Here is a 56351-nt window from a genome sequence, read left to right on the forward strand (position 1 = left end):
GATGTCGAAGGTGATCTGCGCACGCGGATGCACCTGGCCCATCGCTTCCTGGGCTTCATCCGGCAGCAGCGGCACATAGATCGGGTAGTGCGGCATCAGCTCGGCGAGGAACGTGCGGCTTTTCAGCCCGCACAGGCGCTCGGCGGCGGCGTAGTTGAGGTCGAAGAAGTTGCGCCCGATGGCGTCCCAGAACGGCGAATCACCGTGCTCGTCGCTGTAGCCGACAATTTCGGTCACCACCGAGTCGGCAAAGCGCTCGGGGTGGCTGGCAACGAACAACAGGCGCCCACGGGAATTGAGTTCCGACCACGGCGAACCGACCAGCTCGGGCACCACGTAGAAGCTGGTGAGCAGGCTGTTGCCGGTGAGGTCATGGCACTGGGAAAGCACGTGGATCTTGTTGTGGATCTTCAACTCGCGGGAGGCGTGGACAAAGGTCTCGTTACGGAAGCTGTAGAACGGCTCCGAGTAGCCGGCCGAGGCGACGATGGCCGAGCAGCCCGCGAGTTTGCCGGTCTCGGTGTCTTCCAGCACGAAGAAATAGCTTTCTTCACCGTTGAAACTGACCTCGGCGGCGAAGGACGCTTCGCTCGCGGCGATCTTGTCGCTCAGGCGTTCCACATCATCCGGCAAGGAGGTGACACCAATCGGGCTGTCCGCAGCCAGACGCTGTACCTCGCCCAGATCAGCCATTTGCGCGGGGCGCATCACCAGCATGGTGTCACTCCTTAACTCGAAAAACTCATAGGAAAAAAATACCGGACAGGTCAGGAACAACACATATCCCAATGTGGGAGGGGCGGTGCGACGATTCGACTTGCCCCCGATAGCGGTGTATCAGTCACCAGATGTATCAACTGACAGACTGCTATCGGGGGCAAGCCCCCTCCCACATTTGACCTGGGTCCGGCCGACAGAAGGTGTAGCTATCAGGCTTGCGTCAGCGTTTTTACCGCACGTTCGAAGCGGTCCAGGCCTTCATTGATGTCCGCATCCTCCACCACCAGGCTCGGCGCAAAACGCACCACGTCGGGGCCGGCTTGCAGGATCATCAGGTTTTCTTTCTCGGCCGCGTTAAACACGTCCTTGGCCTTGCCTTTCCAGGCGTCGCTCAACACGCAACCGAGCAGCAGGCCCAGGCCGCGCACTTCGCTGAAGATCCCGTATTGTTTGCCGATCTGTTCCAGGCGGGCCTGGAACAGGTCGTGCTTGGCGTTGACGCCGGCCAGCACTTCAGGCGTGTTGATCACATCGAACACCGCCCCCGCCACCGCGCACGCCAGCGGGTTGCCGCCGTAGGTGGTGCCGTGGGTGCCGACCACCAGGTGCTTGGCCAGCGCCTCCGTGGTGAGCATGGCGGCAATCGGGAAACCGCCGCCCAGGCTCTTGGCGCTGGTGAGGATGTCCGGCACTACACCGTAGTGCTGGTAGGCGAACAGGTGGCCGCTGCGGCCCATGCCGGTCTGCACTTCGTCGAACACCAGCAGCGCGTCGTGGGCGTCGCACAGTTCGCGGGCGCCTTGCAGGTAGGCCAACTCGGCCGGCAGTACGCCGCCCTCGCCCTGGATCGGTTCCAGCACCACGGCGCAGGTCTTGTCCGACACGGCGGCTTTCAGCGCGGCCAGGTCGTTGAAAGGCACGTGGGTGATGCCGGTGATCTTAGGCCCGAAACCGTCGGAGTACTTCGACTGGCCACCGACGTTGACGGTGAACAGGGTGCGGCCGTGGAAGCTGTTCAGTGCCGCGATGATCTCGTATTTTTCGCTGCCGAAGCGGTCGAACGCCACGCGACGGGCCAGCTTGAACGCAGCCTCGTTGGCTTCGGCGCCGGAGTTGCAGAAGAACACGCGCTCGGCAAAGGTCGCGTCGATCAGCTTGTGGGCCAGGCGCAGGGCCGGCTCATTGGTGAAGACGTTGGAAACGTGCCACAGCTTGTTGGCCTGTTCGGTCAAGGCACCGACCAGTACCGGGTGGGCATGGCCCAACACGTTGACCGCGATGCCGCCGGCAAAGTCGATCAGCTCGCGACCCGCCTGGTCCCACACGCGCGAACCTGCGCCGCGCACGGGGATGAATGCGGCAGGTGCGTAGTTGGGCACCATGACCTGGTCGAAATCGGCACGTTGCACCGGGGCTTGCTCAACGGACATCGGAGTCTCCTGAAGAGGAACGCCCGCCTGGAACTGGCGGGCGATGCAGGGATTGTAAGGACAGTTTTCAGTGCGGCCTTGCCGCCAAGCGACAACTTCTTATAGCGCCAACCCGCGATTTTGGCGGGTTTACGCCAATGCGACAAATAGCATCGCAATGGCGCAGTTTAAACGCTCGCGGGTCGCAACGGCAGGTGGTCAAGCAGGATAGCCATAACTTGGCTGGCGGCCTGCTATCTATCTACCCCCCGTCGGCCGCCCGATGTTGTTTTGCTGATACGCCTGTTCATCATGCAAAGGCGTTTCCCCGTGACTCAACCCACCCCGCCCCTCGAACTCGCAGACCTGTCGACCTATCGCGACCTGCACATGGATATCCTCGAGCACGCCGTGCCCGCCTGGCTGCCCGCCACCTCCGCCGCCAAGCGCGCCGCACTGAGCAACGTGCAGCCAGTCATCCCGGCCTGGTACAAAAGCGCCTCCGCCCAGGACCACGACACCCTGAAAACCCGGGTCAATAGCGCCTGGCGCGCACAACAGCAGGTCGACCAGGCGATGGCCAACCTGAAATCGCCGCAAGACTTCGGCGCGCCGCTGCTGCAACAGCGGCTCAAGCAGCGGTTCGGTATCGAGTTGGATGTCAGGACCACCTATCTGCGGCTCTATATTGCGCAGACCATCCCATGGTTTCCCGTGCGCACTGGGGCGGCAAGGACGTGGACCGTCTCGCTGCTCGAGGCGGCCCTGCACAACTTCGAAGCCGACGAACACTATGAAGCGCACTCCGGCTTCATCACCCCACCCACGAGCAGCGGGCAATTCGAGCCCCTGCCGGCCGTCGACGCACAGATCAGCATCGCGCAGTTCACCGCGCTATGCCGCGAACTGGACATCGGCGGCCACTACCAGCGCTACCTTGAGCAGTACTTCGACTTCAACAACCCGGTGGCCACGGCAAGCCTGCAAGGCAAGCTCAAGCACAGCCAGGCGGCGGACTTGAGCGTCGCGCTACAAATGGCCCGGATGAAAAAAGACCTGCGCGATGATCAGTCCTTCACGCTGCTGCAACGCCTGCTCAACGCCGACGACAGCCGCAACACCTGCTACCCGCTGCTGTGTTATGACCTGACGATCATGTCGAGCACCCTCACCGGCATCGTGCTGTTTGCCGAGAACATCGGCAGCCGCCAACCGGTGGGCCTGATCGCCTATATCCCCGACGATCCCTACGCGCCGCTCAAACAGTACCCCACGCTCGTGGCCTTCATGACTGCACTCGGGAACATCCTGCGCAGCGCCGAGTACCAGCAGTTCTTCAGCCGCTTCGTCAATCACGCAGAGCGCGGCCCATTCTTCGCCGACCTCAATCGCAGGCTGTCCAACGTCAGCTGGCACCTGCACACACGCGGCGACCCGCTGCCGTCCTGGCGCGAAACCCCCATCGACCAGCCACACCTGGCACTCCGCGCCACCGCCATCAGCGGCAACCTGTTCAGCCACCTGTTCCAGCGCAAACTCAGCAAGGTATTCAACGATGCCCGCACCCTCGCCGTGTCCACCGCCAGCGCCGATCAGAAAGCGCGCTGGGAACGCTGGGACATCGTGCGCAACATCGCCTCGGCACTGCTGCAAATCGCGGCATTCGTGGCCGCGCCCTTCGTCCCGCCGGTGGGCCTGCTGATGCTCGGCTACAGCGCCTACCAGATGCTCGATGACGCCTTTGAATGGATCGTCGACTGGGCCGTGGGCGACGTGACCGAAGCCTTCAAGCATTTATTGTCGTGCGTGGAGCAAGGCGTGCAATTGGGCCTGTTCATCGCCGGCGCGCCCCTGGCCAGCGGCGCGCTGCGCGCATTGCTGCCCGCCGAGGCGCTGCGGTTTTTCGAGCGCCTCAAGCCGGTGACGCTGCCCGATGGCAAGACCCGCCTGTGGAAACCCGACCTGACGCCCTATGCCCACGACCTGCAACTGGCGCCGCATGCCTACCCAAACGCGGAGGGCCTGCATGCCCACAATGGCACGCAGATCCTCAAGCTCGCGGACCAACCGTTCGTGGTCCAGACCGATCCCGTCACGCAACAGCCCTACCTGCAGCATCCCACGCGCACCAACGCCTACCGCCCGCCCCTGAGGAGCAACGGCAAAGGCGCCTGGCTGACCGAACTGGACAACCCGCTGAGCTGGGACAGCCTGACCCTGATGAAACGCCAGGGCCCTCACACCCAAGGCCTCAGTAACGATCAGTTGACGACGGCGCAGCGCATCAGCGCCACCGACGACGGCGCGCTACGCAGCCTGTACCTCAACCGCCACACACCGCCGCCGCTGCTGACCGATACGCTGCAACGGTTCAAGATCGACCAGACGCTGCAGGACTTCATCGATCAAATGAACAGCGACGACCCGGCGATCTACGCACGGGCCGATGGGCAGACCCAACTGCACCTGCTCGCCAACCTGGGCCTGTGGCCAAAAACCAAGACGTTGCGCTTTTTGGACGCTCGAGGCCGAACCCTGTGGGAGCTGCCCGGCGAAACCAACGCCAGCGTGGTGCAACTGCACGACGCCCAACTCAGCAACGGCGACTTGCTGAAGGCCCTGCTGGAAAGCCTCGACAAGGCGCAACGCAAGACCTTGCTCGGGGAAGCCTTCGGCGACCCGGTCACCTCCCTGCACAACCAGGCGCTCAAACTCAGGAAAAAGCTGGCGGGCCTGGCCCAGGCACATCGGCGCGAACTGTTCGATGCGCGCTATCAAAGGCTCGACAGCCCCACCAACCCTCGGCAGCAGGTCATGCGCGAGCACACGCCCGGCCTACCGCTCAGCGCCGCCGATGCCGTGCTGGACAGCGCCAACAGCCTGGAACTGCAGGAAGTCGACCAAGGAAAAGTCCCGCCGCGCCTGCACCCGTTGGCTCAAACCCTGCGCGACGAAGCCCGCATCACCCAGGCCTACGAAGGGCTGTACCTGAACTCGACGGACACGCCGGACACCCATCGACTGGCCCTGCATTCCCTGGAGCGTCTACCGGGATGGGCGCGGAAAAAGCTGCGCCTCGAGATCAGAGATGCCGACGACGGCCTGATTGATGCAATCGGCAAACCGAAGGCGCGCATCAAGCGTGTGCTGGTGCGCTCCGCCGACGGCCGTTACACCCCGCAAGACAGCCGTGGCCCGCTGTCGGCGCCAACCGACCTGTACAGTGCCATCCTCCAGGCGCTGCCCGATGCCGAGCGCGATGCCCTGGGCCTGCGCATCGGCCAAGGCCCCGCCCTGCGCCAGGCACTGCGCAACCACACACTGGAACGCCAAGCCGCACGCACGCTGATCACCGCCCAAACGGCCCGCGCGCCCACCGACACGCGCACGCACCTGCGCCTGCTGGGCATGGACAACTATGCCCCGGCGCCTGCAGCCCCGGCGGCCGAGCCCGATTTGCATGGGCTGGCCCGCGCGCTGTTTCCTGCCCATACCGATGAGCAAATCGGTGAACTGCTGCAAGACCTCGGCAACCGTCCGGGCGGCGCCTTGCCGATCCTCACCGCGCTGCGCCAGGAGTACCTGCAGCTCGGTGAGGACGTGGCCGCCTGGGAAGCCGGCACGCCAAGGCGCTACCCGGATAGCGAGGTGAACATGAGCCGTCAGGAGTACCTCGATGTGCGGCAAAATCGCCACCTCTTCTCGCGTGAACTCATGCGTTGCTGGCGCCGAGAAACCGAGGCCGACCACTACTTCGACCCACCCGCCCGCAATGGTCAGAAACTCCGGCTGCCCTACCCGCTCCACGGAGAGTTGCCGGCGCTGCGCGCCAACTTCGAACACATCTCCTACCTGGAACTGTTCGGCGACCGGCGCGCATTGAATGTCGAGGCGTTCTTGCGCAGTTTTCCCAGGCTGCGTTACCTGAGCATCAGCCATGCCCAACTGGGCCAACTGCCGCCGGTCGTCAGCCGCCTGCCTCATCTCAACGCATTGATTCTCAGCGACTGCCACATCACCCTGACACCCGAGCATCTAAGCGCCCTGACGGCCATGAGCAGGCTGCGCGCCCTGGACCTGTTCAACAACCCGCTGGGGTCCACGCCCAGCGTTGCCAACATGCCTGAATTGCAATACCTGGACCTTTCCCACACCGGCATTTCTGCGCTGCCCGATGGTCTGCTCAGCCGACCGGCACTGGAACTGGCGGCGCTGTCTTACAACCGGATCACACAGTTACCGAGCGCGCTGTTTGAGCTGCCCGCAGACGCCCGCCACACCCTTGACCTGTCCGGCAACCCCCTGTCACGACCGAGCCTTGAGCAGGTGAAAGCCTACTTCCAACGGACCGGCCGCTATTGGGATATCGACGCATCAAATGTCGACATCCAGCGCGTCAATACGCTGTTCCCAGACTTCAGCGCGAACGAAGTCAACCGCTTCATCTTTGGCCTGCCGGGCAACCTGGAAATGGGCCAGATCGAATTGGCCCGACTGGAAGTGGACTATGCAGAGCTGTCTGCCGGGCTCGAAACCTGGGCGCGCCAGGCCGCTACGCCCGAGGAGCAAGTACGACGCCAAGCGTTCAAACGCTCGCTCCAGGCTTGCTGGCGCCGGGAGAGTGCGCTGGATGAACGCCATCCCCAGGCCATTCCCACGTACAGCCTGGAAACCCCCTCCCCGTTTACTGGAGAATTCCCCGCCATCAACAGCGTCTTCAGCCATGTTTCTTCATTGCGTCTGCTCGGCGCGGGCGACCCCTTCCCACTGCAATCGAGCCTGTTTTTCAGAGGGTTCCCGACGCTGAGCCACCTGTCTATCGAGCAGTATGGGCTGGGCGATATCCCCGGCGCGGTATTCGACTTGCCACAACTGTTATCCCTGCGCCTGCCCCATTGCCGCATCACGCTGTCAGCCGAGAGCGCCGCGTCTCTGGCGACGCTGGACCACTTGGAACAATTAGACCTGAGCCACAACCCACTGGCGCGGCTCCCGGACTTCGGCGCATTGCCCAGACTGGTCAGCGTCAACCTGCAAGCCACCGGCCTGGAGGCTATCCCCAACAGCCTGTTGACCGCCGTCGAGCGCAAGTGCGTCAACCTGAGCAACAACCTGATCAGCGAGATCCCCGCTGGCGCGTTCGGTTTATCCAGCACCGTCACCGGCGCCTTCGACCTCTCGCGCAACCCGCTGTCCAGGGCGGCGCTGTCGCAGATAAAGCGCTACAGCCAGCGCATCGGCGGGCATTTCCAGGCCGACGCGCCGACCGCCCTGCGAGACCGGATCAAAGCGCTGTACCCCACGTTCACCGACGGCGAAGCCAATCGCTTTTTCTTTGAATTGCCGGGTGACCTGGACGCGGCAGAGCCGGCCCTCAAGCGCCTGGAAGACCAATACAAAACACTGCGCGAAGACCTGCGACTGTGGATGCTGGACGTTCCAACCCGCCACCCGATCCTGGATGTGCCACTGGATGAACAAACACGCGCGCAGGATCAGCTCCACCGCCAGGCGTTCAAAACCTATCTGGAAGACGCCTGGCGCCGCGAAAGCGAAATGGACGACGACCACGACAGCCTCGAACCCACCCATAAGCTGGTGTTTGAAACCAACATCCTGGGCGACCTGCCGGAACTGAGCGCGCAGTTTGACCACGTGTCGTCCCTCGAAATCGAGGGTGAAGGCAGCATTACCGGGGTTGATGGGTTACTCAGGTGCTTCCCGAAACTGCGCAGGCTGATCCTCTCCAAGCACCACCTTGGCACTGTGCCACACAGCGTGTTCAGCCTGACCGAACTGAGCACCCTGAGCCTGACCGAGTCCGCTGTGCAATTGACGCCGCAGAGCATCAGCGCATTGGCCGAGATGAAGAGCCTGGTTTATCTGGATTTGAGCGAGAACCCGCTGGGACTGTCACCGGACGTCAGTCGCCTGAGCGAACTGGAGTCGCTGTACCTGCCCGACACCGCCCTGCGCGAAATGCCTCGCGGCGTGTTTGGCCTGCCTGAACTGCACACCCTGGACGTGAGTGACAACCTGATCGAAGGATTGCCCACCGACCTTCTGGAAATGGCCGCGCCGCTCGACGAGGTATCGGACTTCAGCGGTAACCCCTGGTCGGCGCAAAGCCTCAACGCCTTGCGCCAGTACTACCTGCAAACCGGTAACGACCTGGCAGTCGATGAAGCCCGGGTGGATTCAACCGGCACTGCGCTGGTCAGGTCCGACTCAACCGAGCCGATGGAGGAATAACGCGCCAGCCGGCACTCAGTCGGCACTCAGCCGCGCTCGGACGGCACCGACGACAACTCGAACGGGCTGCTGCTGCGCCGCTGGTTGCGGTCTTCGCGAGGGGTGGCGCCAAAGAAATTGCGGTAGGCGCTGGAGAAATGCGGCCCCGAGGAGAAGCCGCAGGACAGGCCGATCTGGATGATCGACTTGCTGGTTTGCATCAGCATCTGGCGGGCCTTGTTCAGGCGCAGTTCCAGGTAATACTGGCTGGGGACGCGATTGAGGTACTGCTTGAAGATGCGCTCCAATTGTCGTCGCGACACGCAGACGTGCTGGGCGATTTCGTCGGTGGTCAGCGGCTCTTCGATGTTGGCTTCCATCAACAGAACGGCCTGGGTCAGCTTCGGATGGCTGGACCCCAGGCGGTTTTGCAGGGGGATGCGCTGGCGCTCGCCGCCTTCGCGGATGCGTTCCACCACCAGTTCTTCGGACACCGCACCGGCCAGCTCGGCGCCGTGATCACGGGCCAACACCGCCAGCAACAGGTCGAGTACCGACATGCCGCCACACGCGGTCAGGCGATCGCGGTCCCAGTCGAACAAATGGCTGGTGGCGATGACCTTGGGGAAGCGCTCGGCGAAATCGTCCTGCCAGCGCCAATGGACGGCGGCGCGGTAGCCGTCGAGCAAACCGAGCTGGGCCAGCGGGTAGACACCGGCCGACAAACCACCGACCACGCAACCGGCGCGCACCAGTTGCTTGAGCGCGGCGCTGAGCTGGGAAGCGATCACTGTGGGCGGTTCGTCGGCCACTAGGAATAGCTTTTGGAAGCCTTCTAGCTTGCCGGTCCACGGCCCGCCCGGCAGTTGCCAGGCGCCTTCGGTCTGCGGTTCGGCCTGCAGAAACGACAGTTCGTAGACCACCTCCGGATGCACCCGCTGAGCAACGCGCAAGGCCTCCTCAGCCAGCGCAAGCGTCAGTGCTTTTGTGCTGGGCCAAATCAGGAAACCAATTCGATGGGCAGTCATGGAGGGCTATCCGAAGCAAAAACAGTGAAAGAAGCCGTGGGCCAATGCTAGCCCGTAAATGAACACAAATCTCAAAAACGATGAACATCCAATGTGGGAGGGGCGGTGCGACGATTCGACTTGCTCCCGATGGCGCTGTATCAGAATCAGATGTGCTGACTGACACTCAGCTATCGGGGGCAAGTCGAATCGTCGCACCGCCCCTCCCACATAAAGCAGCGCTCACAAGGAGTGGCTACTTCAAGCTGCCGGAAAGGAACTGCTGAAGACGTTCGGACTGGGGATTGACCAGCACTTCGCGCGGGTTGCCGCGTTCTTCGACGATGCCTTTGTGCAGGAACACCAATTGGTTGGACACTTCACGGGCAAAGCCCATTTCGTGGGTCACCACCACCATGGTGCGGCCTTCCTGCGCCAGGTCCTGCATGACCTTGAGCACTTCGCCGACCAACTCCGGGTCCAGCGCCGAAGTGGGTTCGTCGAACAGCATCACCTCCGGCTCCATCGCCAGCGCTCGGGCAATCGCCACGCGCTGTTGCTCGCCACCGGACATATGGCCCGGGAACGCGTCCTTACGATGGCCTACGCCGACTTTGGCCAGGTAGTGCTCGGCCTTTTCCCGTGCGTCTTTTTTCGACATGCCCAGCACATGCACTGGGGCTTCCATCACGTTTTCCAGTGCAGTCATGTGCGACCACAGGTTGAAATGCTGGAACACCATGGACAGGCGCGAACGCATGCGTTGCAGCTGTTTCGGGTCGGCGGCCCGCAGGGCGCCGTCCTTGTTGGCCACCAGTTTCAGCTCTTCGTCATTGAGCAGGATCTTGCCAGCGTGGGGTTGCTCCAGCAGGTTGATGCAGCGCAAAAAGGTACTTTTGCCCGAACCACTGGAACCGATGATGCTGATCACATCACCGGCCGAAGCGGCCAGGGACACGCCTTTGAGCACTTCATGACTGCCATAGCGTTTATGCAGGTCTTGGACTTCAAGTTTGTACATGCGGTCGGTTCTCACAAAAACAGGTGGTCAGTCGTTGAGCAAGCGCCCGTGACGCAGCGCTTCGCGCCCCGCCACCTTGGCCAGCCAGAAACCCGCTTGGGCATAACGTAGCCGTTCAACGGCAAACAACACCCCCGAAGTGCCGGCGCGGATGATGCTCACGCGGTCTTCCAGAGGGTCAATCACTTCAAAAATCGGTTCGCCGGCGTCCACCCAGTCACCGGCTTTACGCAGGTAACTGATCACACCGGCATGCGGCGCAAACAGCAACTCGGTGCCTTCGAAGGGCACACCGTCGCAGGGTTCGTACTGTGGCGCCGGCCACTCACCGTTAATCAGGCCCTGTTCGGCGAGGAACGCGAGGATGCCTTCGGCGTGGAAGATTGCTTCATCGCGGCCGGTATCAGCCTGGCCGCCCAGTTCCAGGGTGGTCGCCAGGCATGCCAGCGGAATCTGCGCCTCGGGGAACGCCCGCGACAGACGCAGCCAGGGCAGCGAGCAGGCTTCATCGAACGAGCTGCCGCCGGAGTCTTCCGCCAGCAGGCCGACTTTCACATTCAAATGCGCCGACAGCGAACGCCACTGCGGCCAATGCTGGGGCAGTGCGTACATGTGCAGCGCAGCTTCGGCGTCGCAATGCAGGTCGAGGACGATGTCTGCGCTGCAGGCGTGGCTCAACAGCACGCGCTGCATGCCTTGCAACTGGCTGGCCGGCGCGGGCAACGCGTCAAGCGTAGCGCGCATCGCCTGGCGGATCACGCGCACGTTGGCATGGGGGTCGTCCCCGAGCTTGCCGTGCAACTGCGCGATCACCGGCTCGCTCAACTCGACGAAATCACGGTTGAAATTCTTGCCACTGCCAATCTCGAAACGCCCCTGGTGGCTGCCTTGCAGCAGTTGGCCAAGGCCCATCGGGTTGGCCACCGGCACCAGCTCGATCACGCCGTTGAGGGCGCCTTGCTGTTCCAGTTCGGTCAGGCGCTTTTTCAGCTCCCACGCGGCACGCATCCCCGGCAGTTCATCGGCGTGCAGGCTGGCCTGGATGTAGGCCTTGCGCTCGCCGCTGCCGAAACGGAACACGCTCAGTTGGCGCTCGCAGCCCAGGTGGCCCCACGGCAACAGGTGATCGATACGTTCCATATCAGTGCTTCCGTGGAGCCAGGTAGCTCAGCCAGCGGCGCTCGGCCAACTTGAACAAGCGCACCAGGATAAAGGTCAGGCACAGGTAGAACGCGCCGGCGGTGATATAGGCTTCGAACGGCAAATAGTACTGGGCGTTCACCGTGCGCGCGGCGCCGGTGATGTCGATCAGGGTGACGATGGACGCAAGGCTCGTGGTCTGCAGCATCATGATCACTTCGTTGCTGTACTGCGGCAGCGCACGGCGCAGGGCCGACGGCAGCAGGATGCGGCGGTACAGCTTGTAGCGCGACATGCCCATGGCCTTGGCCGCTTCGATCTCGCCATGGGGGGTGGCCTTGAGGCTCCCGGCAATGATCTCGGCGGTGTAGGCGCTGGTGTTGATCGCAAAGGCCAGGCACGCGCAGAACGTGGCGCTGGACAACAGCGGCCACAGGAAGCTCTCGCGCACCGCTTGGAACTGGGCCAGGCCGTAGTAGATCAGGAACAGCTGCACCAGCATCGGCGTGCCGCGGATCACATAGGTGTAGAGCCAGGCGATACCGTTGACGACCGGCTGCTTGGACACACGCATCAACCCCAGGGGCAAGGCGGCGAGCAAGCCGAAAAACAGCGACATTGCCAGCAATTTCAGGGTGGTCAGCAAGCCGCCAAGGTAAAGCGGCATGGCCTCCCAAATGACGTTGTAGTCGAAGATCATAGATCAGCCGCCCTTACGCCTACCGAGTAGCGCTTCTCAAGATGACGCAAGGCCAACAACGACACGCTGGTAATCACCAGGTACATCGCCGCCACTGCGAGGAAGAAGGTAAAAGGCTCGCGGGTGGCATCTGCCGCCTGCTTGGCCTTGAACATCATGTCTTGCAGGCCCACCACCGAAATCAGCGCGGTGGCCTTGGTCAGTACCAGCCAGTTGTTGGTAAACCCGGGGATCGCCAGCCGAATCATCTGCGGCACCATCACCCGGAAAAACACCTGAAAAGGGCTCATGCCATACGCCAGGCCGGCTTCAGCCTGGCCCTTGGGGATGGCCATGAAGGCGCCACGGAAGGTTTCCGAGAGGTAGGCACCAAAGATGAAACCCAGGGTGCCGATACCGGCGGCCAAGGGGTTCAAGTCGATATAGTCGTCATAGCCAAGCATCGGCGCGACGCGGTTCAGCAGGTCCTGACCACCGTAGAAAATCAGCAGGATCAGCACCAGGTCGGGAATCCCGCGGATCATCGTGGAGTACAAGTCACCCAGCCAGGCCAACCAGCGCACCGGCGACAGGCGTAACGCGACCCCGATCAGACCCAGAACAATGGCCAAGGCCATGGACGACAAGGCGAGCTGAAGCGTCAACCATGCGCCATCGAGGATGACGGCCCCGTAGCCTTTCAACATGATTCAGGTCCTCGAAAAGGGGGATGAAAAAATGGCGCAAACCTCAGGAATTCTGTTGCTTGCGCCATTCTGGACAGACCGCTGCGACGATTTACTTGGCGTCTGGGCCGTAAATATCGAAGTTGAAGTACTTGTCCTGGATAGCCTTGTACTTGCCGTTGGCACGGATCGCAGTGATCGCAGCGTTGATGCGATCCAGGTTTTCCTTGTCGCCTTTACGTACCGCGATACCAATGCCATCGCCGAAGTATTTGCTATCGGTAAAGGCTGGGCCGGTGAACGCGTAGCCTTTACCCGCAGCCGTATCGAGGAAACCTTCCTGCAACAGGGTGGCGTCAGCCACGGTGCCGTCGAGGCGACCGGCTTCCACGTCCAGGTAGATTTCGTTCTGCGAGCTGTAAGGAACAACCGTGGCACCTTTAGGCGCCAGGACCTCCTTGGCAAAACGGTCGTGAATCGAACCGCGCTGCACGCCGATCTTCTTGCCTTTCAACTCATCCAGGCTATCGCTGACGGTCGTGCCTTCCTTCAACACCAGGCGCGCCGGGGTCAGGTAGTAGCGGTTGGTGAAGTCCACGGACTTCTTGCGGTCATCGGTGATGGACATGGACGACAGGATCGCGTCGATCTTGCGCACTTTCAGCGCGGGGATCAGGCCGTCGAACTCTTGCTCGACCCAAGTACACTTGACCTTCATCTCTTCGCACAGGGCGTTGCCGATGTCGTAGTCAAAACCGACGATACTGCCATCCGGTGCCTTCGAGGCAAACGGAGGGTAAGCCGCTTCGATACCAATTTTCAGAGGCTTGCCTTCAGCGAAAGCCTGCATGGACAGCACGGACAGCGCCAGGGCGCCCAACAGCACGAGTTTCTTCATCTTGGGACTCCATCGGTATAGGGCAAAACAGCAGTATGAGCCATGGCCCACGATGCGACTGAGTGAAACCGAATAGCGGTGCTGCGTCCTACGCCGATTCAACAGCGGCGACGACGAGCGAGTGATGGGCATTCTAACGACAGGCCGGAAGCCGATATTTCCTCAATGCGACAACAATTTACAGAAGCACTGAGAAAGCGGTTCCAGCACATTGACAGCCCCTGTTTTTTATGCAGAGACAAAAGATATTAAACCTGTTGATACTGCAAATTGCGGGCCTATTATTCGCAAACCCTTCTAGCACGGCAAGTCTGGCGTTTAATCTAATGTCCCCGGGTGTCTAAAACACGGCTTTTCGAGGCAGGCCCGTAGCACTTTGCCTCATGTTAGGGCGAAGGGTTACACATTTGCGCTTCTCGGTAACATTCAGAAACGTCCTCTGCGATAAACCGATATTTATTGGACTGGTGGAGATCCAAATGTGGGAGGGGGCAAGCCCCCTCCCACATGGGACCTTCAGTGGCTTTGAGAGACCACAAACATGGGATCTTCAGTGGTTTTGAGAAACCACAAAAAAGCCCCACCCGGCTCACACCGAATGGGGCTCTGTCCCACCAACCCGCCTTATGCGACGTTCATGGTCTTGTGCGTTTCAATCAAATGCGCCACCACACTTGGGTCGGCCAGGGTGGAGATATCGCCCAAGCCATCGTACTCAGCCGTGGCAATCTTGCGCAGAATCCGCCGCATGATTTTCCCCGACCGCGTCTTCGGCAAGCCCGGTGCCCACTGGATCACATCCGGCGAAGCAATCGGTCCGATTTCCTTACGCACCCAGTTCTTCAGCTCCAGGCGCAGCGCTTCGGTCGGCTCTTCGCCGTTTTTCAGGGTGACATAGACATAGATGCCCTGGCCCTTGATGTCGTGCGGCACACCCACCACCGCCGCTTCCGCGACTTTAGGGTGGGCGACCATGGCACTTTCGATCTCGGCGGTGCCCATGCGGTGGCCGGACACGTTCAACACGTCATCCACACGGCCAGTGATCCACCAGTAGCCATCTTCATCGCGACGGGCGCCGTCACCGGTGAAGTACATGCCACGGAAGGTCTTGAAGTAGGTATCGACGAAACGGTCATGGTCGCCGTACAGGGTACGGGCCTGGCCGGGCCACGAATCGAGAATCACCAGGTTGCCTTCGGCAACGCCTTCGATGATGTTGCCCAGGTTGTCCACCAATGCTGGCACCACGCCGAAGAACGGCCGTGCCGCCGAACCCGGCTTGAGCGCATGAGCGCCCGGCAGCGGGCTCATCAGGGTGGCACCGGTCTCGGTCTGCCACCAGGTATCGACGATCGGGCAACGGGATTGGCCGACGTTCTTGTAGTACCAGTCCCACGCTTCCGGGTTGATCGGCTCACCCACCGAACCCAGTAGGCGCAAGCTGCTGCCATCAACGCCTTCGCAGGCGGCGGTGCCGGACGCCATCATCGCGCGGATCGCCGTCGGCGCGGTGTAGAGAATATTGACCTTGTGCTTGTCGACGATCTTGCCCACCCGAGTGATGTCCGGGTAGTTAGGCACGCCTTCGAACATCAGCGTGGTCGCGCCATTGGCCAGTGGTCCGTAGACGATATAGGTGTGGCCGGTGATCCAGCCGACGTCGGCGGTACACCAGAAGATTTCGCCCGGGCGGTAGTCGAACACGCGCTCATGGGTCAGGGCCGCGTATAGCAAGTAGCCGCCAGTGGTGTGCTGCACGCCTTTAGGCTTGCCGGTGGAGCCGGAGGTATAAAGAATGAACAGCGCTTCTTCGGCGCCCATCTCTTTCGGCGCACACACGGTGCCCGCCACTTTCATCAGGTCTTCGTACCAGATGTCGCGATGCTGGTTCCACTTGATGCTGCCACCGGTGCGCTTGCACACGATGACTTTCTGGACGCTGTTGGTTTCCGGGTTGGTCAGCGCGTCGTCGACGTTGGCCTTCAACGGAATCTTCTTACCGGCGCGTATACCTTCGTCGGCGGTGATCACCACTTTCGACTTACAGTCGATGATGCGACCGGCTAAGGCCTCCGGCGAGAAACCGCCAAACACCACCGAGTGGATCGCACCGATGCGGGCACAGGCCAGCATGGCGACCGCAGCTTCGGGGATCATCGGCATATAAATAGTCACCACGTCGCCGCGGTGTATGTCCTGGCCACGCAGGGCGTTGGCGAGTTTGCAGACTTGTTCGTGCAGCTCGCGATAGGTGATGGTGCGGCTTTCGGCAGGGTCATCGCCCTCCCAGATGATCGCCGCCTGGTCGCCGCGCTCGGCGAGGTGACGGTCCAGGCAGTTGTAGGAAACGTTCAGGGTGCCATCGGCAAACCACTTGATGTCGACATGGTGATCGTCGAAAGAGGTCTGCTTCACCGTGGTGAAAGGTTTGATCCAGTCCAGACGCTTGGCTTGCTCACGCCAGAAACCATCGGGATTGACCACCGACTGCTGGTACATGGCCTTGTAGGTCGCCTCGTCAGTCAGCGTATTGGCTACTGTTTCGGGGCGAACGGGGTACAGGGAAGCCGCACTCATCTTTCTTACCTCGGTGAAATAGTTGTTTTTGTATGACCCCAGTTGTAGCCGGGGTGAACCTATAGAACCATTCGACGATGGTAGTAACAAGACCCTACAAACTGCCCTGATATCCCTTTTACCCCTCCGGCCCGCAGCCGGCAACGCCTGTAGGGCACGTAAAAAACCTTCAGCGGGGGATTGTTACAAAAACCACCAATAGTGTTTATCAAAAGCACGGGTATATGAATATAACCCGCAGGCCTAAAATCGATTCCGCCAACAAGGCAACCTGATTAACACCGTAACAGCCCCCACGAAGGCACGTTAATCCGAGCTAAACAACCCTAAGTTACACACGTGGCCTCCAAAAGGCCCCGTGGCCCCTTTCGCCCTGAAGAAGGTAAATAGAGAAATGAAAGCTTTATTAGTTTTGGCCCTCAGCAGCTTGTGCGCCACCGCCGCCCTGGCCGAGGAAGCCCCGACTGACGTAGCCGGCCAGAACGCCCCGATTGTTGAGGACTACACCTACAGCACTCACCTGGACATCGCCAAAGTAGTGTCCATGAGCAGCGTTCCAGAAGTATGTGAAGTAGTCCCGGTAAAAATGGAATATGAAGATTCCAAAGGTCAGCGTCACATTCTTAACTATCACGTGATGGGTAACGGTTGCTCTAACGGGTAACAACTTCGTTAACTCACACTGACGGTGATCTTATTTGCCGCAAGAAATTGCTCTTGCGGCCAAGAACCGGCTTCACACCCACCACACCGTACCGCCTCTCAAAACCCCCTCGTTTGCCCCTCGCGATAAATAGCCCACCGTCCGTCAAAAAAATCCCCCTGCACCAAACCCCTGTAAACCCTCACGCTGGCTCAAATACCGGGCTTTTTGTCTACGTTCAGAGCGCATGCGCAGCAACACAAAGCCGTTTTTTTCCCTATAATGCGCGGGTAAATCGGGCCTGCAATATCCCTTTACACGGGGATGAAGAGCCAGACCTGAGGCCTCCGCAGGAGCATGCATCTATCGCTCCGCCCCTCAAGCCTCACGCAGAGCACCCGTTCACCCCATTGCGTTTAATGCCTGCGCTAGCGGTTGCAACAAACGATTCCTTAAGATCCACCGCGGCCCGAGGGCCGTGTGAACACCCAACCATCCGGTTTCACACGGGCACCTTTGAGCCCTCACGCAGGAGACGACACGTCATGCTGAGCTGGGACGAATTCGACAAAGAAGAAGACGGCGAAGTAGCCACCAAAGGCGCCAACGCCGGCCACGCCACCGAAGCCAACATGGACCGCCTCGACGGTGCCGGCGCCGCCGCTGCCATCGAAGCCCGCGCCGTCACCGCCAACGACTCCGCCGCGATCATCCGCGCCAAGGCCGCCCTCGACACACTCGACATCGCCGAAGGCCTCGCCGAACTCGAAGGCGCCTGCGCCCGTGTCGCCGTTGACGAAAAGCGCATGATCAACTGCCGCGCCGACCTCAACCAACTCGTGCCCTTCAAGTACGACTGGGCCTGGCAGAAATACCTCGACGGCTGCGCCAACCACTGGATGCCGCAAGAGGTCAACATGACCGCCGACATCGCCCTGTGGAAAGACCCCGAAGGCCTGACCGACGACGAACGCCGCATCGTCATGCGCAACCTCGGCTTCTTCTCCACCGCCGACTCGCTGGTCGCCAACAACCTGGTCCTGGCCGTGTACCGCCTGATCACCAACCCGGAGTGCCGCCAGTACATCCTGCGCCAGGCCTTCGAAGAAGCGATCCACACCCACGCCTACCAGTACTGCATCGAATCGTTGGCGATGGATGAAGGCGAAATCTTCAACATGTACCACGAGATCCCATCGGTCGCTAAAAAAGCCGCCTGGGGCCTCAAATACACGCGCTCCATCTCCGATCCGAAATTCGAAACCGGCACCGTCGACACCGACAAAGAACTGCTGCGCAACCTGGTCGCCTACTACTGCGTCCTCGAGGGCATCTTCTTCTACTGCGGCTTCACCCAGATCCTGTCCATGGGCCGCCGCAACAAAATGACCGGCGTGGCCGAGCAGTTCCAGTACATCCTGCGCGATGAGTCGATGCACCTGAACTTCGGGATCGACGTGATCAACCAGATCAAAATCGAAAACCCACACCTGTGGGACGCCGAGATGAAAGAAGAAGCGACCCAGATGATCCTGCAAGGGACGCAACTGGAGATCGAATACGCGCGCGACACCATGCCACGCGGAGTACTCGGCATGAACGCGGCGATGATGGAGGACTACCTCAAGTTCATCGCTAACCGTCGTCTGTCGCAGATTGGCTTGAAGGAAGAGTACCCAGGGACGACCAACCCGTTCCCGTGGATGAGCGAGATTATGGATTTGAAGAAAGAGAAGAATTTCTTTGAGACTCGTGTGATCGAGTATCAGACTGGCGGCGCGTTGAGCTGGGACTGATTCTTTAGCCCGTGAAATCGCATCAAAACCTGAACCCGCCTCATCAACAATGAAACGGGTTCTGCAAAAAGGGCTGCCAACTGGCAGCCCTTTTTTGTTTTTGCGTTGGCGCAAATGCGCGCCTTCACCCAGTTGATTCGCAAAGCGTCCTGGCGGTGTATCTCGCAGGTGAGTGAGCCAGTGCGTCGGACTTCTTTAGACCGGCCTCTCCTCCAACTCTCACTTACCGGGTAGATCGAGGTCTACATAAGCGAACAAAGGCAGGTCATACAGATCACCGAACAGCTGATAGATCTTCGCAGAAGCGTCGATCAGTTTTTTTACACTGCCAGCGTGATGCATCAGGTTTATATGCTTGTTGTGGTCCCGGCTCATTGCACTTAACGCCTCATAGACCCGGGCATCCGGTACACAGCAGAACTCGCCTGGAATTGAGGGATAAAGCTGACAACGCAACTCTCGCATGATCAGCGGGATCTTTATCAGCATACTTTTCTGGCTAGTCCCCAAGCCTTTTAATGAACGCATATAGTCGAAAAAATCCGCGTATTGGCGAGTGGTGATCATGATGTCGATCTCACGTTTGATACTGTCCCAGTGTTGGGCAAGTATCCCTACACTCGCGTAAACATCTTTCCTGAAACTGACCTGCTTGCGGGTCTCGGGGGCCAGGCACTGACCTAAGGTCTGCGCCATGGAGACCTCGCGGTTACTGCACTCTACTTCTACAAATGCATTGTTTTTCCATAACGCAGGAGTGTCTTTGTGAGCCAGCTTCATCCAGGCCACAAAATAGACGGCATTCTCCCAAGGGCCTGTCCGAGACCACACCACCGCCAGGACAAACAGGAGAAACAGATCCTTTTCCTTTCGAAGATCCAGGCTCAGTGAACGACCATCCAACAGAGGAATTTTAAAGTCAGCAACCCAACCTCGATAACTTCCGGCCGCATTGAGGTTGGCGTAGGCAAGGTTCGGCGACGCAGCCTTGAAGCGGTCGACCAGCCATGCGGCCGCCTCCATTTCTTCACAATCAGGCACAGTAATCGTGGATGCCTGAGTGTGCTCGGCGTGAGGCTTTGAAATCACGCTCAGTCCAGTGCAACGATGCCCGGTCGATGGACAGTTCATTTTGACGCGATCAAAACGACCGGTGGCGACCAACTGGTCGACCACTTGCGTTTCCGCTTGCATCTGGTCTTTTCGATGAGCCCCATTGGTTCTAATCCAGTAATCCAACGAGTCCGGCTTATTGTGCTCGGTCAACACGACCGTGATGGGGCCCAACACCATGGAACCCCCCAACCCCTCAACTTTTGCAACCAGAGCATCAATGCTGAAGGAGCCGCCGTCTCTCAACGTAATCATTACCCGTCCTTAATTTTTTTCATTTAAAACACTGTTGAATACTGCGACCTACGCCCACGTTATCGGCACTCAAGTGCATCTCGCAGACCTTCGGCATATGAGGCCCAAAATAAACGCATACGTCCCTGAGGATCCGGCATGTACAGCCCATCCTCATAAAAATATTCCAAGGCATCCGCCGCCGCCGCATCACCACTGAGCGCAGCGCGCTGCAACCAAAAAAGCCCCTTTGAGACGTGACGCGAAACGCCATTGCCCTCCAGGTAACTCTTCCCAAGGCGTGCAAACGCCGCAGTATCGCCGGCACGAGCAGCTTTTCGGTACCAACGAAATGCCTTCCGGTTATCGGCCTCAACCTGTGAAGCTTCACAACTGCCTTCTCGATTCCGCGCGTCGTAAAGCCATGCAACCTCCAAAGCAGCCTCGCGGATACCTGCTTTAAACGCCTTTTTCAGCCAGCGCTGGGCCATTTGCTCATCGACGGCGACACCTATTCCGTAGGTATACAGCTGCCCTAGATTGAAAAAGGCTTCAGATAAATCGTCCGCCGCAGCCAGCCGGAAAAGGTGCAGGGCAATCGCGGGGTCCTCGATCAACGTGCGCCCATCCAGCCATAACCAACCGAGGTCATTTAGTGCCTCTGCATCATGGTCGAGTGCTGCTCGTCGAAGCTGCGCGTAGAGCAGGAGAAATGATTCTCGTGCCAAGGGCGCATTCAAAGGATTCATAGCCTTCGCTTCAGCGTATGACACAGCCCCGTGACGCTCATACATTTCAACAATCCGCAGAGTCGGCATGCCCAATCCCGCCCCCAGACCGTTATGTGCACTGGATTCACGGAACTCCAGCACTTCAAGCTCGGGCAGAAAAGCCTCAAGTATGTTGACGACATTTGCAGGCTTGGGCGTGGCCATTTCTCGGCTCCGGCATCAGATTGATTTCTCGAAAGGAATCATCCACCCTCTGAACGACAAACTGTGTCGCAATAGAGGATGCATGAGATGTCAGGAAAACGCCTGGAAGAGAGGTTTCGCCTCGATCTACTCCTGGCAATGATTCCCACACGGGGCGGCACGGCAACGCCGTGCGGCTTGCGCGTGGCACAGTTCCAAGAAAGACTTCGAGCCCAGTCCATCGAGGTGGACAACCGGACGATTCAGCGCAACCTCAAAGCCCTGCTAGAGGACAAACGCTACGGTATCAAGCGCAAAAAGGAAGGCCGGGAATACGTGTATTGGGCAGACAAGGAGTTGTCGAGGTTCGTGCTCAAACCCACTGACGCAATGAATTTGATCATGGTCATCGACCATGCCCGCCCGTACACCAGCCGCACGCTAGGCGGTAATCTTCAGGAGCTGTACGAGCACGCCCAGTCGATTTTGAATAAACATTCCCACCGACTGTATGACTGGACCAAGAAGGTGGTCAGCAACACCCGTTTTCTGAATTTACAGCCGGGATTGGTCGAGCCTCAGGTCTTTCAAACCATCCAGGACGCCTTGCTGGAGGGGAGCATGCTGGACGTGCTGTACCAGCCACGCGGCGCGCCAACCCCCAAGCCTTATCGGTTGACACCATTGGGCCTGTCCTTTCAGGACGCTAACATCTACCTGTCACTCGTCGTGGATGGCAGAGACCCGGACACGCCTTATGCCTGGCCAGTACACCGATTCAAATCCGCGAAAGCGGCAGGGTTTGAACCCGCTCAGGTACCCGCTGAGTACGACATTCGTAATACCCGTTCATTGAAGAGCTTGATTGGGCTGGAGAACGAACATCCCATCCAGCTGGAGTTGCTGATCGATGAAAAGATGTATCAGCGCCTGAGCGAGAACTGGCTCAGTTCACAACAGCATTTACAGCCCCACGACACGGAACGCTGGCACCTGAGTTGCGAACTGCATTTGAGCCAGGGCTTGCGACTTTGGATTTTGAGTCAAGGCGCCAGCGTTGAGGTTCTTAAGCCAGCAGCACTCAGGGAGGAGATCCTTGCAGAAATCGAACAGATGTCGGCGCTGTATCGTGTAAAAAGCGCGGAGACCTAACGCTTGTTCGCTCCACATCAGACCGCGCTTGCGCCACAGCAAACAAATACTTTCACCTTGCAGGCATACACGTCTCACGACGTTCATTCCTATGCCCGACCGGGTAAACTGCCCTGATCATTGCGGGCAAAAGAACAACAGCACTGCCCATGGCTGATCTGAATTGCATAACCGTTATTCGCCTGAACCCCTGTAATGGGTGCCAGTCACATCGTTATGAGAACCCGCGCCACCTGATCAAGGACCACCCGTGAAACCAGACATGCTCGAAGCCGGCCCCGTGGATGCCAAAGTACTTTCCGTCTTTGACTTCGACGGCACCCTGACCCATCACGACAGTTTCGTGCCCTTCCTCAAGTTTGCCTTTGGCGCCCGCGAATTCTACGGCCGGATGGTCAAGCTGGCGCTGCCTGGGCTGCGGTTTCTTGTACGGCAGATCAGCCGGGATGAGTTGAAGGCGCAGTTGATCCGTACCTTTATGACCGGGGTCGAGAAGACGTGGGTGCAGCAGAAGGCCGAGGAGTACTGCCAGCGCAATTGGGCGCGGTTGATGCGGCCGGCGGGGGTGCTTTCGGTGGAGCAGGAGCTGGGCTCGGGGGCGGTGGTGACCTTATGTTCGGCGTCGCCGGCATTGGTGTTGCAGCCGTTTGCCGATCGGCTTGGGATCAAGTTGATCGGGACCGAGCTTGAGGAGCTCGACGGCCTATTGACCGGCAGGCTCACCGGGAATAACTGCCGGTGCGAGAACAAGGTGCTGCGGCTTGAGGCGGAGTATGGGGACCTGGGGGAGTATCGGCTCCGGGCCTGGGGCGATACGCGCGGGGATCGGGAGTTGCTGGCGGCGGCGCAGGATGCACATTTTCGGCATTTTCACGGGAAGAAGAAGCAGGCCAGGCTGCAGCGGTGATACGGGCGGCGGGTTAGGCGGGAGATCGAATCGATCCCATCGCCGCCTCGCTGGGGCGCGACAGGTTGCGGTTTCCTGCTGATATCTGCGTAATATCCGACTCTCTAGTAGCCAAACTTCTCACGGACCCGAGCCCATGAAATTCGACACGGCCTACAGCCTGAGTCTCGACGACAAGCTGTCGATCTATGACGTGCGAGAGTTGAATTTCGACGAAACCGACGCCTACGACTCTGACCAGGACAGCTTCCTCTGTCCCAACGCTGAATGCCGCGCGGCCTTTGAAGCGGGCAACGTGCTGAGCACTTTCAACGCGAAAAACGTCAATTACCGGCGCACCCCGCATTTTAAAAACACCCCAGGCACCCGGCATATCGAGGGTTGCCGTTACGTCAGCCGCCACAAGCCGGCTACGGACGACAGCGAGGACGAGCGCGAGGAACACTCCCCATCGGAATTTGTCCTGACCCGGCGCACCTACCCGCGCAAAACCCCGCTGGCGGGCACTGAAGGGCAAGCGCCACAAGACCCGGCGAATCCCCCTTCAGCCCGCACCAGCGTGTCTGTCGGTTCCAACGACACTACCCCGGATAAAACCAGTGTGTTCGCCCACCCGGTGGAATGCTATGTGTCGAACCTCGACGACAAGGACAAGCTCAAGGCGATGCCGCTGAAGATCGGCGAGCATACTGCGTCTTATGCGGCGTTTTTCAAGAAGATCGAGTACCTGCAGGACAACCACGGCCTGATCTATTGGGGCAGGATCAAAGCGATCAAGGACTACACCAGCAGCTTTCGCATCGACTTCGAAAAGAAGGTATGGCTCGACAAGAAGCCCTACTCGGTCAACGTCTACCTGAACAAAAAACTCATCGAGAGTTACCGCAAGCGCACAGCGTTCCTCGAGCAGATCAAGGCTGCAGCCAGCAGCGAACGGCCGTTATATTGCTTCTTTTACGGGGTGACGCCGCAGTTCAAGCAGGTACCGAGCAAGAAAAACCCCGAGCAGACATTCGGGGTGTTCAGCGCGGATATCGAGAATCTGGATCATTTGATTATTCGCGAAGTGCCGGGGGCTGAGGCGAGTTAGCCAATGCAGCGTTCGACCCGAACAGGAATACCACCGTGCTAGCCTCAAAACAGAGCGGTGTCGGCGCCGGAAAAAATTCCAGTTGATGAGCGGTCAAAACAACTGTACAAAAACACAGTATAGTTTGCCCTCCCCGTCGAACCCTGGAGACAACCCATGTCCTCTCTGGCAATGAGCTCTTTCGTAGAACAGCAAATCGTCCTGCATCAATTCACCGCCAAGCACAGCGTGCAGGCCCGCGTCATGCTGGGCTGGAGCCGCGAAGAGCTGTCGCGCCAGGCCGGCGTGGCGGTGGATGCGATTCAACGGTTTGAAACCCAGGGCGACGTGGAGGATGACGTCCGCCTGACCCTGGCGTTTCGCCTGGAGGCCGAAGGGTTGGTGTTTTTCCCGGGTTTTGCGCCTGGATGGGGGATGAGTGCGCGCAAGTTTGACACTCCGCCAAGTGAACCCGCGGCACAAAACATCATGTCTCGATTGATGGGTTCGGCAGCGGCATCAATTGATTCACCAACCCCTCAACCGACACGTGCGTAGAGTCCAGAACAGAGTGTAAGCATTGCCTGGCGGTTTAGAGGCTGGGTCTGGAGACCTTCTGTGCTGCCTGCTCATAGCCATGGCCCACAGCAAGCAGTGTGGGTTCAGCCCCACGGGCACCAAAGAAGTACGCACTGGTCGGCATACCGTCCTCATTCTTCCCGGACGGCACGCAAATCCCTGGGTAGCCGGCCACCGCCACTGCGAAGTAGCTGTTCGTATCAAAGTCCGAGACCACGGCGTCGAGGTTTTCCCGGTCGATCAGTTCATCCACCGTGCCACGAAAATCCTGGATCATTGCGTCCCATAGCGGCTGGCGCTCGTCGGCGGTGAGGGTGGACGCGTCGATCTCCTTGAGTGTCGGTTGGTGATCGGTTTCGGTGCCATCGCGTTTTTCGTTGAACGCGATCAACTCGGGCACGGACTTGACCGGCAACCCCTCGCGCTTGCCCAGGTAGTCGTTCAATTCGTCCTTCACATCGGCGAACAAAAGTTCGTCATAGCGTGAGGCGTCGGCCAATCGCATATCGACCGGCACCAGAACCGCGCCTTGCGTGCGAAGCACTTCAAGCGTTTGGCTGAATTGCGGACTGTTATCCACCGGTAAACGTTCGCCATTCGCGGAAAAGGTCACGGGATAACCGATACGCCTGTCCTGCAAGGCACCAGGCTTGAGCAACGCGGTGTAATCAATACCTTGGGGAGCATTCACACCCGCAGAATCGAGAGGGTCGCGGCCCGACATGGCGTTAAGCATCAACGCAGCATCAAACACCGAGCGCGCCATCGGACCTGGCGTGTCCTGTCGATGGCTGGCTGGAATGATGCCGCTGCGGCTCAACAAACCCACACCAGGCTTGAAACCAACCACCCCGTTGAACGCCGCGGGCACGATGATCGAGCCATTGGTCTCGGTACCCACCGCCAAGGGGGCGAAGCCTGCGGCGACCGCAGCGGCCGACCCCGAACTTGAGCCGCCCACCTCTGCGCCTGCTTGATGAGGGTTACGCGTTTGCCCGCCCCGCGCACTCAAACCATCGGGCCCACCGCGAAAGCCAGCCAGTTCCGTCAAGTTGGTTTTACCCAGGATCACGGCTCCCTGTTGGCGCAGTCGCTCGACGATAAAAGCGTCCTTGGACGCCGCCCTACCCACCAACCCAAAGGCGCCGGCACTGGTTTGCTGGGTGTCCCCCGTCTCGATAGTGTCCTTGAGCAACACGGGAATGCCATGCAGCGGCCCACGGACCTTGCCACTGGCGCGCTCCAGATCAAGCGCGCGGGCAATCTGTAACGCCTCGGGGTTGAGTTCAATGATCGAGCTTAATTTGGGGTCCAGCTTACGAATGCGCGCCTGCAGATAACTGACCAGATCTGCCGAAGTGAGCCCACCGGGCCGGGCCATTTGCTCGCTGAGCTCGCGAACGCTGGCGTATTCCGTTCCCGGGGAAACCGGCGCTGAAGCTCCCGATGAAAACTGCACAGGCAGCAACCGCTGCACCTGGTTAACAAACACACCCATGCCATAACCAATACCCAACATGAAGCACCTCCTGGAAGGGGTAAGAAACGATGAAGGACCAACAATGATCCGCACACCAGTCTAAAAACCCCACTCCACCCAGGCTGCGCGACGCAGGTCGTTCAAACCGTAGGATTGTTCAACGCAGCGGGTAGCGTTGCCTACACCTCAGTCAAGCGACGCGCGCTGCGATAACCCTGCACCAGCACCTTCAGCGAGTCTTTCGCCCACTGCGCGCCATAGAACCACAGCATCGCCCCGCCCCCCAGTGGCTCACCAAGGCTCGGGTAGCCGCTCCAGCACGCGGCATGGAACGCAGCGCTCTGGCTCTCGGACACCAGTGCATCGAGCCGATACTCGCTCACACGCTCGTCGATTTCATTGCGCGAATGCAGGGTGAAGCGCAGGGTGTCATCAGCCCGCTCTGCAGGCACCGCCACCAGTTGGGCCCCGGCCCGACGCAGCATGCCCAGCGCTTCCAGGAAGGCTGCGCTGTGCTCAATCGGCGTCTGATCATTGCCATGCACAAGCCGATCGGCGAACCCCACGCGACTGCCGGCCAACGAGTGGGTGACGGTGGGAGTGCCGGTGTGCGGCACCAAGGGGGCTTCCACCCTGCCCGCTTCACTGGGGTCGACACCACTCAAGGCGATCAGTGACAGCGCGGCGTCGCGCACGGGTTTTAGCGGCAGGGCCGGCACGTTATAGCCGGGGATTACGACGCCAGCACCAAGATGCGCATCAGGGACGTAGCCGATGCCCAGTGCAGTCGTGGTCCCCGTTTCGATGTGAGTGTTGGAGGGGCCATGCGCCAAACTCGCCGGTTCCGCACAGGCGGGTAAAAACGCTTCCCGCCGACAAGACATAGGCGACTGCAAAGACTTCCCACATTTATTGTCCATCAGAGCCGACTCCCGGAAATTGACTTTCCCGAGATCATCGCACTCTCATCTGGCGTTTGTCGTAGGCCTGAAACACCTTGAAAATTCCTTTTTCCGATTTCCCCGACCGTCAGTTCGCAAGCGCTTCTTCGCTGCCCTGAACCTCCACCTCCAACCACCACGCAACGCCTCGCTCGGGCTGGTTCAAACTGAACGCCTGCCCCATGGCCGGTGTGGTAATCAGCACGTTGCGCTCCCATGCCAACGCCATGATGCGGTCGAAAGGCTCGTGCCAGGCGTGGAAGGCCAGGTCGAAGGTGCCATTGTGAATCGGCAGCAGCCAGCGGCCCTTAAGGTCGATGTGCGCCTGTAGGGTTTGCTCCGGTTGCATGTGTATGTGGGGCCAGTCGACGTTGTAAGCACCGGTTTCCATCAGGGTCAGATCAAACGGTCCGTACTGTTCGCCGATGCATTTGAAACCGTCGAAATAACCGGTGTCACCGCTGAAAAAAACGCGTCGCGCGCCATCGATCATCACCCAGGAACACCACAGCGTCTGGTTGCTATCAAACAAGCCGCGCCCGGAAAAATGCTGTGCAGGGGTGGCGACAAAATGAATGCCATCGACTTCACTGCCCTGCCACCAATCCAGTTGCCGCACCTGGCTGGCATCCACACCCCACTTCACCAGGATGTCGCCAACGCCCAGCGGTGCGAGGAAGTAGCGGGTCTTGTCGGCCAGTTGGATCACGGCCTTGCGGTCGAGGTGGTCGTAATGGTTGTGGGAAAGAATCACCGCTTCCAAGGGCGGCAGGTCTTCGAGGCTGATCGGCGGTGCGTGGAATCGCTTGGGGCCGGCCCAACTGAACGGCGAAGCGCGCTCGGCGAATACCGGGTCGGTCAGCCAGAATTTGCCGCGCATTTTCAGCAGCACGGTGGAATGCCCCAGGCGATACACACTGTGATCGGGAGCGGCCAATAGCTGTTCGCGGGTCAGCGGTTGCACCGGAATCGCCCCTACCGGCCGCGTATTGCGCGGCTTGTGAAACAGCATCTTGTAGAAAATGCCCAAGGTTTTGCCGAAGCCGGCGCGCTGCACGGGGGCGTGGTTACTGAAGGTGCCCTGTTCCTGTTGAGCAGGCTTGGGTAGCACAGGCGAAGGAGCGAGACGGGTTGAAATCGTGGCCATTACCAGGTAACTCCTACGGACCGCTCATAAAATTACACTACACAGTGTAGTTTCAAGATTGCAACAAAACCCGGAGCAAGTAAACTACCGAGTGTAATTTTCCTCTTAGAGTCGATCCCTGTCCATGTCTGTCCCTCAACGTCTCACCGACCGCAAGCGCGAAGCCATCCTGGCCGCCGCTATCGCTGAGTTTCGGGTCAACGGGTTCGAGGTCACCAGCATGGACAAGATCGCCGCCACCGCCGGCGTTTCCAAGCGCACGGTGTACAACCACTTCCCCAGCAAGGAAGAGTTGTTCGCCGAAATCCTGCATCAACTCTGGGCCAGCAGCGTCGCGCAACTCGACGTGAACTACGCCAGCGATCGCCCGCTGCGTGAACAACTGCGCGGCTTGCTGCAAGCCAAGATGAAGATGATGTCGGACGCTAACTTCCTCGACCTGGCCCGGGTCGCCATCGCCGCCACCATTCACTCGCCGGAACGCGCCCAGGACATGGTCAACCGCTTGAGCCTGCGCGAAGAAGGCTTTACTCAGTGGGTGCGCGCCGCCCAGGAAGATGGCCGGCTCACGTGTACCGACCCGGCCTTCGCCGCGCACCAGATTCAAAGCCTGCTCAAGGCGTTCGCATTCTGGCCGCAGATCACCCTGGGCCAACCCACCCTCGACGTCACCGAACAGGCCCGAGTGATCGAGTCGGCAATCGATATGTTTCTGGCCGGCTACGAAGCTGGCGCTCCCCGCTCGCAGTAAACAACCGTTGCATACGCGACATACCAGGTCGCTTTTGGCCTATTTGCCCTCTGTTTTGCGCGAATGGCCTGGAAGGCCACTGATTATTCCTACGCAAATAACTGACAATATTCACAAGTATTATCCGATCAACGGTTCTCCCTGCACGCGCGCGCGGCCGAATCTGCGAAAAAGAGCTGACCCGGAAATCTATGGAAAACAGACGAGGCAAAGGGCTTTCATTTGCCAGGCGTATTTACAAGCCAAGGATCATCGGCCTGGGTATCGGCTGCATCAGTGTCATCGGCGGCTTGTACCCGCTCGCGATGCCGAGCTGGGTGTGGGCGCTCCTGCTGTTCAATGGGCTCGCGTGGGCACATGTGGCGTACCAACTGTCAATCCGCTCCCCCTTCCCTTACCACGCCGAACAGCGCAACATTTTGTATGACTCGTTGTGCGGCGGCTTCTGGGCCGCCGCCGCCCAGTTCACACCGCTGACGGCCGTGACCATCCTCTCGATGATGACCATGAACAACTTCGCCGCTGGCGGCAGGCGCCTGTTCCTGCGCGGTTTGCTCGCGCAGGGCGCAGGGATCGGGGTGGCATGGGCGCTGTTCGGCATGCGCTTCAACCCCGACGTCAGCCCGCTCCAGGTCTACACCTGCCTGCCGATGTTGACGTTGTACCCCATGGCCATCGGCTGGGTCTGCTACGAATTGGCGATCAAACTGTCGGAACATAAACGTGCCCTCAGCGCACTGAGCCGCACCGACAGCCTCACCGGCCTGCTCAACCACGGTTCGTGGAAAGATCTGCTGCACCTCAAGTTCCACAAGTGCCAGCAGCAACAAAGCCACGCCACCATCGCACTGATTGATATCGATCACTTCAAACAAATCAATGACTCTCACGGCCATATCGTCGGCGACGCCGTGCTGCGGCAACTGAGCGTGGAGATACGGCGCAACCTGCGGAAAAACGATTTGGCCGGCCGTTACGGAGGCGACGAGTTCTGTGTGATTCTTCCGCAAATGCCCTTGGAAGAAGCCGCACGGGTCATGGAGCGTATACGCGAAACCTTCAGCAATTACCGTAACCCGCAAATCCCCGAGCTGCGCGTGAGCCTGAGCATCGGCCTGGCCGATTTCCAACTCGTCTTCACCGATGCCGCCACCTGGCTGAATGCGGCGGATCGCGCGTTGTACGCGGCCAAAGACACCGGGCGTAACCGGGTCAATGCCAGCAACTACGCGATCGCCCATTCCGCCTGAGGTTTTCACCCTACTCCTCGTAGGCAACCATGTCGTCCCCAGGTTATTCATGCGTAAGACAGATCGCCAAGGCTATAGTGGACACCTGTCTTAAACATTGATGACCCGAGTTCTCCATGACCCCCACACCCGACAAACCCAAAGACGTCCCCGTCGATTATCTGCGCTTCCATCGACGCCACGCCCACCTGGCGCCGACCTTTGGCAACGACACCTTCGCCCTCAAGGCCGAGGCCTTCGCACGCTTCTTCGGCACACCGACTTTCCTCGGCGCACAAACCTTGATCGTGGCCGTGTGGATTGTGCTCAACGTCACCGGCATCACGCACTTCGACGTCTACCCGTTCATCCTGCTCAACCTGGCCTTCAGCCTGCAAGCGGCCTACGCGGCGCCGCTGATCCTGCTGGCCCAGACACGCCAGGCCGCTCGCGACAAAGCCCAGTCCGAGGCCGACGCGCAGCACCGTGAAGCGCTGGCCGTCGCCAATGCCGAGCGCCAGGCCGAGACGCAGAACACCAGCAAACAGCTGTTGGAACTGCTGGAGCAGAACACCCGGCTGACGGAAATGACCAAGCAACTGACCGAGCGTATCGAGACCCTGACGTGTGAGATGCATGAGCAGTTTGTGCGAAAACCGTAAATCCACCAGACATTCAGCCGGCGGGGTGTCAGGGGCTCAAGCGCACATGCCGCCCCAATTGATCAAACAGCGTGACCACCGAGCGCAATGCCCGGCAATCGGGGCGCGTCAGCAGCCATAGCGCCGTGTCATGCCCCGCCAAAGCGGGGCCCAGCGGTTGCAGGCGTTCATCCAACAGAAAATCCGGCAGCGCTGCCACGCCCAGCCCCGCCCGCACCAGTTCGGTGACCGACAACATGCTGTTGCAGCGATAGCTGGGACGCACGCCCGGCAACTGCGCACGGCGCCAGGCGACGGTGGGGTGATCGGGCAGGAAGTCATCCGGCGCGATCCAGGCCAGCTCCGCCAGCTCGCGTCCTGCGTGCTGACGCGCAAAATCTGTGCTGGCGCACACCTGATACCGCACGGTGCCGAGGCAACGCCCTACCAGATGCTCCGGTGGTGTGCGGGTCAGGCGCAGGGCGATGTCGGCATCGCGGCGGCTGAGGTTGGCGAAATCATTGGAGGTGCTCAGTTCCAGGGTCAGCGCCGGGTAATCCGGCATGAACTGCGCCAGCGCCGGCAGCAACAAGCCTTGCAGCACCGAGTCGGTGCAGGTCAGGCGCACGGTGCCGCTGATCACTTCACCGCCCTGTTCCACGCCGATGCGCGCGGCCTCCAGGGCTTGTTCGGCGCGTTCGGCCTGCTGCGCCAAGTGGCTGGCCAGGCTGGTAGGCAGGTAGCCGGCGCGGCTTTTTTCAAACAACGTCTGGCCCAGCGCAGCCTCCAGCCGCCGCACGGCGCGGAACACCGTCGACACATCCACCCGCAACAACGCCGCCGCCCGCGCCAGGCTGCCACCGCGCACCAGGGCAAGGATCAGCGACAAGTCGGGGTAATCAATCTGATAGTGCGCGACTGCATTGAACATGTGGGTAAACGCCAATATTGATTGCGTGAGCGCCAATCTATAGTGCGCACCAGGACACGACAAGCCAGGGGAAGCCTCAAATGAAAGCCACCACGCTGCACCTCGCCCTGATCGGCGATTACAACCCCGATGTGATTGCGCACCAAGCCATTCCCGTGGCGCTGCAACAGGCCGCCGCCGCCTTGGGCCTGACGGTTCACCTTCAATGGCTGGAGACCGACACCCTCAGCGCCACCTCCGAACTACAAGGTTTCGATGGTTTTTGGTGCGTGCCCGCCAGCCCGTACCGCGACACCGACGGCGCACTGCACGCGATCCGTTTTGCCCGCGAACAGCGGCGCCCTTTCCTCGGTACCTGCGGCGGCTTTCAACACGCGGTGCTGGAATATGCCCGCAATGTGTTGGGCTGGGCCGATGCCGAACACGGCGAGTTGGTCCCGAATGCCCAACGTGCAGTGATCGCGCCACTGAGTTGCGCTCTGGTGGAGGCCAGCGACACCGTGCGCCTGGTCGCCTACACCCGTATCGCCGACGCCTACGGCACACTCGATATTCATGAAGGCTATCGCTGCCGCTACGGCATCAACCCCGACTTCGCCAGCGCACTGCTGGAAGGCGCTCTGATCCCCAGCGGCCACGACTCGGCCGGCGACCTGCGCGCCGTGGAGCTGCTGGACCATCCGTTCTTCGTCGCCACCCTGTTCCAGCCCGAACGCGCCGCGCGCCAGGGCGTCACGCCGCCACTGGCGATTGCCCTGCTCAAGGCCTGCCAGGAGACCTCGGTATGATTGCCCACACCCCCGCCCCGCCTTACTACGCGGTGATTTTCAGCTCACTGCGCACCGCCGGTGACCACGGTTACGGCGAGGCTGCCACGCGCATGCTAGAACTGGCACGTGAGCAGCCGGGCTTTCTCGGGGTTGAATCGGCGCGGGAGGATGGCGTGGGAATCACCGTATCGTACTGGCGCAGCGAGGCCGACATCCTCGCCTGGAAACAGCAGGCCGAGCATCGGGCCGTACGCGAGCAAGGGCGTTCCACCTGGTACTCGGCGTTTCACACACGCGTGTGCAAGGTCGAGCGCGCCTACGCATTCCAGCATTGAGAGGCGGCCGCAAGCGCTCGCACGTGTGATCCTCATCGAGGACACACAGGCTGTCGGGCTAGCTGACGAGGCTGCGCAACGCACTGATCTGCGGGATCTCCACCCGCCGCATGTACACACGCAGCGGCTCGGTGATGTTGATGCGGTCGTCGATGTTCTGATCGAGCAGCAATTGCAGGCGCTCACGGGACAACGTCATGGCGTGCTCGGGGGCCGGTAGCCAGACAAATTCGGCAGTGGGAATGATGCCGTCATCGGCCACGTCCATGCCGAAGGAGTCTTCGCTGAAACGCACGATGTACTGGCCAGTCTTGCGGTTGAGGCCGACAAAACCGTGAAGCTGGTCGGCGGCCTGGCAGATAAGCTCGGAGGTGATGCGCATGGTAAACCTCACTGAAAAGTCCTACGGGGACTGGAAAGATGGTTTACACGCGTGGCGGAAAGTACTGCCCTCTTACGGGGCGGTTTGCGGCAAGAGTACTGCAAAGCCGCGCAAAAAAACCCAGAAAATTGGCGCGTGCGCACGTTAATGTCGGTTTGGTGATAGCGCCTTTGATCATCAGTTGTTAAAAAGGAAGCCTTCTCAAAGCTACCGACACGAAAGGACTCCGCATATGCCTGTCACGTTTACCAACGGCCCGGTGCCCGCCACTATAGGGAGCGCCTTGCTGCTCGCCCTGATGCTCGGCCTTGGCCAGGCGCAGGCTGCCGACCCGATCAGCCCGGCTGAATTGGCAACTAACGAAGGCATCCCCTACCCTGCCGTGATCGCCCACCGTGGCGCGTCCTACGACGCCCCCGAGTCCACCGCCGCCGCCTACAAGGTCGCACGCGACCTGGGCGCCGACTACCTGGAGTTGGACCTGCAGCGCAGCAAGGACGGCGTACTGTTCGCCCTGCACGACAACAACCTGCAACGCACCACCGACGTGGGCAGCAAGTTCCCCGAGCGCAAAGACGCCCCGGCCAACGAGTTCACCTGGAAAGAACTGCAAACCCTCGACGCCGGCAGTTGGTTCAACGCCGCCTACCCGGACCGCGCTCGCCCCGGCTTCGTCGGCCTGAAAATCCTCAGCCTGGACGACATCATCAAGATCGCCGAAGGCAACCCGCAGCACAAACCGGGTTTGTACATCGAAACCAAAGAGCCCAAGCAATTCCCGGGCATCGAAGCCGACCTGAAAAACAAGCTGCTGGATAAAGGCTGGTTGAGCTCCGCCGGCTCCAAGCTGGGCAAGAGCAACACCGGTGTCGGCCAGGGCAAGGGCCGCGTGGTGCTGCAAACCTTCGAAACGGCCAGCCTGAAAGAGCTGCAGAAAGAGATGCCGAACACCCCGAAAATCCTGCTGCTGTGGGTAGGTGAAGGCAGCATCGAGCCGAAATCCAAGCAAACCTTCGCCGAATCCGGCGAACCGACCAAGGCGGCTTACTACGCCAAGCAAGAACCGAAAGACGCCGCCGAGTTCGAAAAATGGGTCGACGAAGCCAAGAGCCTCGGCGCCATCGGCACCGGCCCGTCGGCGGAGCTGACCGCCCACGGCGACCAGAGCTACACCGACCTGGTCAAGCCTGAAATGAACACGCTGACCCACGACAAGGGCCTGCTGGTACACGTCTACACCGTGGATGAACCCGTGGACTTCGAGAAAGTGATGAAGGCAGGCGTCGACGGCATCTTCACCAACCGCGCCGCTGAACTGCTGAAGTTCTACAAGCGCTGGCCGTCGTCCAGCGTGCAGGATCTGCTGAACGACCATAAATACTGAATAAGTCAGTGTGCCATTAAGGATGAATTAAGTTGCGCCGGTTAATCTGGCGCCACTTAAACAGCTCACCGAAAAAGGATACACACCATGAAAACCTTGACCGCCCTGTTCGCCGTGACCGCCCTGACCTTGACCGCCGGCCTGGCCCAGGCCGATGTCCGCCCGGATCATATCGAAGGTCTGCTCAAATCCGGTGCCGTAATGCCTTTCGAGAAACTCAACGCCGCCGCCGTGGCCAAACACGCAGGCGCCAAGATTACCGACACCGAGCTGGACCACAACAACAGCGGCGTACTGGTCTACGAAGTTGAACTGACCGACACCGCCGGCAAGCGCTTTGAAGTGAAACTCGACGCCAAGACCGGCACCGTGCTGGAAGACAAGCAAGACACCTGAGTAAAAACCTGAAAAAAACGCGCCACCTTCGGGTGGCGCGTTTTTTTATGGCCGCCTGATCAAGCGCCCAGTCGCGCCGTCACCTCGTTCAACTCGCCGGACAAGCCGCGCAGATTCTGGCTCGCCGCTTCGGTGCGCTTCACGTTGTCGAGGTTGGCGGTGGCCACGGTGGTGATCTGGGTGATATTGCGGGAAATATCCTCGGCCACCGACGTCTGCTCCTCGGCCGCCGTGGCGATCTGACGGTTCATGTCGCGAATCGCTTCAATGGCCTGGGTGATGTGAGCGAGCATCGCGCCGGCCTGGGTGACTTTTTCCACGCTGTCATCGCTGCACGACTGGCCCGTGACAATCGCCTCGGCCGCATCGACCGCGCCGGTTTGCACGGCCTGGATAATCTGGTTGATCTCGATGATCGACGCCGCCGTGCGTTGCGCCAGGCTGCGCACTTCATCGGCCACCACCGCGAACCCACGCCCCGCCTCGCCCGCCCGTGCCGCCTCGATCGCGGCGTTAAGCGCCAGCAGGTTGGTCTGCTCGGCGATCCCGCGAATCACTTCCAGCACTTTGCCGATGCGCACACTGTCAGTTTCCAGACGGCGGATGATGGTGCCGGTGTTGAGGATTTCAGTGCGCATCTGGCCGATGGTGGCGATAGTGACTTTCATCACTTCACCGCCCTCGCGGGCCGAGTGATCCGCATCATCTGCCGCACGTGAGGCACTGGCGGCGTGGCGCGCCACTTCCTGGGCGGTGGCCGACATTTCGGTCATGGCCGTGGCCACCTGGTCGGTGCGGCTGAATTGATCATGGGTACCGGTCGCCATCTGCCCGGCTATCGAATTCAACTCACTGCTGGCGCCGACCAGGTCGGTGGCACTGCGCTGCAGGCGGCTGAAGGTTTCGGCCAAAAAGTCGCGCAAGGTGTTCGCCGCCTCCGCCAACTGCCCCAGTTCGTCCTGGCGACGACTGGCGACACGCTCGGCAAAACGGCCGTGGCTCAGTTGGCTCACATAATCGATCAAACCACGGATCGGCAGGATCAGGTTGCGGTTGATCAACCACAGGCTGAACAAGCCAATCAACACGCCGGACAGCAACATAATCGTCAGGCCCACCATCACCGTGCGCTCGACATGGGCGCTGATGGTCTGGGATTGTTCGGTGCTTTGGGCGCGCAGGTCGCTGACCAGGGCGCTCATCTGCTCACTGGCGGGGCGGTCCACGCCCTTGACCGCGGTGTCACCGACGCTCGGGTCGGCGCCGGCGGCCACGTAGGCATCGCGGCCCTTCTGGTAGGAAACGCCAAGCTGCTGGTGTTCTTGACGCAGGTTCTGGATACGCTGGTTCAGCGCCGGGTCACCGGCAGTCTGGGTGACCAGCCGCGCGAGAATGCCTTGCACATCGCGTTGCCGGTCCTGGAACTGGCCCCAGTATTTCTCCAGGTCCTGAGGCTGTTTGCCGCGCAACAACACGTTTTTCCATTCCTGCACCTGCACCTTGAATTGCAGGTTGGCCTCATCGATCAACTGTGAAGTGAGCAACGGCCCTTCGAGCAAACTGCGGTAACTCTGCACCCCGTTGGAGAGGAAGTTGAAACAGGCCAGGGCGATTAACAACATCGCCAGCAGGCTGCCACCGAGCAGCGACAGGATCTGTGCGCGCAGGGATGTTCGCAAAAAAGTCATCGAAAAAAGCCTCAAAACAAGGAAAAGGTACGAATACGTCATGACCTCCCTGTCGTCGAAGGCGCCACCACCTACAGCGGTTCTTGTGTCCTGAATCGGCTGTGCTAGGCGCTTCTTGAGCCCATTTCGACAAGCGGTCAATAAAGTGTCACCAAAGCGAAACACGTCGAAAACCGTCACAAAACTGTCAAACTTCCTTGCAATGATTCGCCCACGCGAACCTGTGAAACGTCCTACAGGTCCTTTCTCTGTGAGACTCCATGAACCACAGCATTGACCACAGCCACCAGGATTCCGATCTGTTTGGCTTGCTTTACGGTTTCCGTTTTCGCCCTGGCGAGAAGGCTGAGCAAATTGACTCAGCCACCGCCCTCCAGGCCTTGCAGCAACCGCAAGACCCGGAGGAGTTTCTATGGCTGCACCTGAACCTGGCCCACGCCGGATGCGAGCGCTGGATGCAGGCGCACCTGGCCTTGCCTGAAGAGTTTTTTGAAGCCCTGCATGAGGGCTCGCGCTCCACCCGTATCGAACACGTCGACTCGGCCTTGCTGGCGGTGGTCAACGACGTGGTGTTCAACTTCAGCAGCATGGTCTCGTCGGATATTTCCACGTTGTGGGTCTGCGCCCGCAGTCGCTTGCTGATCAGCGCGCGCCTGCAACCGCTGCATTCGGTGGATAAGTTGCGCTCATCGGTAAAGGCCGGTGAACGCTTCCGCTCGCCGCTGGAGTTGCTGGTGCACCTGCTGCGCGACCAGGGCGAGGTACTGACGCAGATCGTGCGCAAGACCAGCATCAGCGTCGACCATATCGAAGATCAATTACTCTCCTCGCGCTTGTCCACCAACCGCTCTGAGTTGGGCGCCATGCGCCGGGTGCTGGTACGCCTGCAACGCCTGCTGGCGCTGGAGCCGGGCTCGCTGCTGCGCCTGCTCAACCGCCCGCCGCAGTGGTTGCAAAAGGAAGACGTCAAGGAATTACGCAAATCCACCGAGGAATTTGCGCTGATCATCAACGACCTGACGGCCCTGGGCGAACGCATCAAGTTGTTGCAAGAAGAAATCGCCGCCAACCTCAACGAACAAAGCAACCGCACGCTGTTTACGCTGACGGTGGTGACGGTGCTGGCATTGCCGATCAATATCATCGCCGGTTTTTTCGGCATGAACGTGGGCGGGGTACCGCTTTCCCAAGATCCGGAAGGCTTCTGGATTCTGGTGGCACTGGTCGCGACCTTCACCTTGATTGCCGGGCGCTGGGCCTTCAGAAAGCGCAAAGACTACTGAGCCCTCTCGACCTGAAACGGGATCAACCGTGGGAGCTGGCGTGCGCAATTGATTGCAATCTGACATCAGCTTATGGCCATTTTTCAGATCGGCGGCACATCCATTTCACGAAATAATGACCTATCGCAGCATCGCTGTAACATTCTGCAATGATCATGGGCGACATCCTCCCCGATACTGGATGCTCCGGCATGGCCACCCCGTCCCTGACTGCTTCAACGCATACGTCATCCGTCGATACCCAACCCAGGCTGGACAAAAAACCCGGCCTGGTAACGGTGATCATTTTCTTCGCCGTGCTCGCCATGGGCCTGTTGTTCACCGCCTACAGCCTGATGCACGACATGCACGAACTGGGCACGGTGGTCACCACCTGGACGCCGTTCCTGCTACTGGGCGTGGCGCTGCTGATCGCCCTGGGCTTCGAGTTCGTCAACGGCTTCCACGACACCGCTAACGCCGTGGCGACGGTGATCTACACCAACTCGCTGCCGCCGCAATTCGCGGTGGTGTGGTCAGGTTTTTTCAACTTCCTCGGTGTGCTGCTCTCCAGCGGCGCAGTGGCGTTCGGCATCATTGCCCTGCTGCCGGTCGAGCTGATTTTGCAGGTGGGTTCCTCGGCCGGTTTCGCGATGATCTTCGCCCTGCTGATCGCGGCGATCCTGTGGAACCTCGGCACCTGGTGGCTCGGCCTGCCGGCCTCGTCCTCCCACACCCTGATCGGTTCGATCATCGGCGTCGGCGTGGCCAATGCCCTGATGCACGGGCGTGATGGCACCAGCGGCGTGGACTGGAGCCAAGCGATCAAGATCGGTTATGCCCTGCTGCTCTCGCCGCTGATCGGCTTCGCGTTTGCCGCGCTGCTGGTGCTGGCCTTGCGCGCTTTCGTGAAAAACCGTGCGCTGTACAAGGCGCCGAAAGGCAACACCCCGCCACCATGGTGGATTCGCGGCATGCTGATCCTCACCTGCACCGGTGTGTCGTTCGCCCACGGCTCCAACGACGGGCAAAAAGGTATGGGGCTGATCATGCTGATCCTGGTCGGCACCCTGCCGATGGCGTATGCGCTGAACCGCGCCATGCCTGCCGAACAATCGCTGCAGTTTGCCGCAGTGGCCGAAGTGACCCAGGTCGCGCTGATGAAAAGCGCGCCGCAAGCGCTGCCGGGCGACCCGCGCCCCATCCTCTCGACCTACGTGCGGACCAAGGACGCCACGCCCGAGCTGATCCCGGCCCTCGCCGCCCTCGCCGGCCAGATCGGTGACGAAGTCAAAGGCTACGGCTCTTTGGCCAAAGTCCCCGCCGAGGCCGTAGGCAACGTGCGTAACGACATGTACCTGACCAGCGAAACCATCCGCTTGATGGACAAGGCCAAGGTCGGCAACTTCGACGCCGACACCCAAGGCAAGCTGCAGTTGTTCAAGCAGCAGATCGACAACTCAACGCGCTTTATTCCGCTGTGGGTGAAGATCGCCGTGGCCATCGCGCTGGGGCTCGGGACCATGGTCGGCTGGAAGCGCATCGTGGTGACCGTGGGCGAGAAGATCGGCAAGACACACCTGACATATGCCCAAGGCGCCTCGGCCGAGACGGTGGCGATGCTGACCATCGGCGCTGCGGATATGTTTGGCTTGCCGGTGTCGACCACCCATGTGTTGTCGTCCGGCGTGGCGGGGACCATGGTGGCGAACGGTGGTGGTTTGCAGATGAAGACCATCCGCAATTTGCTGATGGCTTGGGTGTTGACGTTGCCGGCGGCGATTCTGCTGTCGGGTAGCTTGTACTGGTTATTCACCAAACTCTTCTGACACACCGCAGGATCAAATGTGGGAGGGGGCTTGCTCCCGATAGCGACGGGTCAGTCAGCTTATTGGTAGCTGACCCACTGCAATCGGGAGCAAGCCCCCTCCCACATTTCGCTTTGGGGTGTTTCAGGTATTGAAGAGTCCGGCCATTGCCTTCAATCGCTTCTTGTACACCCGCCGCGCCTCCAACGCTTGCTCCAGGCTGACCGCGACAAACCCCGCCCGCTGGTTCGGCTGCATCTGCCCGATCAAGTCCAGGTCTGCACTGATCACCGTGCCGATCATCGCGTACCCGCCACCCGACACCGCGTCCCGATGCAGCACGATCGGTTCCAGCCCGGCCGGCACCTGGATCGAGCCGATCGGGTAGCAACTGTCGACGATGTTCGACGGATCGGACCCCGCACCAAACGGCTGCTCCCGTGGCTGAAAGCTCAATGCACTGCCGCCCTTGAAGCGATAGCCGATACGGTCCGCCTCGGAACCCACCGTCCACGGCTCGGCAAAAAAACTGCTTTTGGCCGCCTCCGTCAGGCGTTCGTAATACAGGCCGGGCACCACGCGCAAGGTCACATCGCCGCCGACGGAGCGGCGCAAGGCCATCGGCAAACTGTTGCCCGCCCGCCCCTGCCCAGTGGGCTCGCCGATAGGCAACTCATCCCCCGCCTGCAAGCGCCGCCCGTGAAAACCGCCGAGTGCGCCGAGGGTGTAGGTCGAGCGACTGCCGAGCACCAACGGCACGTCGATGCCGCCGGCGACCGCCAGATAAGCGCGCGCACCGGCCTTGGGAAATTCGAAGCGCAACACCTGCCCGGCGCGCACGTGGAACGCGGTGTCCTGGTGGACCACTTCACCGTCCAGGCGCGGCGACATCAAGGCGCCGCTGAGTGCGACCAAGGCGTCCTGTTGAAATTCCAGCTCGGGGCCGATCAGCGTGCATTCCAGGCCGGCCGCGCCCGGTGGATTGCCCACCAAATGGTTGGCCGCGTTGAGCGCGTACTGATCCAACGCGCCCGATGGCGGAATGCCCAAGTGGTAGTAGCCTTCGCGGCCAAGATCCTGCACAGAGGTGGCGAGGCCGGGTTTGAGCACCTTGATCATGCCAGCGCCTCCTGCAGGGTTTTCGGGTAGCCGACGGGGTCGGCGAGAAACGCATCCAGGGAAAATTCCAGCGGGCGGATGCGCAGGTCGAAACGTCCTGCGTCGACCTCGGCGACGGCCAGGTCGTAGGCCTCACGGTCGATCGGTTTGAATTGCACAATGTCGCCCGGCCGGAAGAACACCATGTGGTCCTTGAGGTAGGCCAACTGCTGCGCCGGGTCGTAGATCGGTGCCGGGGTGACGCCGAACATCTGGTAGCCACCGGCGCCGCGCACCGAGTAGATACAACCAAAGCAGCCGCCATGGCCGAGGGTCAGTTTCGGCGTGTCGGTGCGCGGGCGCAGGTACTTGGGCACCTGCAACTGCCGTTCGCGCTCGACCATCTGGAACATGAACGGCAAGCCCGCGACAAAGCCGACCATCGACACAAACCACGGTGCGCCACTGTGGGCCGCGATGAAAGCGTCGACATCGGCCAGGCCGTTGATGCGCGCTGCGTATTCCAGGTCGGTGCCGCTGGGGTCTTGATGGCGGTCGCGAAAGCGCATCAAGGTTTCGTGGGTCCAGGGGTCGTTGTAGAGCACCGGGATTTCGATAATGCGCGTGTGCAAGGTGCGTTCGGCCACGGCCTGGGCTTCGGCGCTTTGCACCGCGTCGAGCAGCACATGGGGCGCAATGCGGTCCGGGTCGAAGCGAATCTGGAACGATGCGTTGGCCAGACACACATCCAGCACACCGTCCAATGCCAGGCGTTCCACGGCGCGGGTCACGGCCATGCCTTTGAAAAAGGCCTGCAGGGACATGCTGTCGCTGACCTCGGCAAACAGGTGTTCATCGGCGCCGAAGCTGTAGCGGATGGGGGACGTTTCAGCCATGTCTGTTCCTCTTGGAGTCGTTATAGAAAGGCAGACAAAAAAGTAAGGGTTCGATCTTATTTGGGTGTTCTGACCACAATGCCCGCTTGGTCCAGGGCTTCACGGGTCGCTTCGACCAATTCCAGGGCGCCGGGGGTGTCGCTGTGCAGGCAGATGGAGTCGAATTCGATAAACAGGTCTTCGCCTTCTACGGTGCGTACAAGACCCGTCTGACAAGCCCGAAGGACCCGCGCCGCGACGGTGGCAGGGTTCAGCACGCGCACCGTGCGGGTGAACACGATGGAGCCGGCCAGATCGTACTCGCGGTCGGCGTAAAACTCGCGCACCACCGGCTGCCCCAGCTCCTTGGCAATGCGCCAGATCACCGAATTCGGCATGCAGTACAGCAACAGCGTCGGCTCGATGACTTGCAGGTTCTGCACCAACAGCCGCGCGGCGTCTTCATCGCGGGCCAGGTGCATGTAGAGCGCGCCGTGGGGTTTGATATGTTGCAGGGGCACGCCCTGGGCCCGGGCGATTTCGCGCAGGGCGCCGAGCTGGTAGAGCATGTCGTCCACCAGTTCCTGGGCCGGTGCGTTGATATGGCGGCGACCGAAGCCCACCAGGTCGCGAAAGCCCGGATGGGCGCCGATGGCGACCCCCAGTTGCTTGGCGCGTGCAACGGTGCGGCGCATGGTGCCGGGGTCGCCGGCGTGGAAGCCGGTGGCGATATTGGCCGAGCTGATATAAGCCATCAGCTCCGAATCGACGCCATCGCCGATGGTCCAGGGGCCGAAGCCTTCGCCCATGTCTGAATTGAAATCCACTGCCCGCATGAAAAGGCGCTCCGCCAAAGGTGATGCTGAAAAGTAGGCTGCGGCTTGACCCCTTGGGAAGATCTATTATCAGATGACCTATCTTCTGAAAAACAGATATCGCCATGTCACTGACCTTGCGCCAAATCCGCTACTTCGTCGCCACCGCCGAGATCGGCCAGATTTCCCAGGCGGCGATTCACCTGAACATCTCCCAGTCGGCCGTGACCACGGCGATCAAAGAGCTGGAAGCGATGCTCGGCGTGCAGTTGTTCGTGCGCACCGCGCAGGGCATGAACCTGACCGACGCCGGGCGGCACTTTCTCAACCGCGCCTATGTGATCGTGCGCAGTGTCGACGACGCGCTGAACAGCCCGCTGCCCGACTACCGCGCCAGCGGCGTGCTGCGGGTCGCCGCCAGCTACACGGTGCTCGGTTACTTCCTGCCGCACCACCTGCAGCGCATGGAACACTGGCACCCGGACGTGACCATCGAGGTGTTCGAGCAGGAGCGCCAGGCTATCGAACACGGCCTGCTCGACGGCCAGTTCGACATGGCCGTGGTGCTCACCGCCAACCTCACCCACACGGATATCGTCTCGGAAATCCTCTTCAACTCCGAACGCCGCCTGTGGCTGCCCAGCCATCACCCGTTGTGTGAACGCGGCGCCGTCAGCCTGGCGGATGTGGCCCGCGAGCCCTACATCCTGCTGACCGTCGACGAGGCCGAACACAGTGCCATGCGCTATTGGGAACAGGCCGGGCAAACGCCCAAAGTGCGGCTGCGCACCAGTTCGGTGGAAGCCGTGCGCAGCATGGTCGCCAATGGCAGCGGCGTGGCGATCCTGTCGGACCTGGTCCATCGGCCCTGGTCCCTGGAAGGCAAGCGCATCGAGACCCTGACCGTGACCGACCCGGTGGCGCCCATGAGCGTCGGCCTGGCCTGGCACCGCGAGCGCGTATTTACCCCCGCGATGCAGGCGTTCCGGGACTACTTCCACGACGCCTTCCTGGCCCCGCAGCAGTTGTCGGCGCGGCGTTAGAGCTGGGCTTGCAGCGTCGCGGCCAACCAGTCCATGAACACCCGCACCCGCAGCGGTAAATGGCGCTGCCCGGCGTAGAGCAGGGACACGTCCAACGGCGGCGCCGGGTAATCCGGAAGGACCGCCACCAGTTCGCCACTGGCCAACTGATCGCCAATGCCCAGCGCCGGCACCTGGATGATCCCGAAGCCGCCCAGGCAGGCGGACTTGTAGGCATCAGTGCTGTTGACCGTGACTCGCCCGACCATGGGCAGGCGCTGCACCTTGTTGCCCTGCAGGTATTCGAACCCCGCCGAGCGCGAGCCCAGCGGGCGCACGTAATGCACCAAATGGTGATCGGCCAGGTCTGCCAGGGTCTGCGGCACGCCATAGCGCTGCAGGTAGCCGGCGCTCACGCAGTTGATCATCGGCATGCTGCACAACAACCGCGCGACCACCGACTGGTCCGGCTGCGCACCGACGCGCAGCACGCAATCGAACCCCTCGGCCAGCAGGTCGACCTGACGGTCGGTGGTGCTGATTTCCAGCTCGATCAACGGGTGCGCGTCCATGAAGTGCGGCAGGCGCGGCAGGATCAAATCCCGCGCCATCATGGTCGGCAGGTCCACGCGAATGCGCCCGGTCAGTTGTGTTTCGTCCTGGCGAAACAAGCCTTCCAGTTCCTCCATGTGCGCGAGCAAGTCCTTGCTGCGTTCATACAGTACGCGGCCGTCCTGGGTCGCCTGCACCTTGCGCGTGGTGCGCTGCAGCAAGCGCGCGCCGAGCAGTTCTTCCAGCGCCTGCACATGCTCGGACACGGTGGAACGCGGTAGCCCCAGGCTCTCGCCGGCGCGGGTAAAACTCGACAGTTCGGTGACGCGCACGAAGGTGCGCAGCAACTCCAGTTTGTTCATGGGATTGTTCGCCTTATCCGGCCAGTGATTTCGCTTTACCGCTGTTTATCACGTTATAGGCGGACAAATACACTCATTCCCTCGATCACATCAGAGGACTGCACCATGACCCGTAAAATCGCACTGATCACCGGCGCCAGCCGCGGCTTGGGTAGAAGCACCGCGCTGCGCCTGGCGGCACAAGGCGTAGACATCATCGGCACTTACCACAGCCAGGCGGATGAGGCCCAGGCGGTGGTCGCGCAGATCGAACAATGGGGCGGCCGCGCCGCCATGCTGAAACTGGATGTGAGCCAGAGCGCGACCTTCGGCGCGTTCGTCGAAGACGTGGGCGACGTGCTCAAGCGTGTTTTCGCACGGGATGACTTCGACTTTCTGATCAACAACGCCGGTATCGGCATCCACGCCAGCTTTGCCGAAACCAGCGAAGCCCAGTTCGACCAACTGGTGGCGATTCAATTCAAAGGCCCGTTTTTCCTGACCCAAAAACTGCTGCCGCTGATCCGTGACGGTGGCCGCATCCTCAATATCTCCAGCGGCCTAGCCCGTTTCAGCCTGCCCGGCTATGCCGCGTATGCAGCGATGAAAGGCGCCATGGAAGTGCTGACCCGCTACCAGGCCAAAGAACTCGGCGCGCGCGGTATCAGCGTCAATATCCTCGCGCCTGGCGCCATCGAAACCGACTTCGGCGGCGGCGCCGTGCGCGACAACGCCAACCTCAACGCGATGGTCGCCAACAACACCGCCCTGGGCCGCGCCGGGTTACCGGATGATATCGGCGGGGCCATTGCCAGCCTGCTGGCGGACGGCAGCCACTGGATCACCGGCCAGCGGATCGAGGCGTCGGGCGGCATGTTTCTGTAGGAACTTTTCGCGCACCACGTCGTAGCCCCAGTGGTACACGTAGGTGTACGGCAGGAAAAACAGCAACACGCCGATATCGAGGATAAACGCCTGCATCAGGCTGACGTTCAGCCACGCGGCAATCAACGGCACGCACACCAGAACCAGCCCGCCTTCAAACAGCAAGGCGTGCAGCCCCCGGGTCCAGCCGTTGTTGGCCAGTTGCAGGCGTGCCTTGAGGCGGTCGAACAGGCCGTTGAAAATCACGTTCCAGGTCAGCGCCATCAGGCTGATCGCCAGGGTGACCATGCCCATTTCCAGGGCGGGCTTGTCCATGATCCACGCCAGCAACGGCGTGCAAATCAACAACGCCAGGGCCTCGAAACCGATGGCCTGGCACACGCGTTCAGTAATCGACTTGGTAGGGTTCATGACCCGGCTCCGTGAGTGACTGTGGTTGCCATCATTGCGCTTTGTATCGATACTTCATAACTAATAACCATCGATCAAGGCGATAGTCATGGCCTCCCATGAAGTGCTCCAGGCCTTTGTTCAGGCCGCGACCCAAGGCTCGTTTTCGGCGGCGGCGCGCAAGTTGGGCAAGAGCCAGTCCACCGTCAGCGCGGCGGTCGCGAGCCTGGAGATTGACCTGAATGTGCTGCTGTTCGACCGCAGCAGCCGCAAGCCGACGCTGACCGCCGCCGGCCATGTGCTGCTGCAACGCGCCGAGCAGGTGCTAGAGGCCAGCAGTCGGTTGGAATTGGCGGCGAGCCAGCTATCCCAGGGGTTGGAGCCTAAGCTGAGTATCGCCATGTCCGATACGTACCAGTCCGACCGATTCGAGATCGCCCTCAGTGCCTTTGAACAGCGCTACCCGGACCTTGAACTGGAGTGTTTGATCGCCGAATGCGAAGACTTGATCGCCCTGGTGCAAAGCGGCCGGGCGCAGATCGCGTTTATCGAGAAGCAGGAAACCTATCCGCCGGACCTGACCTGTTCACCGGTTGAAGAACGCACGGAAATCGCGCTGTTCGTCTCGCCCAAACACCCGTTGGCGCAGCAGGACAACATCAGCGTCCAGGCCTTGCAGCAGCACCGGGAACTGCGCCTGGCGAGCATCATCAACCCCAATGAAACCCGGGCATCCGGACGGGTGTGGTCGGCGCCCAGTTACCTGATGCTGATGGAGATGGCGCAGTTGGGGTTTGGCTGGGCGCCGATTCCACGCTGGCTGGTGGAGCGTTTTGGCGGCGGCCAGTTGGTCGAACTCAAGGCGCGCAGTTGGCCGCGCTCGGTGGCGGTGGATGCGCTGTGGTCGCGGCAGCATCCGCCGGGGCCGGCGGGGAGTTGGTTGTTGGGCAAGATGCTCGACTGAGCCCGTCCGGGCCATGACGATCAACCTGTGGGAGGGGGCTTGCTCCCGATCGCGGTCGGTCAGTCACGGCAGCATTGACGGGGACGCCGCCATCGGGAGCAGGCCCCCTCCCGCATTGCGGGTCAGGCTGCGGATGTAAGGCCATCACGTAGGACTCCTCCCATATCGGCAGAAATATTTCGTCCTCGCCGCACATTTCCTCCACCGCCAGCCGCCCCTGGCCGACGCAGCCTTCCTGCAAGGTCAGCAGCAAACCCGGCAAGCCCTGTCGCCCGATCGACACCCCGCTGAAAACTCATTTCGCGCGGTGCAAACCCGATAGACTGCGCCCTTCTTTGCAGCCGTTCGGACACCCCGATGCAAACCCGCCTTGTCGCCTACGAGGCGCTGAATGCTGTGCAGACACAGCAAGTCGGCGCCATCGAAGTTCACCCTGAGCAGTTGCCGTTTTGCGGCGACATGTATTGCGCCCTCAACACCCTGCTGGTCAACCCAAGCCCCGACATCAAGGGCTTCGTGCTGCTGGCCGACGATATTCCCGTGGCCTTCCTTCTGCTCAAGCGCTCGCCGTGCCTGCCCCATTGGGCCGATGCACACAGCGCCACGCTGCACGCGTTACAGGTAGACCGAACCCAGCAGGGCCGGGGATTTGGCAAAGCCTGCTTGCAGGCACTACCCGACGCCGCGCTTCAGGCCTGGCCGCAGATCAAGGCGCTGGAGTTGTCGGTGGACACACACAACGTCGCGGCGATGGGCTTGTACCTCGGGCTTGGCTGGGTGGATCGCGGGGAGGCGTATAAAGCGCGGGTTGGGTATGAGCGCAGGTTGAGTTGGGTGTTTGGTCGGGATGGCCTTGACACACCTTAAATGTAATGTATACATGACCTATCAAATCTAAAGTAATGAATACGCTACATGGATATTTCAGTTATCACCCAACGACTCGCCAAACAAATCCGCTCCATGCGCCTCAATCGTGGCTATAAACAGGTGGACCTGGCAAAGCTGGCGGGAATTACCCGGCAAAAACTTATTGAAATCGAAAAAGGCAGCCTCTCGGTTTCCATGAATGCCTATGCCCGTGTGATTGCGGCGTTGGGCAGCGAGATCAAATTGGTTCCCGTGACCATGCCGACCTTGGAGGAACTGGAGGACTTGTTCAATGAATAGCCCCACTCTGCGCGTTCATACCCCTCAAGGCGAGAGTGGAAGCGTGCGGGTAAGCGCCGACGACTATCTGTTCCGATACAGCGACAAAGCAAACGCACAAAGCGCAATAAGCCTCTCGATGCCCGTTCGCGCAGATGAGTATCGTCGTAGAGACTTGCACCCCATCTTCCAGATGAATCTGCCGGAAGGTTACGTGCTTGAGCAATTGCGCAATCGTCTCGCCAAGACGGTGAAAGTCGACCCAATGTTGCTGCTTGCGTTGTCAGGCAGCAGCGCACCCATTGGCCGGGTGTTCGTCTGCTCGGATCAGGTGAGCGAGTTGATCCAACGTAACAGCCCTCCTTCGAGTGGCGAGAACCTCGAGGAGATTCTCGCCTGGGACGGCACGGAAGATCTGTTCGCTGACCTGGTGGATCGCTACATCTTGCGAGCAGGCATTTCTGGCGTACAACCCAAAGTGCTGGTGCCCGAAAAACCTCAAACGCCCGAGCAGAGAATCACCTCGAAAACCAATGACCTGATCATCAAGAGCGGGCGCGACGAGTTTCCGGGGTTGGCTATCAATGAATACCTGTGCATGTCCATCGCCAGGGATGCAGGCATACCCACACCACCGTTTTACCTGTCGCAGAACCAGAAACTCTTCATCATGCGACGCTTTGATCGGGACGAGCAGCTCAACCCACTGGGCTTCGAAGATATGACCACGCTGATGGGCCTGTCTACCGAGCAAAAATACACCAAGAGCTACGGCGCTATGGCCAAGGCTGTGCGTGTCTTCTGTTCACCTGCCCATCAACGCAGCTCGCTCGACCAATTATTCGACAGCGTGGCGCTCAGTTGCATAGTGGGCAACGGTGATGCGCATCTGAAGAATTTCGGCGTGCTCTACAGCGACCCAGTCAACGCCGATACACGACTAGCACCGGCTTACGACATTGTGAATACCACGGCGTACATTCCCGACGACACGCTCGCATTGGACATGGTCGGCAACAAGTCCTTTTTCGCTTCACGTCTGGGCATCCTCGAGTTTGCAAGAACCTGCGAAGTCGAAAAGCCTGAAGAACGTATTCAAGCACTGCTGCAAACGCTTGAGATCGTGCTTAAACGTGAAGACGATTACTGCCGATTAGCACCTGATGTTGCGAAAGCCATACGGCAATCCTCTCAGGGCTACCAACTGAGTTTTGGCGGTTGAACACAACCTTCGTCATTGGCGATTGCAGCCCTCGCAGGAGCGAGCGACGCCAGGTTCTTGCTCGCGCCTACAGTGGGAGCCCTTACTCAGGCGCTACCGGCAACCAGACCTCTACAGTACCGATGCCCTTACTTACATCAAAATCCGCGCTGTACCGCTCAAAATCCGGGCCGGCGATTGCGTAACCGGAGTGCGGCAACCATTCGAACATGATCCGCTCGTAGGTCTGCGGTAACGCCTGTACCGGGCCGTAGTGCGCGAACACCGCATAGTGATGCGCCAGGATTTCGATGAACTCGAAATTGCTCGGCACATCGCCCTTGGCGGGCACTTCAACCCCGGCGAGGTAGTCGAACTCATCGTGCTTCGGGTTATGGCAAACCCCGTAGGTAAAACCGCCTACACGCTTTTTGATTTCTTTGAAGCAGCTATCGAACACGTCCCACAACTGCGGAATATCCCCCACGGTGGCCTTTGAATAGCGCCCCTGCACCCCAGCGATCACCAGGGCCTTGCCCTCTTCCATGCGCGGTTCTAACGGTTGTTGTGTCTGCTGATCCATCTGAACAGTCTCCTTCTTATGAGGGAAAAACCCATATCGAGTATAGGGGTATATCCAGGCTGCGCTCCATGTAGAAATTTTTCCTACGTATCTGGACAACTGGCCATCATCGACCGTATTGTCTGCCCGCAGGCCACCGCAGTGGCCGACGTCGCTCGGACGGTTCCGGGCGCTTACGTACTCTCGAGGCAACAATGGCCGACCAAGGTTCGCCGCGCCGCTTTGCGCGCATAGATCGACTCCCCCCCTACGTTTTCAATATCACTGCCGAGCTGAAGATGGCTGCGCGTCGGCGCGGCGAAGACATCATCGACTTGAGCATGGGTAACCCTGACGGCCCGACTCCACCGCACATCGTGGAGAAAATGGTCACCGTCGCCCAGCGTGAAGACACCCACGGTTACTCCACCTCCAAGGGCATTCCGCGCCTGCGCCGGGCGATTTCGCGCTGGTACAAAGACCGTTATGAAGTGGATATCGACCCCGAGTCGGAAGCCATCGTCACCATCGGCTCCAAGGAAGGCCTGGCGCACTTGATGCTGGCCACCCTGGACCAGGGCGACACCGTGCTGGTGCCCAACCCGAGCTACCCGATTCATATCTACGGTGCCGTGATTGCCGGCGCCCAGGTGCGCTCGGTGCCATTGATTCCGGGCGTGGACTTTTTCGCCGAGCTGGAACGGGCGATTCGCGGTTCGATCCCCAAGCCGAAGATGATGATCCTGGGGTTCCCGTCCAACCCGACCGCGCAGTGCGTGGAACTGGATTTCTTCGAGCGGGTGATCGCCCTGGCCAAGCAGTACGACGTGCTGGTGGTGCATGACCTGGCCTACGCCGACATCGTCTACGACGGCTGGAAAGCCCCGTCGATCATGCAGGTGCCGGGCGCCAAGGACATTGCGGTGGAGTTCTTTACCCTGTCCAAAAGCTACAACATGGCCGGCTGGCGCATTGGTTTCATGGTGGGCAATGCGGAACTGGTCAACGCCCTGGCGCGGATCAAGAGCTACCACGACTACGGCACCTTCACCCCGCTGCAAGTGGCGGCGATTGCCGCACTGGAAGGCGACCAACAGTGCGTGAAAGACATCGCCGAGCAGTACCGTCAGCGCCGCAATGTGCTGGTCAAGGGCCTGCATGAACTGGGCTGGATGGTGGAGAATCCCAAGGCGGCGATGTACGTCTGGGCGAAGATTCCCGAGGCGTATGCCGCTATGGGTTCGCTGGAATTTGCCAAGAAGCTGCTGCTCGAAGCCAAGGTTTGCGTATCGCCGGGGGTTGGCTTTGGTGAATATGGCGACGATCACGTGCGCTTTGCGCTGATCGAGAACCAGGACCGGATTCGCCAGGCGGTGCGCGGGATTCGCGGGATGTTCCGGGCGGATGGGCTCTTACCAAAAACCGGCGTCTAACGCGGTCAAACATGTGGGAGGGGGCTTGCTCCCGATGGCAGGGTGTCAGTCACTGTATCGGGTGACTGAAACACCGCTATCGGGGGCAAGCCCCCTCCCACATTTGGATTGGGTTTGCACCCTTGCCTTAGGGTGTGTCTGTCACACCACCAACGACAGCAACATGATGAAGATCAGCGCCACCACCGACAGAATGGTCTCCATCGCCGTCCAGGTCTTGAACGTCTCGGCCACAGTCATGTTGAAGTACTGCTTCACCAGCCAGAACCCCGCATCGTTGACGTGAGACAAAATCAACGATCCCGCCCCCGTCGCCAACACCAGTAGCTCGCGGTTAACCCCCGGAATCATCCCCACCACCGGCACGACAATGCCTGCGCCAGTGATGGTCGCGACCGTCGCCGAACCGGTGGCAATACGAATCACCGCCGCCACCAGCCACGCCAGCAGGATCGGGTTGATCTGCGCGTTCACCGCCATATGGCCGATCACGTCGCCCACGCCGCTGGTCACCAGCATCTGTTTGAAACCACCACCGGCACCGATGATCAGGATGATCGCGGCAGTCGGCGCCAAGCTGGCGTCGAGCAGCTTGAGGATTTGCTTGGAGTGGATGCCCTGGCGATGGCCAAAGGTGTACAGCGACAGCAGCAACGCAAGCAGCAGGGCGCTGATCGGGTGGCCGATCATGTCCATCCAGTTGCGCACCACATGACCGTCGGCCAAGGCGATGTCGGCAAAGGTTTTGAGCAGCATCAGGAACACCGGCAGCAGCACGGTGATCAGGGTGATGCTGAAGCTCGGCAGCGTCTTGTTTTCCGGCTCGCGGGCCAGTTGGTCGACCAGTTCCTGGGACGGATTGCCCGGGATGTACTTGGCGATAAACGTACCGAAGATCGGGCCGGCGATGATGGCGGTCGGCAGCGCGACGATCAGACCGTACAGAATGGTCTTGCCGATGTCCGCGCCAAACACGCCGATGGCCAGCAGCGGCCCCGGGTGCGGTGGCACCAGGCCATGGACCGCCGACAGGCCGGCGAGCAACGGGATACCGATCTTGATCAGCGACACACCGGTGCGGCGCGCGACGATAAACACCAGCGGGATCAGCAACACAAAGCCGATCTCGAAGAACAGCGGGATGCCTACCAGGAACGCGGCGAACATCATTGCCCACTGGACCCTTTCCTTGCCGAAGGCGCGGATCAGGGTCTGGGCGATCTGATCGGCACCGCCGGATTCGGCCATCATCTTGCCGAGCATCGTACCCAGCGCGAGGATGATGCCGACAAAGCCGAGCACCCCGCCGAAGCCGTCCTGGAAGGCCTTGATGATCTTGTCCACCGGCATGCCCGAGGTCAGGCCGAGGAAGCCCGCGGCGATGATCAACGCGATAAATGGGTGAACCTTGAACTTGGTGATCAAAAAGATCAGACCAATGATAGTGACCACTGCATCAAGCAGCAGGTAGGACTCGTGGGACATGCCAAACATGGGGGGTCTCTCCTGTTTGTTGTTGTTATTAAAGCCGGTGTTGAATTTGTCGCCGGGGATAGCGCTATCTTATCCGGCAAAAAATTAACGAGTAGGTTCAAAGCCGTGTTTGAGCCACCAGGCATGGGTTTGCTCGGCCAACGCCTTGACGCTGTCTTCGCTGGCATTGAGGGCCAGGGTCAGCGGCTCGCCGACGGGCGATTCGAGGGTGGCGAACTGGCTGTCGATCAGGCTGGCCGGCATGAAATGGCCGGGGCGATGGGACACGCGGTCGGCGGCGACTTCGCGGCTCAGTTCCAGAAATACAAAGCCCAGACCCGGCGCTGCTTCGCGCAGGTGGTCGCGGTATTTCTTTTTCAGCGCGGAACAGGTGAGCACCGGGTGTTCACCGGCCTTGAGCGAACGGCGCAATTCATCGCACAGGATGTCGAGCCAGCCGGCGCGGTCGTTGTCGTCGAGGGGGTGGCCGGCGCTCATCTTTTCGATGTTCGCGGCGGGGTGAAAGCTGTCGCCTTCAATGGGCGTGGCACCGTTCAGGCGGCAGAGGGCCTCGCTGACGCTGGTCTTGCCACAGCCGGCAACACCCATGATAACCAGGGCGGTAACAGGTTGACTCATGAAACACCTCAGGACGCAGATAGCGCTACCTTTGCACGCTGTAAGGCTAGTGCAAAAACAGGCTTTTCCCGCGCCGTCTTGTCTTTTTTTATGGAGTGACGCGTGCATCCGCTCCAAGCATTTGAACCGGATCAGGCAACCCAGCGCTCTAGCATTTGCAGCCGTTTGGAGACAGCGCTACCTTAGTGCCTCGATTTTTGTTTGGCAAGCCGCCTGATGACCTCCAAGAACGATAAAAATACGCGCACCACGGGTCGTCCGACCCTCAATGAAGTCGCCCGCCTGGCCGGCGTCAGCCCGATTACCGCCTCCCGCGCCTTGCGTGGCATCAGCACCGTTGCCACCGAACTGGTGGAAAAAGTGCAACAGGCCGCCGCCGAACTGAACTACGTGGTCAACCCCGCCGCCCGCGCCCTGGCCTCGGCCCAGAGCCATTCGGTGGTGGTGCTGGTGCCGTCGCTGTCCAACCTGCTGTTTATCGAAACCCTCGAAGCCATCCATCAGGTGCTGCGGCCCAAGGGCTTTGAAGTACTGATCGGCAACTCCCACTATTCGCGCGACGAAGAAGAGACCTTGCTGCGCAACTACATGGCCTATCAGCCACGGGGTTTGCTGCTGACCGGGTTCGATCGCACCGAAAGCGCGCGACGGATGGTCGAGGCCAGTAACGTGCCGTGTGTGTACATGATGGATCTGGACCCCAACGCTGGCGTGAACTGTGTGGGCTTTTCGCAGTTGGCGGCGGGTGAGACAGCGGCAGCGCATTTGATCTCGCGGGGGCGCAAGCGCCTGGCGTATATCGGCGCGCAACTGGACCAACGCACCTTGCTGCGCGGCGAAGGCTTCCGGCGTGCGCTGCAACAGGCCGGGCTGTATGACCCGGCGCTGGAACTGTTGACGCCACGCCCCTCCTCCGTGGGCCTGGGCGGCGAATTGTTCCTGCAGTTGCTGGCGGCGCATCCGGATGTGGATGCGATCTTCTTCGGCAACGACGACCTGGCCCAGGGTGCGCTGCTCGAAGCCCTGCGTCATGGCATCAAAGTACCGGGGCGCGTGGCCGTGCTGGGCTTCAACGACCTGCCAGCGTCCTCGTTCATGGTGCCGCGCCTGAGCAGCATCAGCACCCCGCGCGAAGCCATTGGTCGGCGCGCGGCGGAGCATTTGCTGACGATCATGGCGGGTAACAAGATCGCCAAGCCGGTGGTGGATATGGGATTTGAGTTGCAGGTGCGGGAAAGTACGTAGGACGTTTGTAGGACGCGACTGGCATTGCGATGTTGCCTTGGCAATTCATCAGTTGAGGGAGCTCAGCGTATTGCTAGTGGGCAAAGCCATGGACCAACACACACCACGCGGCTAAAGCCCTGTTCGGTCAAAAATGTGGGAGGGGGCTTGCTCCCGATTGCAGCGTGACAGTCACCACATCTGGTGACTGATCCACCGCTATCGGGAGCAAGCCCCCTCCCACATTTTTTTACCCTGCCCGCTTGAAGCCATCGCCGTAGTGCCCGCCCCCTGCTAGATTGACTGTTCTCCACTGCCAGGGAAGCACCATGGGACACTCACTGAAAATCTTGGGTCGCGCTTCTTCCATCAACGTGCGCAAAGTGCTCTGGACCTGCCAGGAACTGGGCATCGACTACGTGCACGAAGACTGGGGCATCGGCTTCAAGCCGACCCAATCCGCCGAATTCCTTGCCCTGAACCCCAACGCCCAAGTGCCGGTGCTGATCGACGACCACGGAGTGCTGTGGGAATCCAACACCATTTGTCGTTACCTGGTGAACCTCTACCAACGCCACGACCTGCTGCCTCTCGACCCCGCACCCCGCGCCCGGGTCGAACAGTGGATGGACTGGCAAGCCACCGAGCTCAACCCGTCCTGGGGCTACGCCTTCCAGGCCCTGGTGCGCAACAGCCCCGAGCATCAAGACCCACAACGCATCAAAGCCGGCGTACAAGCCTGGAACGACAAGATGGGCCTGCTGGAACAACAGTTGGCAAAGACCGGCGCCTATGTGGCCGGCGACGAATTCACCCTGGCCGATATCCTCATCGGCCTCTCGGTTCATCGCTGGCAGATGACCCCCATGGAACGCCCGCTCTACCCGGCGGTTGCGGCGTATTACCAGCACCTCGGCCAGCACGCCGGCTTTAAGACCTTCGCCCTCGACGGTCATGATTGATCACAAAGACGGCAACGTGAAAGGACTCAACGCACAGCTCACAGGTGCCTGCGGCAGAATCGCAAGAGGTTTTTTCGAAACATCGAAAGACCGTCTGTCAGGAAAGTGCAGGGACCTGTCAGGTCTGACAGTAGCCTCGTTTCTCCTCTTCGCCTATTCATAAGCACACGCAATGTGCAACACATTGCCCCTTGAATATGGAGAAGCAACCATGGGTTCGGTACTGGGTGAAAACGATGCAATCTCTGGGGTAATAGCCGGATGGACGGTTCCCTTTAGCACAGACTTTGTAGCTCATTTGAATGGCGGGTCGGGCTTTAATTCAACAGTCGGGATCATGACCGACTTCGCCCTGCTTAAAATCAGCATTGACCAAAATATCAAGGAAGGCGAGACCTACGAGATTGGTGCAACGGCCAGTGAAGACCACAAGGTAAGGCTTGAATTTGACGACACGAGGTCAGGCGAACAGGGCACCTATTTGGCAACCAGCGGAAAATTCACCGTATTGCACCTGCAAGGCCGCGTCCTGAAGGCGTCCTTTCACTTCAAGGCCAAAACGGCGGCACGTCACCATCACCTGGAAATGGACTTCACGAGCGGGTCGCTCACCGTCGAGGACTTCAAACACGACTGAACGGCCCTGCCACCGGGAAGGTACTGCACAAGATGTGCCTGTCGACGGCAACGTTTGGCCGGCGCCAGAACAATGTTTGCCGCGAGTGCCATGCCAGCCCCCGTAAAACCGGGGCTGTGCACACGGCACGCTACTTGCTCTAGCTGACGCATCGAACATTTGCATAGGTGACCGATCATGCTGATTAACAACAACACTCAAGCCTT

52 protein-coding genes and 3 pseudogenes (2 of these 55 cut by a window edge) are annotated in these 56351 nt (G+C 60.3%); 28 read left to right on the forward strand and 27 right to left on the reverse strand.

The window, feature by feature from the left end:
* On the reverse strand, nucleotides 1-717 hold the 5' portion of the coding sequence (gene aruF / locus ACS5Q8_RS22095) for an arginine/ornithine succinyltransferase subunit alpha (RefSeq protein WP_426102589.1). Its footprint begins 303 nt before the window's first position; only the first 717 of its 1020 coding nucleotides appear in the window; it begins with the start codon at nucleotides 715-717; its stop codon lies beyond the left edge, outside the window.
* A gap of 212 nt (nucleotides 718-929) precedes the next feature.
* Nucleotides 930-2150 carry an aspartate aminotransferase family protein gene (locus ACS5Q8_RS22100; protein ID WP_443695566.1) on the reverse strand — a complete coding sequence of 407 codons (1221 nt, stop codon included), beginning with the start codon at nucleotides 2148-2150 and terminating at the stop codon, nucleotides 930-932.
* Between the two features lie 309 nt (nucleotides 2151-2459).
* On the opposite strand from ACS5Q8_RS22100, the gene ACS5Q8_RS22105 reads away from it, so the two are divergent.
* Nucleotides 2460-8381, forward strand: coding sequence for a dermonecrotic toxin domain-containing protein (locus tag ACS5Q8_RS22105; protein ID WP_465159400.1), 5922 nt, complete (start codon nucleotides 2460-2462; stop codon nucleotides 8379-8381).
* A gap of 26 nt (nucleotides 8382-8407) precedes the next feature.
* Here the strand turns inward: ACS5Q8_RS22105 and argR are convergent, their stop codons facing one another.
* From argR to acs, 7 genes are all read right to left on the reverse strand, one after another.
* A complete protein-coding gene (gene argR / locus ACS5Q8_RS22110; protein WP_247402133.1) occupies nucleotides 8408-9388 on the reverse strand; it encodes a transcriptional regulator ArgR in 981 nt (326 codons plus the stop codon).
* A 235-nt stretch (nucleotides 9389-9623) separates the two neighbouring features.
* Nucleotides 9624-10388: an ABC transporter ATP-binding protein gene (locus tag ACS5Q8_RS22115; protein WP_465159401.1), complete on the reverse strand. Its 765-nt coding sequence runs from the start codon at nucleotides 10386-10388 to the stop codon at nucleotides 9624-9626.
* Between the two features lie 27 nt (nucleotides 10389-10415).
* Complete coding sequence (locus ACS5Q8_RS22120; RefSeq protein ID WP_276194504.1) at nucleotides 10416-11528, reverse strand: succinylglutamate desuccinylase/aspartoacylase family protein; 1113 nt, start codon at nucleotides 11526-11528, stop codon at nucleotides 10416-10418.
* 1 nt (nucleotide 11529) lies between these two features.
* The gene (locus ACS5Q8_RS22125; RefSeq protein WP_247402126.1) at nucleotides 11530-12228 is read right to left on the reverse strand and encodes an ABC transporter permease; all 699 of its coding nucleotides are present in this window, start codon (nucleotides 12226-12228) and stop codon (nucleotides 11530-11532) included.
* Nucleotides 12225-12914 carry an ABC transporter permease gene (locus tag ACS5Q8_RS22130; protein ID WP_465159402.1) on the reverse strand — a complete coding sequence of 230 codons (690 nt, stop codon included), beginning with the start codon at nucleotides 12912-12914 and terminating at the stop codon, nucleotides 12225-12227. Before ACS5Q8_RS22130 ends, ACS5Q8_RS22125 begins: the two co-directional genes overlap by 4 nt.
* A 91-nt stretch (nucleotides 12915-13005) precedes the next feature.
* Nucleotides 13006-13791 (reverse strand): ABC transporter substrate-binding protein, encoded by a 786-nt coding sequence (locus ACS5Q8_RS22135; protein ID WP_276194505.1) that lies wholly within the window; start codon nucleotides 13789-13791, stop codon nucleotides 13006-13008.
* A 624-nt stretch (nucleotides 13792-14415) separates the two neighbouring features.
* Nucleotides 14416-16371 (reverse strand): acetate--CoA ligase, encoded by a 1956-nt coding sequence (gene acs / locus ACS5Q8_RS22140; protein WP_465159403.1) that lies wholly within the window; start codon nucleotides 16369-16371, stop codon nucleotides 14416-14418.
* 394 nt (nucleotides 16372-16765) lie between these two features.
* Between acs and ACS5Q8_RS22145 the strand changes: the two genes are divergently transcribed.
* Both ACS5Q8_RS22145 and ACS5Q8_RS22150 read left to right on the forward strand, forming a co-directional pair.
* A complete protein-coding gene (locus ACS5Q8_RS22145; RefSeq protein ID WP_443695571.1) occupies nucleotides 16766-17035 on the forward strand; it encodes a DUF2790 domain-containing protein in 270 nt (89 codons plus the stop codon).
* Between the two features lie 524 nt (nucleotides 17036-17559).
* Nucleotides 17560-18810, forward strand: a complete 1251-nt coding sequence (locus ACS5Q8_RS22150) for a ribonucleotide-diphosphate reductase subunit beta (RefSeq protein ID WP_465159404.1) — start codon at nucleotides 17560-17562, stop codon at nucleotides 18808-18810.
* A gap of 219 nt (nucleotides 18811-19029) precedes the next feature.
* Here the strand turns inward: ACS5Q8_RS22150 and ACS5Q8_RS22155 are convergent, their stop codons facing one another.
* Complete coding sequence (locus tag ACS5Q8_RS22155) at nucleotides 19030-20178, reverse strand: hypothetical protein (protein ID WP_465159405.1); 1149 nt, start codon at nucleotides 20176-20178, stop codon at nucleotides 19030-19032.
* A 59-nt stretch (nucleotides 20179-20237) separates the two neighbouring features.
* Nucleotides 20238-21092, reverse strand: coding sequence for a tetratricopeptide repeat protein (locus ACS5Q8_RS22160; RefSeq protein WP_276194510.1), 855 nt, complete (start codon nucleotides 21090-21092; stop codon nucleotides 20238-20240).
* A gap of 87 nt (nucleotides 21093-21179) precedes the next feature.
* Between ACS5Q8_RS22160 and ACS5Q8_RS22165 the strand changes: the two genes are divergently transcribed.
* From ACS5Q8_RS22165 to ACS5Q8_RS22180, 4 genes are all read left to right on the forward strand, one after another.
* Complete coding sequence (locus tag ACS5Q8_RS22165; RefSeq protein ID WP_276194511.1) at nucleotides 21180-22223, forward strand: helix-turn-helix transcriptional regulator; 1044 nt, start codon at nucleotides 21180-21182, stop codon at nucleotides 22221-22223.
* Between the two features lie 262 nt (nucleotides 22224-22485).
* Nucleotides 22486-23130, forward strand: coding sequence for an HAD-IB family hydrolase (locus ACS5Q8_RS22170; protein ID WP_465160371.1), 645 nt, complete (start codon nucleotides 22486-22488; stop codon nucleotides 23128-23130).
* A gap of 136 nt (nucleotides 23131-23266) precedes the next feature.
* On the forward strand, nucleotides 23267-24220 hold the full coding sequence (locus ACS5Q8_RS22175; protein ID WP_465159406.1) for a hypothetical protein: 954 nt from the start codon (nucleotides 23267-23269) through the stop codon (nucleotides 24218-24220).
* A gap of 156 nt (nucleotides 24221-24376) precedes the next feature.
* Nucleotides 24377-24757, forward strand: coding sequence for a helix-turn-helix domain-containing protein (locus tag ACS5Q8_RS22180; RefSeq protein WP_247400605.1), 381 nt, complete (start codon nucleotides 24377-24379; stop codon nucleotides 24755-24757).
* Nucleotides 24758-24791: 34 nt separating this feature from the next.
* Here the strand turns inward: ACS5Q8_RS22180 and ACS5Q8_RS22185 are convergent, their stop codons facing one another.
* From ACS5Q8_RS22185 to ACS5Q8_RS22195, 3 genes are all read right to left on the reverse strand, one after another.
* Nucleotides 24792-26297: an amidase family protein gene (locus ACS5Q8_RS22185; RefSeq protein WP_465159407.1), complete on the reverse strand. Its 1506-nt coding sequence runs from the start codon at nucleotides 26295-26297 to the stop codon at nucleotides 24792-24794.
* A 140-nt stretch (nucleotides 26298-26437) separates the two neighbouring features.
* A complete protein-coding gene (locus tag ACS5Q8_RS22190) occupies nucleotides 26438-27091 on the reverse strand; it encodes a hypothetical protein (protein WP_465159408.1) in 654 nt (217 codons plus the stop codon).
* A gap of 196 nt (nucleotides 27092-27287) precedes the next feature.
* Nucleotides 27288-28346, reverse strand: coding sequence for an MBL fold metallo-hydrolase (locus ACS5Q8_RS22195; protein ID WP_276194514.1), 1059 nt, complete (start codon nucleotides 28344-28346; stop codon nucleotides 27288-27290).
* A 124-nt stretch (nucleotides 28347-28470) separates the two neighbouring features.
* Here ACS5Q8_RS22195 and ACS5Q8_RS22200 point away from each other — a divergent pair, with 124 nt between their 5' ends.
* The 3 genes from ACS5Q8_RS22200 (at nucleotide 28471) to ACS5Q8_RS22210 (ending at nucleotide 30988) form a co-directional block, all read left to right on the forward strand.
* Nucleotides 28471-29097, forward strand: a complete 627-nt coding sequence (locus ACS5Q8_RS22200) for a TetR/AcrR family transcriptional regulator (RefSeq protein ID WP_276194515.1) — start codon at nucleotides 28471-28473, stop codon at nucleotides 29095-29097.
* Nucleotides 29098-29288: 191 nt separating this feature from the next.
* Entirely contained in the window at nucleotides 29289-30347 is a 1059-nt protein-coding gene (locus ACS5Q8_RS22205; protein WP_276194516.1) for a diguanylate cyclase, read from the forward strand.
* 116 nt (nucleotides 30348-30463) lie between these two features.
* On the forward strand, nucleotides 30464-30988 hold the full coding sequence (locus ACS5Q8_RS22210) for a DUF1003 domain-containing protein (RefSeq protein WP_247400561.1): 525 nt from the start codon (nucleotides 30464-30466) through the stop codon (nucleotides 30986-30988).
* Nucleotides 30989-31016: 28 nt separating this feature from the next.
* On the opposite strand, the gene ACS5Q8_RS22215 is transcribed toward ACS5Q8_RS22210, so the two are convergent.
* A complete protein-coding gene (locus tag ACS5Q8_RS22215) occupies nucleotides 31017-31898 on the reverse strand; it encodes a LysR family transcriptional regulator (protein ID WP_276194517.1) in 882 nt (293 codons plus the stop codon).
* Between the two features lie 80 nt (nucleotides 31899-31978).
* On the opposite strand from ACS5Q8_RS22215, the gene ACS5Q8_RS22220 reads away from it, so the two are divergent.
* Both ACS5Q8_RS22220 and ACS5Q8_RS22225 read left to right on the forward strand, forming a co-directional pair.
* The gene (locus ACS5Q8_RS22220; RefSeq protein ID WP_276194518.1) at nucleotides 31979-32686 is read left to right on the forward strand and encodes a CTP synthase C-terminal region-related (seleno)protein; all 708 of its coding nucleotides are present in this window, start codon (nucleotides 31979-31981) and stop codon (nucleotides 32684-32686) included.
* Nucleotides 32683-33003 (forward strand): antibiotic biosynthesis monooxygenase family protein, encoded by a 321-nt coding sequence (locus ACS5Q8_RS22225; protein ID WP_426103100.1) that lies wholly within the window; start codon nucleotides 32683-32685, stop codon nucleotides 33001-33003. The genes ACS5Q8_RS22220 and ACS5Q8_RS22225 overlap by 4 nt, the downstream gene beginning before the upstream one ends.
* Nucleotides 33004-33061: 58 nt before the next feature.
* On the opposite strand, the gene ACS5Q8_RS22230 is transcribed toward ACS5Q8_RS22225, so the two are convergent.
* Complete coding sequence (locus tag ACS5Q8_RS22230; protein WP_247407529.1) at nucleotides 33062-33385, reverse strand: DUF2025 family protein; 324 nt, start codon at nucleotides 33383-33385, stop codon at nucleotides 33062-33064.
* A gap of 232 nt (nucleotides 33386-33617) precedes the next feature.
* Between ACS5Q8_RS22230 and ACS5Q8_RS22235 the strand changes: the two genes are divergently transcribed.
* Together ACS5Q8_RS22235 and ACS5Q8_RS22240 are read left to right on the forward strand one after the other, a co-directional pair.
* Nucleotides 33618-34769, forward strand: a complete 1152-nt coding sequence (locus ACS5Q8_RS22235) for a glycerophosphodiester phosphodiesterase family protein (protein ID WP_276194520.1) — start codon at nucleotides 33618-33620, stop codon at nucleotides 34767-34769.
* An 87-nt stretch (nucleotides 34770-34856) separates the two neighbouring features.
* Nucleotides 34857-35165 carry a PepSY domain-containing protein gene (locus tag ACS5Q8_RS22240; protein ID WP_276194521.1) on the forward strand — a complete coding sequence of 103 codons (309 nt, stop codon included), beginning with the start codon at nucleotides 34857-34859 and terminating at the stop codon, nucleotides 35163-35165.
* A 59-nt stretch (nucleotides 35166-35224) separates the two neighbouring features.
* Here ACS5Q8_RS22240 and ACS5Q8_RS22245 read toward each other — a convergent pair whose 3' ends face one another.
* Entirely contained in the window at nucleotides 35225-35992 is a 768-nt protein-coding gene (locus tag ACS5Q8_RS22245) for a methyl-accepting chemotaxis protein (protein WP_425262648.1), read from the reverse strand.
* Nucleotides 35993-36157: 165 nt separating this feature from the next.
* A pseudogene (locus tag ACS5Q8_RS22250) lies at nucleotides 36158-36895 on the reverse strand (methyl-accepting chemotaxis protein); the annotation flags it as partial.
* Between the two features lie 218 nt (nucleotides 36896-37113).
* On the opposite strand from ACS5Q8_RS22250, the gene ACS5Q8_RS22255 reads away from it, so the two are divergent.
* On the forward strand, nucleotides 37114-38136 hold the full coding sequence (locus ACS5Q8_RS22255; protein WP_276194523.1) for a transporter: 1023 nt from the start codon (nucleotides 37114-37116) through the stop codon (nucleotides 38134-38136).
* Nucleotides 38137-38327: 191 nt separating this feature from the next.
* Nucleotides 38328-39944 carry an inorganic phosphate transporter gene (locus ACS5Q8_RS22260; protein WP_276194524.1) on the forward strand — a complete coding sequence of 539 codons (1617 nt, stop codon included), beginning with the start codon at nucleotides 38328-38330 and terminating at the stop codon, nucleotides 39942-39944.
* Nucleotides 39945-40067: 123 nt separating this feature from the next.
* Here ACS5Q8_RS22260 and ACS5Q8_RS22265 read toward each other — a convergent pair whose 3' ends face one another.
* The 3 genes from ACS5Q8_RS22265 to ACS5Q8_RS22275 are packed head-to-tail and all read right to left on the reverse strand — an operon-like array spanning nucleotide 40068 to nucleotide 42732.
* Complete coding sequence (locus ACS5Q8_RS22265; RefSeq protein ID WP_426103098.1) at nucleotides 40068-41042, reverse strand: 5-oxoprolinase subunit C family protein; 975 nt, start codon at nucleotides 41040-41042, stop codon at nucleotides 40068-40070.
* The gene (locus ACS5Q8_RS22270; RefSeq protein ID WP_276194526.1) at nucleotides 41039-41917 is read right to left on the reverse strand and encodes a 5-oxoprolinase subunit B family protein; all 879 of its coding nucleotides are present in this window, start codon (nucleotides 41915-41917) and stop codon (nucleotides 41039-41041) included. The genes ACS5Q8_RS22265 and ACS5Q8_RS22270 overlap by 4 nt, the downstream gene beginning before the upstream one ends.
* 56 nt (nucleotides 41918-41973) lie before the next feature.
* Complete coding sequence (locus tag ACS5Q8_RS22275; RefSeq protein ID WP_465159409.1) at nucleotides 41974-42732, reverse strand: 5-oxoprolinase subunit PxpA; 759 nt, start codon at nucleotides 42730-42732, stop codon at nucleotides 41974-41976.
* 104 nt (nucleotides 42733-42836) lie between these two features.
* On the opposite strand from ACS5Q8_RS22275, the gene ACS5Q8_RS22280 reads away from it, so the two are divergent.
* Nucleotides 42837-43754: a LysR family transcriptional regulator gene (locus ACS5Q8_RS22280; RefSeq protein ID WP_443693912.1), complete on the forward strand. Its 918-nt coding sequence runs from the start codon at nucleotides 42837-42839 to the stop codon at nucleotides 43752-43754.
* Here ACS5Q8_RS22280 and ACS5Q8_RS22285 read toward each other — a convergent pair.
* Nucleotides 43751-44647, reverse strand: a complete 897-nt coding sequence (locus ACS5Q8_RS22285) for a LysR family transcriptional regulator (protein ID WP_276194529.1) — start codon at nucleotides 44645-44647, stop codon at nucleotides 43751-43753. The two genes, ACS5Q8_RS22280 and ACS5Q8_RS22285, sit on opposite strands and share 4 nt — an antisense overlap.
* Nucleotides 44648-44752: 105 nt before the next feature.
* On the opposite strand from ACS5Q8_RS22285, the gene ACS5Q8_RS22290 reads away from it, so the two are divergent.
* Nucleotides 44753-45511 (forward strand): SDR family NAD(P)-dependent oxidoreductase, encoded by a 759-nt coding sequence (locus tag ACS5Q8_RS22290; RefSeq protein ID WP_276194530.1) that lies wholly within the window; start codon nucleotides 44753-44755, stop codon nucleotides 45509-45511.
* Here ACS5Q8_RS22290 and ACS5Q8_RS22295 read toward each other — a convergent pair.
* On the reverse strand, nucleotides 45410-45922 hold the full coding sequence (locus tag ACS5Q8_RS22295) for a multidrug/biocide efflux PACE transporter (RefSeq protein WP_426103092.1): 513 nt from the start codon (nucleotides 45920-45922) through the stop codon (nucleotides 45410-45412). The two genes, ACS5Q8_RS22290 and ACS5Q8_RS22295, sit on opposite strands and share 102 nt — an antisense overlap.
* A gap of 88 nt (nucleotides 45923-46010) precedes the next feature.
* Here ACS5Q8_RS22295 and ACS5Q8_RS22300 point away from each other — a divergent pair, with 88 nt between their 5' ends.
* A complete protein-coding gene (locus tag ACS5Q8_RS22300) occupies nucleotides 46011-46865 on the forward strand; it encodes a LysR family transcriptional regulator (protein ID WP_443696864.1) in 855 nt (284 codons plus the stop codon).
* Between the two features lie 103 nt (nucleotides 46866-46968).
* Here ACS5Q8_RS22300 and ACS5Q8_RS22305 read toward each other — a convergent pair.
* Nucleotides 46969-47142, reverse strand: a pseudogene (locus tag ACS5Q8_RS22305) (LysR family transcriptional regulator); the annotation flags it as partial.
* A gap of 80 nt (nucleotides 47143-47222) precedes the next feature.
* On the opposite strand from ACS5Q8_RS22305, the gene ACS5Q8_RS22310 reads away from it, so the two are divergent.
* The 3 genes from ACS5Q8_RS22310 to ACS5Q8_RS22320 are packed head-to-tail and all read left to right on the forward strand — an operon-like array spanning nucleotide 47223 to nucleotide 49236.
* Nucleotides 47223-47732, forward strand: coding sequence for a GNAT family N-acetyltransferase (locus tag ACS5Q8_RS22310; RefSeq protein WP_426103090.1), 510 nt, complete (start codon nucleotides 47223-47225; stop codon nucleotides 47730-47732).
* Nucleotides 47733-47780: 48 nt separating this feature from the next.
* Nucleotides 47781-48035, forward strand: coding sequence for a helix-turn-helix domain-containing protein (locus ACS5Q8_RS22315; RefSeq protein WP_276194537.1), 255 nt, complete (start codon nucleotides 47781-47783; stop codon nucleotides 48033-48035).
* Nucleotides 48028-49236 carry a type II toxin-antitoxin system HipA family toxin gene (locus ACS5Q8_RS22320; protein WP_426103088.1) on the forward strand — a complete coding sequence of 403 codons (1209 nt, stop codon included), beginning with the start codon at nucleotides 48028-48030 and terminating at the stop codon, nucleotides 49234-49236. Before ACS5Q8_RS22315 ends, ACS5Q8_RS22320 begins: the two co-directional genes overlap by 8 nt.
* An 82-nt stretch (nucleotides 49237-49318) precedes the next feature.
* Here the strand turns inward: ACS5Q8_RS22320 and ACS5Q8_RS22325 are convergent, their stop codons facing one another.
* On the reverse strand, nucleotides 49319-49798 hold the full coding sequence (locus tag ACS5Q8_RS22325) for a GyrI-like domain-containing protein (RefSeq protein WP_465159410.1): 480 nt from the start codon (nucleotides 49796-49798) through the stop codon (nucleotides 49319-49321).
* Between the two features lie 194 nt (nucleotides 49799-49992).
* On the opposite strand from ACS5Q8_RS22325, the gene alaC reads away from it, so the two are divergent.
* Nucleotides 49993-51210 (forward strand): alanine transaminase, encoded by a 1218-nt coding sequence (gene alaC, locus ACS5Q8_RS22330; protein ID WP_247398499.1) that lies wholly within the window; start codon nucleotides 49993-49995, stop codon nucleotides 51208-51210.
* A 141-nt stretch (nucleotides 51211-51351) separates the two neighbouring features.
* Here alaC and ACS5Q8_RS22335 read toward each other — a convergent pair whose 3' ends face one another.
* Together ACS5Q8_RS22335 and ACS5Q8_RS22340 are read right to left on the reverse strand one after the other, a co-directional pair.
* The gene (locus ACS5Q8_RS22335) at nucleotides 51352-52704 is read right to left on the reverse strand and encodes a GntP family permease (protein WP_247398496.1); all 1353 of its coding nucleotides are present in this window, start codon (nucleotides 52702-52704) and stop codon (nucleotides 51352-51354) included.
* A gap of 84 nt (nucleotides 52705-52788) precedes the next feature.
* Nucleotides 52789-53322 carry a gluconokinase gene (locus tag ACS5Q8_RS22340; RefSeq protein WP_276194544.1) on the reverse strand — a complete coding sequence of 178 codons (534 nt, stop codon included), beginning with the start codon at nucleotides 53320-53322 and terminating at the stop codon, nucleotides 52789-52791.
* 213 nt (nucleotides 53323-53535) lie between these two features.
* On the opposite strand from ACS5Q8_RS22340, the gene gntR reads away from it, so the two are divergent.
* The 5 genes and pseudogenes from gntR to ACS5Q8_RS22365 form a co-directional block, all read left to right on the forward strand.
* Nucleotides 53536-54567: an HTH-type transcriptional regulator GntR gene (gene gntR / locus ACS5Q8_RS22345; protein WP_443693931.1), complete on the forward strand. Its 1032-nt coding sequence runs from the start codon at nucleotides 53536-53538 to the stop codon at nucleotides 54565-54567.
* A 28-nt stretch (nucleotides 54568-54595) separates the two neighbouring features.
* Nucleotides 54596-54682: pseudogene (locus ACS5Q8_RS22350) on the forward strand (DUF6124 family protein); the annotation flags it as partial.
* A gap of 193 nt (nucleotides 54683-54875) precedes the next feature.
* A complete protein-coding gene (locus tag ACS5Q8_RS22355) occupies nucleotides 54876-55508 on the forward strand; it encodes a glutathione S-transferase family protein (RefSeq protein ID WP_443693915.1) in 633 nt (210 codons plus the stop codon).
* 211 nt (nucleotides 55509-55719) lie between these two features.
* Nucleotides 55720-56145, forward strand: coding sequence for a hypothetical protein (locus tag ACS5Q8_RS22360; protein ID WP_426103084.1), 426 nt, complete (start codon nucleotides 55720-55722; stop codon nucleotides 56143-56145).
* A 177-nt stretch (nucleotides 56146-56322) separates the two neighbouring features.
* Nucleotides 56323-56351: the 5' end (the start) of a hypothetical protein gene (locus tag ACS5Q8_RS22365; RefSeq protein WP_443693916.1), read on the forward strand. Its footprint extends 484 nt past the window's final position; the window shows 29 of its 513 coding nt (coding positions 1-29); the start codon lies at nucleotides 56323-56325; the stop codon falls past the right edge of the window.

The organism is Pseudomonas sp. PAMC25584 (assembly GCF_058135675.1).

Coding starts and splice junctions, on each gene's coding strand:
- ACS5Q8_RS22100 (WP_443695566.1), bottom strand. CDS start 2,150: ATGTCCGTTGAGCAAGCCCCGGTGCAACGTGCCGATTTCGACCAGGTC.
- argR (WP_247402133.1), bottom strand. CDS start 9,388: ATGACTGCCCATCGAATTGGTTTCCTGATTTGGCCCAGCACAAAAGCA.
- ACS5Q8_RS22115 (WP_465159401.1), bottom strand. CDS start 10,388: ATGTACAAACTTGAAGTCCAAGACCTGCATAAACGCTATGGCAGTCAT.
- ACS5Q8_RS22120 (WP_276194504.1), bottom strand. CDS start 11,528: ATGGAACGTATCGATCACCTGTTGCCGTGGGGCCACCTGGGCTGCGAG.
- ACS5Q8_RS22125 (WP_247402126.1), bottom strand. CDS start 12,228: ATGATCTTCGACTACAACGTCATTTGGGAGGCCATGCCGCTTTACCTT.
- ACS5Q8_RS22130 (WP_465159402.1), bottom strand. CDS start 12,914: ATGTTGAAAGGCTACGGGGCCGTCATCCTCGATGGCGCATGGTTGACG.
- ACS5Q8_RS22135 (WP_276194505.1), bottom strand. CDS start 13,791: ATGAAGAAACTCGTGCTGTTGGGCGCCCTGGCGCTGTCCGTGCTGTCC.
- acs (WP_465159403.1), bottom strand. CDS start 16,371: ATGAGTGCGGCTTCCCTGTACCCCGTTCGCCCCGAAACAGTAGCCAAT.
- ACS5Q8_RS22145 (WP_443695571.1), top strand. CDS start 16,766: ATGAAAGCTTTATTAGTTTTGGCCCTCAGCAGCTTGTGCGCCACCGCC.
- ACS5Q8_RS22150 (WP_465159404.1), top strand. CDS start 17,560: ATGCTGAGCTGGGACGAATTCGACAAAGAAGAAGACGGCGAAGTAGCC.
- ACS5Q8_RS22155 (WP_465159405.1), bottom strand. CDS start 20,178: ATGATTACGTTGAGAGACGGCGGCTCCTTCAGCATTGATGCTCTGGTT.
- ACS5Q8_RS22160 (WP_276194510.1), bottom strand. CDS start 21,092: ATGGCCACGCCCAAGCCTGCAAATGTCGTCAACATACTTGAGGCTTTT.
- ACS5Q8_RS22165 (WP_276194511.1), top strand. CDS start 21,180: ATGTCAGGAAAACGCCTGGAAGAGAGGTTTCGCCTCGATCTACTCCTG.
- ACS5Q8_RS22170 (WP_465160371.1), top strand. CDS start 22,486: ATGCTCGAAGCCGGCCCCGTGGATGCCAAAGTACTTTCCGTCTTTGAC.
- ACS5Q8_RS22175 (WP_465159406.1), top strand. CDS start 23,267: ATGAAATTCGACACGGCCTACAGCCTGAGTCTCGACGACAAGCTGTCG.
- ACS5Q8_RS22180 (WP_247400605.1), top strand. CDS start 24,377: ATGTCCTCTCTGGCAATGAGCTCTTTCGTAGAACAGCAAATCGTCCTG.
- ACS5Q8_RS22185 (WP_465159407.1), bottom strand. CDS start 26,297: ATGTTGGGTATTGGTTATGGCATGGGTGTGTTTGTTAACCAGGTGCAG.
- ACS5Q8_RS22195 (WP_276194514.1), bottom strand. CDS start 28,346: ATGGCCACGATTTCAACCCGTCTCGCTCCTTCGCCTGTGCTACCCAAG.
- ACS5Q8_RS22200 (WP_276194515.1), top strand. CDS start 28,471: ATGTCTGTCCCTCAACGTCTCACCGACCGCAAGCGCGAAGCCATCCTG.
- ACS5Q8_RS22205 (WP_276194516.1), top strand. CDS start 29,289: ATGGAAAACAGACGAGGCAAAGGGCTTTCATTTGCCAGGCGTATTTAC.
- ACS5Q8_RS22210 (WP_247400561.1), top strand. CDS start 30,464: ATGACCCCCACACCCGACAAACCCAAAGACGTCCCCGTCGATTATCTG.
- ACS5Q8_RS22215 (WP_276194517.1), bottom strand. CDS start 31,898: ATGTTCAATGCAGTCGCGCACTATCAGATTGATTACCCCGACTTGTCG.
- ACS5Q8_RS22220 (WP_276194518.1), top strand. CDS start 31,979: ATGAAAGCCACCACGCTGCACCTCGCCCTGATCGGCGATTACAACCCC.
- ACS5Q8_RS22225 (WP_426103100.1), top strand. CDS start 32,683: ATGATTGCCCACACCCCCGCCCCGCCTTACTACGCGGTGATTTTCAGC.
- ACS5Q8_RS22230 (WP_247407529.1), bottom strand. CDS start 33,385: ATGCGCATCACCTCCGAGCTTATCTGCCAGGCCGCCGACCAGCTTCAC.
- ACS5Q8_RS22235 (WP_276194520.1), top strand. CDS start 33,618: ATGCCTGTCACGTTTACCAACGGCCCGGTGCCCGCCACTATAGGGAGC.
- ACS5Q8_RS22240 (WP_276194521.1), top strand. CDS start 34,857: ATGAAAACCTTGACCGCCCTGTTCGCCGTGACCGCCCTGACCTTGACC.
- ACS5Q8_RS22245 (WP_425262648.1), bottom strand. CDS start 35,992: ATGGCGACCGGTACCCATGATCAATTCAGCCGCACCGACCAGGTGGCC.
- ACS5Q8_RS22255 (WP_276194523.1), top strand. CDS start 37,114: ATGAACCACAGCATTGACCACAGCCACCAGGATTCCGATCTGTTTGGC.
- ACS5Q8_RS22260 (WP_276194524.1), top strand. CDS start 38,328: ATGGCCACCCCGTCCCTGACTGCTTCAACGCATACGTCATCCGTCGAT.
- ACS5Q8_RS22265 (WP_426103098.1), bottom strand. CDS start 41,042: ATGATCAAGGTGCTCAAACCCGGCCTCGCCACCTCTGTGCAGGATCTT.
- ACS5Q8_RS22270 (WP_276194526.1), bottom strand. CDS start 41,917: ATGGCTGAAACGTCCCCCATCCGCTACAGCTTCGGCGCCGATGAACAC.
- ACS5Q8_RS22275 (WP_465159409.1), bottom strand. CDS start 42,732: ATGCGGGCAGTGGATTTCAATTCAGACATGGGCGAAGGCTTCGGCCCC.
- ACS5Q8_RS22280 (WP_443693912.1), top strand. CDS start 42,837: ATGTCACTGACCTTGCGCCAAATCCGCTACTTCGTCGCCACCGCCGAG.
- ACS5Q8_RS22285 (WP_276194529.1), bottom strand. CDS start 44,647: ATGAACAAACTGGAGTTGCTGCGCACCTTCGTGCGCGTCACCGAACTG.
- ACS5Q8_RS22290 (WP_276194530.1), top strand. CDS start 44,753: ATGACCCGTAAAATCGCACTGATCACCGGCGCCAGCCGCGGCTTGGGT.
- ACS5Q8_RS22295 (WP_426103092.1), bottom strand. CDS start 45,922: ATGAACCCTACCAAGTCGATTACTGAACGCGTGTGCCAGGCCATCGGT.
- ACS5Q8_RS22300 (WP_443696864.1), top strand. CDS start 46,011: ATGGCCTCCCATGAAGTGCTCCAGGCCTTTGTTCAGGCCGCGACCCAA.
- ACS5Q8_RS22310 (WP_426103090.1), top strand. CDS start 47,223: ATGCAAACCCGCCTTGTCGCCTACGAGGCGCTGAATGCTGTGCAGACA.
- ACS5Q8_RS22315 (WP_276194537.1), top strand. CDS start 47,781: ATGGATATTTCAGTTATCACCCAACGACTCGCCAAACAAATCCGCTCC.
- ACS5Q8_RS22320 (WP_426103088.1), top strand. CDS start 48,028: ATGAATAGCCCCACTCTGCGCGTTCATACCCCTCAAGGCGAGAGTGGA.
- ACS5Q8_RS22325 (WP_465159410.1), bottom strand. CDS start 49,798: ATGGATCAGCAGACACAACAACCGTTAGAACCGCGCATGGAAGAGGGC.
- alaC (WP_247398499.1), top strand. CDS start 49,993: ATGGCCGACCAAGGTTCGCCGCGCCGCTTTGCGCGCATAGATCGACTC.
- ACS5Q8_RS22335 (WP_247398496.1), bottom strand. CDS start 52,704: ATGTTTGGCATGTCCCACGAGTCCTACCTGCTGCTTGATGCAGTGGTC.
- ACS5Q8_RS22340 (WP_276194544.1), bottom strand. CDS start 53,322: ATGAGTCAACCTGTTACCGCCCTGGTTATCATGGGTGTTGCCGGCTGT.
- ACS5Q8_RS22355 (WP_443693915.1), top strand. CDS start 54,876: ATGGGACACTCACTGAAAATCTTGGGTCGCGCTTCTTCCATCAACGTG.
- ACS5Q8_RS22360 (WP_426103084.1), top strand. CDS start 55,720: ATGGGTTCGGTACTGGGTGAAAACGATGCAATCTCTGGGGTAATAGCC.